This is a genomic window from Pseudenhygromyxa sp. WMMC2535 (assembly GCF_011083025.2).
This window is the reverse complement of sequence record NZ_JABJWV010000001.1, coordinates 7,772,876-7,830,546: the sequence shown is the minus strand read 5'-3', so window position 1 is coordinate 7,830,546 and position 57,671 is coordinate 7,772,876. Positions and strand designations below refer to the sequence as shown.

Annotated in this window: 42 protein-coding genes (2 of these 42 running past the window's edge); 29 read left to right on the top strand and 13 right to left on the bottom strand. The window is 71.4% G+C overall.

What is annotated here, in order from left to right:
• The 9 genes from G6O69_RS42435 to G6O69_RS30260 form a co-directional block, all read left to right on the top strand.
• Window positions 1-1,198 carry the 3' portion of an Ig-like domain-containing protein gene (locus G6O69_RS42435; protein WP_176397174.1) on the top strand. It extends 506 nt beyond the left edge of the window, so 1,198 of the gene's 1,704 nt are visible here — the last part of the coding sequence; the start codon falls outside the window, past its left edge; its stop codon occupies window positions 1,196-1,198.
• Between the two features lie 11 nt (window positions 1,199-1,209).
• On the top strand, window positions 1,210-3,645 hold the full coding sequence (locus G6O69_RS30295; protein ID WP_172306952.1) for a PKD domain-containing protein: 2,436 nt from the start codon (window positions 1,210-1,212) through the stop codon (window positions 3,643-3,645).
• Window positions 3,642-4,271 carry an SRPBCC family protein gene (locus tag G6O69_RS30290; protein ID WP_172306951.1) on the top strand — a complete coding sequence of 210 codons (630 nt, stop codon included), beginning with the start codon at window positions 3,642-3,644 and terminating at the stop codon, window positions 4,269-4,271. The genes G6O69_RS30295 and G6O69_RS30290 overlap by 4 nt, the downstream gene beginning before the upstream one ends.
• Window positions 4,272-4,285: 14 nt before the next feature.
• Entirely contained in the window at window positions 4,286-5,911 is a 1,626-nt protein-coding gene (locus G6O69_RS30285) for an anthranilate synthase component I family protein (RefSeq protein ID WP_172308365.1), read from the top strand.
• The gene (locus tag G6O69_RS30280) at window positions 5,908-6,597 is read left to right on the top strand and encodes an aminodeoxychorismate/anthranilate synthase component II (RefSeq protein WP_346017103.1); all 690 of its coding nucleotides are present in this window, start codon (window positions 5,908-5,910) and stop codon (window positions 6,595-6,597) included. Before G6O69_RS30285 ends, G6O69_RS30280 begins: the two co-directional genes overlap by 4 nt.
• Entirely contained in the window at window positions 6,594-7,130 is a 537-nt protein-coding gene (locus G6O69_RS30275) for a hypothetical protein (RefSeq protein WP_172306950.1), read from the top strand. Before G6O69_RS30280 ends, G6O69_RS30275 begins: the two co-directional genes overlap by 4 nt.
• Window positions 7,131-7,140: 10 nt before the next feature.
• Window positions 7,141-8,241 (top strand): anthranilate phosphoribosyltransferase, encoded by a 1,101-nt coding sequence (gene trpD, locus G6O69_RS30270; RefSeq protein WP_217909943.1) that lies wholly within the window; start codon window positions 7,141-7,143, stop codon window positions 8,239-8,241.
• 37 nt (window positions 8,242-8,278) lie between these two features.
• Entirely contained in the window at window positions 8,279-9,076 is a 798-nt protein-coding gene (gene trpC, locus G6O69_RS30265; protein ID WP_172306949.1) for an indole-3-glycerol phosphate synthase TrpC, read from the top strand.
• Between the two features lie 210 nt (window positions 9,077-9,286).
• A complete protein-coding gene (locus G6O69_RS30260) occupies window positions 9,287-9,985 on the top strand; it encodes a phosphoribosylanthranilate isomerase (RefSeq protein ID WP_172306948.1) in 699 nt (232 codons plus the stop codon).
• A 6-nt stretch (window positions 9,986-9,991) separates the two neighbouring features.
• Here G6O69_RS30260 and G6O69_RS30255 read toward each other — a convergent pair whose 3' ends face one another.
• Both G6O69_RS30255 and G6O69_RS30250 read right to left on the bottom strand, forming a co-directional pair.
• Window positions 9,992-15,625, bottom strand: a complete 5,634-nt coding sequence (locus G6O69_RS30255; RefSeq protein WP_176397173.1) for an AAA family ATPase — start codon at window positions 15,623-15,625, stop codon at window positions 9,992-9,994.
• A 58-nt stretch (window positions 15,626-15,683) separates the two neighbouring features.
• The gene (locus G6O69_RS30250; protein ID WP_172306946.1) at window positions 15,684-16,148 is read right to left on the bottom strand and encodes a nuclear transport factor 2 family protein; all 465 of its coding nucleotides are present in this window, start codon (window positions 16,146-16,148) and stop codon (window positions 15,684-15,686) included.
• A 158-nt stretch (window positions 16,149-16,306) separates the two neighbouring features.
• Between G6O69_RS30250 and trpB the strand changes: the two genes are divergently transcribed.
• The 4 genes from trpB (at window position 16,307) to G6O69_RS30230 (ending at window position 22,209) form a co-directional block, all read left to right on the top strand.
• Window positions 16,307-17,593, top strand: coding sequence for a tryptophan synthase subunit beta (gene trpB, locus G6O69_RS30245; protein WP_172306945.1), 1,287 nt, complete (start codon window positions 16,307-16,309; stop codon window positions 17,591-17,593).
• Window positions 17,590-18,399 carry a tryptophan synthase subunit alpha gene (gene trpA, locus G6O69_RS30240; RefSeq protein WP_172306944.1) on the top strand — a complete coding sequence of 270 codons (810 nt, stop codon included), beginning with the start codon at window positions 17,590-17,592 and terminating at the stop codon, window positions 18,397-18,399. Before trpB ends, trpA begins: the two co-directional genes overlap by 4 nt.
• 133 nt (window positions 18,400-18,532) lie before the next feature.
• On the top strand, window positions 18,533-19,684 hold the full coding sequence (locus G6O69_RS30235) for a hypothetical protein (RefSeq protein ID WP_176397172.1): 1,152 nt from the start codon (window positions 18,533-18,535) through the stop codon (window positions 19,682-19,684).
• Window positions 19,663-22,209 carry a Plug and carboxypeptidase regulatory-like domain-containing protein gene (locus tag G6O69_RS30230; protein ID WP_176397171.1) on the top strand — a complete coding sequence of 849 codons (2,547 nt, stop codon included), beginning with the start codon at window positions 19,663-19,665 and terminating at the stop codon, window positions 22,207-22,209. Before G6O69_RS30235 ends, G6O69_RS30230 begins: the two co-directional genes overlap by 22 nt.
• Before the next feature lie 16 nt (window positions 22,210-22,225).
• Here G6O69_RS30230 and G6O69_RS30225 read toward each other — a convergent pair whose 3' ends face one another.
• On the bottom strand, window positions 22,226-24,568 hold the full coding sequence (locus tag G6O69_RS30225) for a molybdopterin-dependent oxidoreductase (protein WP_172306941.1): 2,343 nt from the start codon (window positions 24,566-24,568) through the stop codon (window positions 22,226-22,228).
• Between the two features lie 80 nt (window positions 24,569-24,648).
• Here G6O69_RS30225 and G6O69_RS30220 point away from each other — a divergent pair, with 80 nt between their 5' ends.
• The gene (locus G6O69_RS30220) at window positions 24,649-25,503 is read left to right on the top strand and encodes a 1-acyl-sn-glycerol-3-phosphate acyltransferase (RefSeq protein ID WP_172306940.1); all 855 of its coding nucleotides are present in this window, start codon (window positions 24,649-24,651) and stop codon (window positions 25,501-25,503) included.
• Between the two features lie 113 nt (window positions 25,504-25,616).
• Here G6O69_RS30220 and csrA read toward each other — a convergent pair whose 3' ends face one another.
• Both csrA and G6O69_RS30210 read right to left on the bottom strand, forming a co-directional pair.
• On the bottom strand, window positions 25,617-25,823 hold the full coding sequence (gene csrA, locus G6O69_RS30215) for a carbon storage regulator CsrA (RefSeq protein WP_172306939.1): 207 nt from the start codon (window positions 25,821-25,823) through the stop codon (window positions 25,617-25,619).
• A 229-nt stretch (window positions 25,824-26,052) separates the two neighbouring features.
• Window positions 26,053-27,168 carry a hypothetical protein gene (locus tag G6O69_RS30210; RefSeq protein ID WP_172306938.1) on the bottom strand — a complete coding sequence of 372 codons (1,116 nt, stop codon included), beginning with the start codon at window positions 27,166-27,168 and terminating at the stop codon, window positions 26,053-26,055.
• A gap of 284 nt (window positions 27,169-27,452) precedes the next feature.
• Between G6O69_RS30210 and G6O69_RS30205 the strand changes: the two genes are divergently transcribed.
• Window positions 27,453-28,556 (top strand): DUF4388 domain-containing protein, encoded by a 1,104-nt coding sequence (locus G6O69_RS30205; RefSeq protein ID WP_217909942.1) that lies wholly within the window; start codon window positions 27,453-27,455, stop codon window positions 28,554-28,556.
• An 84-nt stretch (window positions 28,557-28,640) separates the two neighbouring features.
• Here G6O69_RS30205 and G6O69_RS30200 read toward each other — a convergent pair whose 3' ends face one another.
• Window positions 28,641-30,233 (bottom strand): M66 family metalloprotease, encoded by a 1,593-nt coding sequence (locus G6O69_RS30200; protein ID WP_172306936.1) that lies wholly within the window; start codon window positions 30,231-30,233, stop codon window positions 28,641-28,643.
• A 207-nt stretch (window positions 30,234-30,440) separates the two neighbouring features.
• Between G6O69_RS30200 and G6O69_RS30195 the strand changes: the two genes are divergently transcribed.
• Window positions 30,441-31,676 carry a hypothetical protein gene (locus tag G6O69_RS30195; protein ID WP_176397170.1) on the top strand — a complete coding sequence of 412 codons (1,236 nt, stop codon included), beginning with the start codon at window positions 30,441-30,443 and terminating at the stop codon, window positions 31,674-31,676.
• 23 nt (window positions 31,677-31,699) lie between these two features.
• Here the strand turns inward: G6O69_RS30195 and G6O69_RS30190 are convergent, their stop codons facing one another.
• Both G6O69_RS30190 and G6O69_RS30185 read right to left on the bottom strand, forming a co-directional pair.
• The gene (locus G6O69_RS30190; protein WP_172306934.1) at window positions 31,700-33,439 is read right to left on the bottom strand and encodes a hypothetical protein; all 1,740 of its coding nucleotides are present in this window, start codon (window positions 33,437-33,439) and stop codon (window positions 31,700-31,702) included.
• Window positions 33,436-36,606, bottom strand: a complete 3,171-nt coding sequence (locus G6O69_RS30185) for a DUF4175 family protein (protein ID WP_172306933.1) — start codon at window positions 36,604-36,606, stop codon at window positions 33,436-33,438. Before G6O69_RS30185 ends, G6O69_RS30190 begins: the two co-directional genes overlap by 4 nt.
• Window positions 36,607-36,969: 363 nt before the next feature.
• Here G6O69_RS30185 and G6O69_RS30180 point away from each other — a divergent pair, with 363 nt between their 5' ends.
• The 6 genes from G6O69_RS30180 (at window position 36,970) to G6O69_RS30155 (ending at window position 45,262) form a co-directional block, all read left to right on the top strand.
• A complete protein-coding gene (locus tag G6O69_RS30180; RefSeq protein WP_346017102.1) occupies window positions 36,970-37,644 on the top strand; it encodes a sigma-70 family RNA polymerase sigma factor in 675 nt (224 codons plus the stop codon).
• Window positions 37,644-38,384, top strand: a complete 741-nt coding sequence (locus G6O69_RS30175) for a hypothetical protein (RefSeq protein WP_172306932.1) — start codon at window positions 37,644-37,646, stop codon at window positions 38,382-38,384. The genes G6O69_RS30180 and G6O69_RS30175 overlap by 1 nt, the downstream gene beginning before the upstream one ends.
• Window positions 38,381-38,878 carry a hypothetical protein gene (locus tag G6O69_RS30170; protein WP_176397169.1) on the top strand — a complete coding sequence of 166 codons (498 nt, stop codon included), beginning with the start codon at window positions 38,381-38,383 and terminating at the stop codon, window positions 38,876-38,878. The genes G6O69_RS30175 and G6O69_RS30170 overlap by 4 nt, the downstream gene beginning before the upstream one ends.
• A gap of 216 nt (window positions 38,879-39,094) precedes the next feature.
• Window positions 39,095-41,773, top strand: a complete 2,679-nt coding sequence (locus tag G6O69_RS30165; RefSeq protein ID WP_172306930.1) for a biosynthetic peptidoglycan transglycosylase — start codon at window positions 39,095-39,097, stop codon at window positions 41,771-41,773.
• A 20-nt stretch (window positions 41,774-41,793) separates the two neighbouring features.
• The gene (locus G6O69_RS30160) at window positions 41,794-42,543 is read left to right on the top strand and encodes an RNA methyltransferase (protein WP_172306929.1); all 750 of its coding nucleotides are present in this window, start codon (window positions 41,794-41,796) and stop codon (window positions 42,541-42,543) included.
• 10 nt (window positions 42,544-42,553) lie between these two features.
• Entirely contained in the window at window positions 42,554-45,262 is a 2,709-nt protein-coding gene (locus G6O69_RS30155) for a PBP1A family penicillin-binding protein (protein ID WP_172306928.1), read from the top strand.
• A 337-nt stretch (window positions 45,263-45,599) separates the two neighbouring features.
• Here G6O69_RS30155 and G6O69_RS30150 read toward each other — a convergent pair whose 3' ends face one another.
• Together G6O69_RS30150 and G6O69_RS30145 are read right to left on the bottom strand one after the other, a co-directional pair.
• Window positions 45,600-46,346, bottom strand: a complete 747-nt coding sequence (locus G6O69_RS30150) for a hypothetical protein (RefSeq protein WP_172306927.1) — start codon at window positions 46,344-46,346, stop codon at window positions 45,600-45,602.
• Window positions 46,347-46,518: 172 nt separating this feature from the next.
• Entirely contained in the window at window positions 46,519-47,484 is a 966-nt protein-coding gene (locus G6O69_RS30145; protein ID WP_172306926.1) for a DUF481 domain-containing protein, read from the bottom strand.
• A gap of 61 nt (window positions 47,485-47,545) precedes the next feature.
• Between G6O69_RS30145 and G6O69_RS30140 the strand changes: the two genes are divergently transcribed.
• Window positions 47,546-49,390 (top strand): amino acid carrier protein, encoded by a 1,845-nt coding sequence (locus G6O69_RS30140; protein ID WP_346017101.1) that lies wholly within the window; start codon window positions 47,546-47,548, stop codon window positions 49,388-49,390.
• Complete coding sequence (locus tag G6O69_RS30135; RefSeq protein ID WP_172306925.1) at window positions 49,390-50,454, top strand: Glu/Leu/Phe/Val dehydrogenase; 1,065 nt, start codon at window positions 49,390-49,392, stop codon at window positions 50,452-50,454. The genes G6O69_RS30140 and G6O69_RS30135 overlap by 1 nt, the downstream gene beginning before the upstream one ends.
• Before the next feature lie 32 nt (window positions 50,455-50,486).
• Here G6O69_RS30135 and G6O69_RS30130 read toward each other — a convergent pair whose 3' ends face one another.
• A complete protein-coding gene (locus G6O69_RS30130; protein WP_172306924.1) occupies window positions 50,487-50,924 on the bottom strand; it encodes a hypothetical protein in 438 nt (145 codons plus the stop codon).
• 180 nt (window positions 50,925-51,104) lie between these two features.
• Between G6O69_RS30130 and G6O69_RS30125 the strand changes: the two genes are divergently transcribed.
• The 4 genes from G6O69_RS30125 to G6O69_RS30110 all read left to right on the top strand — a co-directional run bounded on the left by G6O69_RS30125 (window position 51,105) and on the right by G6O69_RS30110 (window position 54,358).
• Window positions 51,105-52,220 carry an ATP-binding cassette domain-containing protein gene (locus G6O69_RS30125; protein WP_172306923.1) on the top strand — a complete coding sequence of 372 codons (1,116 nt, stop codon included), beginning with the start codon at window positions 51,105-51,107 and terminating at the stop codon, window positions 52,218-52,220.
• The gene (locus G6O69_RS30120; protein WP_172306922.1) at window positions 52,217-53,014 is read left to right on the top strand and encodes an ABC-2 family transporter protein; all 798 of its coding nucleotides are present in this window, start codon (window positions 52,217-52,219) and stop codon (window positions 53,012-53,014) included. The genes G6O69_RS30125 and G6O69_RS30120 overlap by 4 nt, the downstream gene beginning before the upstream one ends.
• Window positions 53,007-53,819, top strand: a complete 813-nt coding sequence (locus G6O69_RS30115) for an ABC-2 family transporter protein (protein WP_172306921.1) — start codon at window positions 53,007-53,009, stop codon at window positions 53,817-53,819. Before G6O69_RS30120 ends, G6O69_RS30115 begins: the two co-directional genes overlap by 8 nt.
• A 137-nt stretch (window positions 53,820-53,956) precedes the next feature.
• Entirely contained in the window at window positions 53,957-54,358 is a 402-nt protein-coding gene (locus G6O69_RS30110) for a hemerythrin domain-containing protein (protein WP_172306920.1), read from the top strand.
• 10 nt (window positions 54,359-54,368) lie between these two features.
• Here the strand turns inward: G6O69_RS30110 and G6O69_RS30105 are convergent, their stop codons facing one another.
• Window positions 54,369-55,676 carry a Glu/Leu/Phe/Val dehydrogenase gene (locus tag G6O69_RS30105; protein ID WP_172306919.1) on the bottom strand — a complete coding sequence of 436 codons (1,308 nt, stop codon included), beginning with the start codon at window positions 55,674-55,676 and terminating at the stop codon, window positions 54,369-54,371.
• A 521-nt stretch (window positions 55,677-56,197) separates the two neighbouring features.
• Here G6O69_RS30105 and G6O69_RS30100 point away from each other — a divergent pair.
• A complete protein-coding gene (locus G6O69_RS30100) occupies window positions 56,198-56,806 on the top strand; it encodes a hypothetical protein (protein WP_172306918.1) in 609 nt (202 codons plus the stop codon).
• Between the two features lie 24 nt (window positions 56,807-56,830).
• Here the strand turns inward: G6O69_RS30100 and G6O69_RS30095 are convergent, their stop codons facing one another.
• Window positions 56,831-57,671, bottom strand: partial view of a hypothetical protein gene (locus G6O69_RS30095; RefSeq protein ID WP_172306917.1) — the 3' portion only. 377 nt of this gene lie beyond the right edge of the window; the window shows 841 of its 1,218 coding nt (coding positions 378-1,218); the start codon falls outside the window, past its right edge; it ends in the stop codon at window positions 56,831-56,833.

Genomic DNA, 57,671 nt, shown 5'->3' with positions numbered 1-57,671 from the left:
CGTCGGCTACGGGACCTCGGATCAGATGCGAGAGACCCACGCCACGGGCTTCGCCAAGGTCGGCGAGAGCTGGTGGGCCGTGGTCGACGGCATCGAGCAGCCGCTGTTGGGCCTCTCGGGCGGCGTGCAGATGTGGAACGTGAGCAACACGGCCAGCCCCACCGCCGAGGCCCTGGTCGAGCTGCCCGGCTTCTTGTACCCCGACGCCTACGCCCGCGTGACCCTCAGCGCCTTCTATCAGGCGCCGTGGATCTACGCCGCCGGCGGCGACAACGGCCTGTACATCATCGACGCCAGCGATCCGGCCAACCCGGTGCTCGCCGAGCAGCTCAGCTTCAACCCCACGCACCGCGCCGGCCAGGTCCAGGTGATCGGCAACCTGCTGATGATCACCGCGGCCGAGGGCCCGCGGACGATCATGCTCGACGTGTCGATCCCCGATAACCCGCAGCCGATCGCCGGCGGGGACTTCTCGATCCGCGACTCCCTCGACCAGCCGCGCGAGTCCTACTTCTCGAACTGGAACGGGGCCTACGGCTTCTACGCGATCAAGGACGGCGGGGGCGGGCTGCTGATCTACGACCTCCACGATCCCGGCAACCCGAGCTTCGCTGGCGAGAACCAGTCCGGGGGCAACGGCGGCTACGTGTTCGCCAAGGACAAGCTGGCCTTCGTCGGCGAGTCGAACTTCGCGGCGATCTACGACTGGTCCAACCTCCCCGAGGTCGAGCAGGTCGCCGTCTTGGATCTCGAGGGCGACCTCGACACGGCCACGCCGATCGGCAACGTGGTGTTCTTGAGCGTCGACGACGAGGCCAACACCAACGAGGGCACGGCCGTCGCGCCCTACGCCACGCAGCCCGACAGCGAGGCCCCGGAGCTGACCTTCGTGTGGCCGGCGGACGCGGCCACGGGGGTGGCCACGACCAGCCGCGTGGGCGTGAGCTTCGACGAGATGATCGAGCCCAAGAGCGCCTTCGAGGGCTCGGTGCGGCTCTACGAGACGGGCACGGACCCGGCGCAGACCCGGGTCGAAGGCTGGATCTCGACGCAGGAGAGCATCGTCAACTTCGCGCCCAAGCAGGCGCTGAAGCCGGGGACGAGCTACACCCTCGAGCTCCCGGCCGGCGGCCTCGTCGACTACAACGGCAACGCCCTCGCCGAGACCCTGACCTCCACCTTCACCACGGCGGGCTGAGGATGAAGATGATGCGCTCGAATCATGGCAACGAAGGTCGTGTGGCCGAGGTCGCGTGCGCGCGCCTGTTGATCGCGGCCCTGGCGGTGAGCTTGGCCTGCGCGGACGATAGCGGCGAGGACGACGAGGTCGGCCCCGGCAGCGAGTCGGGCACGGGAGGCGGAGAGTCCGACTCGGGGAGCGAGACCGGGACCGGCGAGGAGTCCGGCTCGGGGAGCGAGTCCGACTCGGGGAGCGAGACCGACGCGGATACCGACACGGGCACGGAGACCGAGGGCGAGGCGCTGGTCGCCGACGCAGGAGAGTCGCGCTACGTGCTGATCGACGAGGTGTTCGAGCTCGACGCCTCGGCCTCGACCGGGGCGGCGCTCTACCACTGGAACTTCGGCGACGGCACGGCCCAGGACGAGCCGAGCGCGGATCCGGTGGCCAGTCACAGCTACGCGGCGCCGGGCCGCTACTACCCGGTGCTCACGGTCTACGACGGCCAGGGCGGGACGTTGGCCACCAACGTGACGATCACGGCCACGCGCGCGCCGGTCCACCAGCCGCGCCAGGCCGGCAGCGTGGCCGTGCAGCCCGAGCTCGATCGCGTGGCCGTGCTCGATCGTGACGCCGGCGCGCTCACGCTGATCCAGCGCGAGGGCGACGCGGACGCGCCGAGCTTCACGCTGATCGGGCGCTGGTCGACCTGCGCGGGCCCGCGCAGCCTCAGCGCGGATCTCGAGGGCGGGCTGATCGCCTGCCCCGAGGTCGACGCGATCCAGACCTTCGACTGGAGCGAGGGTCCGGGCGAGCTCGCGAGCTTGCCCAGGGGCTCGCGCCCGGCCGCGGCGCTGCGCGTGGGCGAGCGCAACTATGTGGCCCTGGCAGGGTCGACGGGTCCGGAGGGCGCAGAGGGATCGGGGGCCCTCGCGGTCCAGACCGGCCCCGCGCTCTCGGATCCCTTCACCGTGGTCGAGGGCTTCCCCGACGCCCGCGGGCTCGCGGCCTGGCCCGACGGGCGCGTGGCCGTCAGCCGCTGGCGCTCGCCGGACGAGGAGGGGCAGCTGCGCGTCTACGATCCTCAGAGCGCAGGCGTCGAGCTGATCAGCTTGGCCTACGATCCCACGCCGCCCTCGGACACGGAGATCGGCGGCGTGCCCAGCTACCTCGATCAGCTGCTGGTCTCGCCCGTGGGCGACCGCGTGGCCGTGCCCAGCACCCAGGCGAATTTCGCCCACGGCGAGTACCTCAGCGGCGAGGCCCTGACCTTCGAGACCACGGTCCGCGCGGTGGTCTCGTTCCTGGTGCTCGGCGAGGCCGACGAGCAGGGGCTGATCTCGGCCAGCGAGAACTTCGATCTTCGCAAGCAGTTCGACAACCGGGGCTTCGCCGCCGCCGGGGTGTACTCGAGCCGCGGCGACTACCTGTTCGTGGCCATGCGCGGCAGCCGGGGCGTCGAGCGTTACGATGCGCTGACCGGGGCCCAGGCGGGGACGCTGCTCGACGTCGGCTACGCGCCCTCGGGGCTGGCGCTCTCGCCCGACGACCGCCACCTCTACGTCCACGCCGAGCTGTCGCGAGAGCTGCGCGTCTACGACGTCGGCAGCTTCGACGTCCTGCCTCAGCCGATCGCCACGCTGGCCACGGTCGACGCCGAGCCGCTGGCGGAGGAGGTGTTCCGCGGCAAGCAGCTGTTCAACGACAGCTACGACGCGCGCCTGGCCAAGCACGGCTACATCGCCTGCGCCCACTGCCACCTCGACGGCGAGGCCGATCGCCGGACCTGGGACTTCACGGATCGCGGGGAGGGCCTGCGCAACACGATCTCGCTGCTCGGGCGCGCGGGCCTCGAGCACGGGCCGGTGCACTGGAGCGCCAACTTCGACGAGATCCAGGACTTCGAGCAGGACATCCGCGGGCCCTTTGGCGGCCTGGGGCTCCTCGACGACGCCGACTGGGCGTCGGGGACGGTGGCCGACAGCCTCGGTGACCCCAAGGTCGGCCTGTCCGAGGACCTCGACGCCCTCGCCGCCTACGTCGAGAGCCTCGGCGCTTTTCCGCGCAGCCCTCAGCGCACGAGCGAGGGATCGCTGAGCGCCGAGGCTACCGCGGGTAAGGCGCTGTTCGAGTCCGCGGCGCTGGGCTGCGTCGACTGTCACAGCGGGGCTGCGCTCAGCGATAGCGCCTGGGCGGGGCCGCTGACGCCGCTGCTCCACGACGTGGGCACGCTCGGCCCGGGCTCTGGGCTGCGCCTGGGCGAGCCGCTCACGGGCATCGACACGCCGACGCTACACGCGCTGTGGAACTCGCCCCCCTATCTTCACGACGGCTCGGCTGCGACCCTGATGGAGGTGCTGACCGTCAAGAACACGGGAGACCTGCACGGCGCGACCAGCCAGCTCGACGAGACACAGCTCGAGCAGCTGGTGGCCTACCTGCTCAGCCTCGAGGGGGAGCCGTGAGCGAGGCGTCCATGGCCGAGGGCGGCCGGCCGACGATCAAGCTGCTCTTGAAGTGGCTGGCGATCACGGTCGGCCTGTCGGTGCTCACCTTGGTGGTCGTCGGGCTGTTCCTCCCGCGGACCTGGGAGGTGGATCGCCGGGTCGAGATCACGGCCAGCCGCGCGCAGATCCACGCGCTGGTCGGGGATCTCGAGCGCTGGCCCGAGTGGATGTTCGATCCCGACCAAGACGAGCTGGGCATGACCGTCACGGCCGAGGGCGCCGGGGTCGGGGCCACGGTCCGCTGGCAGGGTGGGGGCAGCACCGGGCAGATGACTCTGGTCGAGTCCGACCCGACCACCGGCGTGCGCTGGGAGGGCAAGATCGAGACCGACGAGGTCAACAACCACGGCGAGATCCGCTACGAGGCGGGGGAGGACGAGGGCGTGGTCGTGGTCATCCTGCACGACACCGGGGAGCTCCCCCCGGTGCTCGGTGGCTACTTCGTGCCGGTGATGAACGCCGGCCTGGGCCAGCACTTCCAAGCTGCCCTCGAGCGCCTCGAGGGTGCTGTCGAAGGGGTTGGCGAAGGGGTTGGCGAAGGGGTTGGCGAAGGGGCGCCCGAGCAGGCTGGAGAAGCACCGTGAGCGTGTCCGAGCGCATGCCCGAGGGGGGAGGCGGCTGCTTCCCCGTGTGGCGCGAGCTGCTGTGCGACGGCGAGACCCCGGTCGGCGTGTTCGCCCGGTTGCGGGCCCGCGAGGGCTGCCCCTTCTTGCTCGAGTCGGTGATCGGCGGCGAGCGCTGGGCGCGGTGGAGCGTGATCGGCGTGGACCACCGGGCGGTGATCCGCGGGCGCTGGATCGACGGCCAGCTGCGCGTCGAGGCCGAGCCGGGGCCGGGCTTCGAGGCCGCGCTGGCCCCACTTTGCGCCGCGCTCAGCCGGGACTGGGGCGGCTATGGCGAGGGCGGGGGCGCGGCGCTGCTCGAGGCCCTGCTCGCCCGCTACGCCGCCGACGAGACCAGCTTGGCCGCCGACGAGGACGCGCTGCCCCGGGTCTGGGGCGGGCTCGTCGGCGTCTGGGGCCACGACATGGTCCGCGACCTCGAGCGCGTGCCGGCGCCGGACTGGGCCGACGCGCCGGACCTGCCTTGCTTCGAGCTGCTGGTCACCGACACCTTGGTGATCTTCGACAATCTCTCGCAAAAGGTCCGCGTGGTCGCCAGCGCCTGTCCGCTCGAGGACGGGGGCGCCGACGCCTGCGTCGACACGGCGCGGGTGGCCGCCGCGGCCCGGGTCGACGCGGTCGTCGCAGCCCTGGCCGAGGGCGAGGCCCTGCGCCCGCTGATCCTCGACGAGGACATCGAGGCGCCCGCGGCCCGGCCGATGCAGGCCGCGGCCTGGCGAGACCTCGACTTCCCCGGGCGCGTCCGCCAGGCCAAGACCTCGATCGTCGAGGGCGAGATCTTCCAGGTCGTGCTCAGCCAGCGCTTCGACCAGCCCCGCGACGGCCTCGATCCTCTCGACGTCTACCGCATGCTGCGGGTGACCAACCCCGCGCCCTACATGTATCTGCTCGAGCTGCCCTCGGCGACGCTGGCCGGGGCCTCGCCGGAGGTGTTGGTCCGGGTCGATCGCCCGGGGGTCGACGGTGAGGGCCGGCGGGTCACGGTGCGCCCGATCGCCGGGACGCGTCGCCGCGGCCACAACCACGCCGAAGATCTGGCCCTCGAGCGCGAGCTGCTCGCGGATCCCAAGGAGCGGGCGGAGCACCTGATGCTCATCGACCTCGGCCGCAACGACGTCGGTCGCGTCGCCGCGCCGGGCTCGGTGCGGGTCGACGAGTCGTTCGTGATCGAGCGCTACAGCAAGGTCATGCACATCGTCTCCGAGGTCTCCGGGGAGCTCGCGGCCGAGCGCTCGGTGGTCGACGCGCTGCGCTCGACCTTCCCCGCGGGCACGCTCTCGGGCGCCCCCAAGGTCCGCGCGCTCGAGATCATCGACGCGCTCGAGCCGGCGCCGCGCGGCTGGTACGGCGGGGCCGTGGGCTACCTGGGCTTCGACGGCGCCGCCGACTTTGCGATCTGCATCCGCTCGGTGGTGTTCACCGGCGAGGACGTCCGCGTCCAGGCCGGGGCGGGGCTGGTCTACGACTCGGATCCCGACGCCGAGGACGACGAGTGCGCGCGCAAGGCCAGCGCGGTGCTCCGGGCCATCGACATGGCGCGCGCCGGTCGAGCGGGTCCAGCAGGTCCAGGTGGCTCAGCCGGGGAAGGGGGCCGCTCGTGAGCGCCGCGGCCCAGCGTTTTCGTCCGCCGGCCGTGCTCGCGCGGCCCAAGCTGCGCGTCGTGGTGATCGACAACTACGACTCCTTCACCTTCAACTTGGTCCAGTACCTGCTCGAGCTCGGCGCGGCCGTCGACGTCTACCGCAACGACGCCATCGAGGTCGACGCGGTGCTCGGCGATCGCCCCAGCCACCTGCTGCTCTCGCCGGGCCCCGGCCGCCCGCGGGACAGCGGCGTGTGCCAGGGTCTGTGCGCCGCCGTCGTCGACCCTGCCCGCTGCCCCGAGGCGCTGCCGACCCTGGGGGTCTGCCTGGGCCACCAGACCCTGTGCGAGGTGCTCGGGGCCACCGTCGAGCGGGCCGGGCGGATCATGCACGGCAAGCGCTCGGCCATCGTCCACGACGGGGGCGGGCTCTACCGCGACCTGCCCAGCCCCTTCTCGGCCACGCGCTATCACAGCCTGATCGTCGACGAGGCCAGCTTGCCCGCGCAGCTGCTCGCCGACGCGCGCACCCCAGAGGGCGAGCTGATGGGCGTGCGCCACCGCGAGCGCCCGGTGTTCGGCGTGCAGTATCACCCCGAGTCCCTGCTCACCGAGCACGGCCGCAAGCTGCTCGAGAACTTCCTGTTCCTGCCTGCCAGGGCGGGGGCGGGGGCAGGGGCAGGCGCGAGGGGAGGGCGATCGTGATCCGTCCAGACTCGGGGCGAGAGTCGGCGCGCGAGGCCTGGCGCGCCCGCAAGGTCCACGTGATGGTCAGCCAGGAGCTCCCGCGCCTGGCTCCGCGCCTGCACGAGGACCACCCCTTTTATCTGTCTTCGGTCGCCGGGGTCAGCTGGGGCCCGCGCTTTTGCGCCGACTACAACGCCGAGATCGAGCGCCTGCTCGAGCGCCACGGGACGCCGGACTGGGCCCCGGGGCAGCGGCGGATCGCCGCGGGGGAGTGCCTGGGCCTGCTCGCCAACCTCCAGATCCACGACTTCTCGGGCTTCGAGCCCGAGGCCGCGGCGCTGTGCCAGCGGGTGCTCGACGAGTGGTCCTGGGCGGCGCGCGAGGACGCGGTCTTGGCCTACGAGCCCAGGCGGGAGATCGTACTCATCGCCCGGGAGGTCACGAGCATCGCGCAAGTGTGGTTCGACCTCGTCGACCTTCGCGAGCTCGAGTACATGCAGCACTACGAGCTCCCTGGCAGCTTGGCTGGGATCCGCGGCGCCAGCGGGTAGCATGGCGGCCATGGCCTCCCCGAGCTCTCCGACCTCCGATGCGGCCCCCTCGGCGATGCGCGCCGGCCTGCGGACCCTGGCCAGGGGCCAGCACCTGAGCACGGGCGCGGCCGCCAACATCTTCCGCGAGATCATGGCCGGGGCCTGCGAGCCGGCGCAGATCGGCGGGCTGCTCATGGGCCTGGCGATCAAGGGCGAGACCATGGGCGAGATCAGCGGGGCCGCGGCGGCCATGCGCGAGGCCTCGACCCCGGTGCCGATCACCCGCGCGCCGGTCATCGACACCTGCGGGACCGGGGGCAGCGGCGTGCCCCGGCGCAACGTATCGACCGCCGCCGCCCTGGCCGTGGCCGCCTGCGGGGTGGCCGTGGCCAAGCACGGCAACCGGGCGGCGTCGAGCCGCAGCGGCAGCGCCGACGTGCTCGAGGCCCTCGGGGTCGACGTCGAGGCCCCGCCGGCGGTGGTGGGCCGCTGCATCGACGAGGTCGGCGTGGGCTTCTTGTTCGCCCGAACCCTGCACCCGGCCATGAAGCACGCCGCGCCCGCACGCCGGGCCCTCGGCGTGCCGACGATCTTCAACTTCCTCGGCCCGTTGACCAACCCCGCGCGGGTCAGCCGACAGGTGCTCGGGGTGTTCGACCCCGGGCGCTGCCACGACCTCGCCCGGGCCTTGGGGACCTTGGGCAGCGAGCGAGTGTTCGTGGTCCACGGCTTTCGTGAGGGGATCTCGGCGGATCCCGGCGCGCCCGCGGGGATCGACGACCTCAGCCCCGAGGGCGAGTCCCTGGTCGTCGAGTGGCACGCGGGAGAGCTGCGCGAGCACGTGCTGCGGCCGGCGGACTTCGGCCTGCGCCCCGGCTCGCTGCGCGATCTCGCCGGGGGAGACCCCGCGAGCAACGCCGCGGCCCTGCGCCGGCTGCTGGCGGGGGAGCGGGGGGTCTACCGCGACGCCGTCATCCAGGCCGGCGCCCTGGCCCTGGTCGTCGCCGAAGACGAGCCGATCTCGGCGCTGCCGGCTCAGGCGGAGCGCGTCGCCGCGGCCCTCGACGAGGGGGGCGCGGCACAGATCCTCGCGCGCCTCGTCGAGGCTTCGACGCGGCGCACTAGTTGACAGCGCCCTTCATGGGCTACGCTCTCCCGAAGCGGCGATGAGCAGCGACTCCACCTACCTCGACGAGATCCTCGCGGCCAAGCGCGCCGAACTCGAGACCGCGCGTCCGGGGAACCTCAGCAACGCCAAGCTCGAGGAAGAGCTGGCTGCCCTGCCGCCTTGCCGCGACCTATGGGCGGCGCTGGCCGAGGGCCCCAAGCCGCGGATCATCGCGGAATTCAAGCGCCAGTCCCCCAGCGAGGGCGTCCTGCGCGAGGGCGCCGATCCCCGCCACATCGCGGCCCTCTATGTCGACGCGGGCGCGGCGGCGATCAGCGTGCTCACGGATCGGCACTTTGGCGGCAGCTTCGAAGACCTGCGCGCCGTCCGTTCGGCGGTCTCGGTGCCGATCCTCTGCAAGGACTTCATCCTCAGCAAAGGCCAGATCCTGCGGGCTCGGCGCGAGGGCGCCGACGCGATCTTGCTGATCGTCGCGGCCCTCCAGCCGCCGCAGCTGCGAGATCTCCTACAGTTCGCGCTCAGCCTGGGCCTCGAGGTCCTGGCCGAGGCCCACGACGACCGGGAGGTCGATCGGGCCATGGCCGCCGGCGCGCGGATCGTCGGCCTCAACGCCCGGGACCTGCACACCTTCGAGGTCGATCTCGACCGCGTGATCCGCCACCGCCCCGACGTCCCGCGCGACAGCGGCTTTCTCTACGTCGGCGAGAGCGGGATCAAGGACCGCAAGGACGTCCAGCGCATGCGCGCGGCGGGGGTCGACGGCCTGCTGATCGGCTCGACGCTGATGCGCGCCGAGGATCCCGGGGTCGAGCTCGCCAAGCTGATCGTGCCCTAGGAGCCCGTGGTGAAACCCAACACGACACCTCGCTTGGTCTTTTCGCCGAGGGCTTTGTCGCCAAAACTGGCAGTACGCCCGGTACAGCGGCGTTTTGGCTTCGCGCCCTCGGCGAAAATCCCGGCGCGAGGAGCCGCGCTGGGTTCCACCACGGGCTCCTAGGAGCCCGTGGTGAAGCCCAACACGACACCTCGCTTGGGTTCCTAGAGCGTGGTCAGCCTGAAGATCTGCGGGCTCACCCGTCGCGAGGACCTCGAGGCCTGCGCCGCGCTCGGCGTCGACGCGCTCGGCATCAATTTGTGGCCGCGCTCGCGCCGGGGCCTGAGCCTGGCGCAGGCCAGGGCGCTGCTCGAGTCGGCGCCGCAGGCGGCCGGCGGTGCCGGTGGTCCTGGCGATGACGGGGGTGCCGGCGAAGTGGGCATCCTCCTCCCCCTGCGCGTGGGCGTGTTCGTGGATCAGCCCCTGGCCTTCGTCGAGGAGGCCGTCGCAACCCTCGGGCTCGGGGCGATTCAGCCCCACGGGGACGCGCCACCGCGGGGCTACGCCGAGCTCGCCGCGCGTCTGGGGATCCCCTGGATCTGGGTGGTCCGCGGGACGCCGGCCCTGACCGAGCTCGAGCTGCCCACGCCGGCGCCCGCGTGGATCCTGCTCGACGCGGCCGTGCCCGGCTACGGCGGCGAGGGCCGACGGACCGACTGGGCGTGGGCGGCGAGGGCCGTCGAGGCGCTCGCGCCGATCCCCGTGTGGCTCGCCGGAGGTATCGCGCCGGACAACGTCGACGAGGCCCTCGCGCAGGTGCGGCCGGCGGGGATCGACGTGGCCAGCGGCGCGGAGCTGCCCGGAGCTCGGCGCGGCGAGAAGGATCGGGCCGCGATCGCGGCGCTGGTCGAGGCCTGTCGGCGCAGCTGAGCCTGCTCAGGCCCAGGGATCCAGCGCGTCGCCCGAGCGCGGCAGGGGCAGATCGAGGATGAAGCGGGTGCCCTCGCCGGGGGCGCTGTCGACCTCGAGCACGCCGCCGTGCTCCTGGGCGATGCCGTGGGAGACCGAGAGACCCAGGCCCGTGCCCTGATCGCGGCCCTTGGTGGTGAAGAAGGGATCGAAGATGTTGGGCAGCACGTCGGGCGGGATGCCCGGGCCCCAGTCCTCGACGATCATGCGCAGCCAGGCCTGGCCGTCGCTAGTGATCTGCTCGGCGCGGATCTCCACGACGCGGCGGGGGCGGGGCAGTTCGGCGGCCTTGATCGCGTCGCGGGCGTTGGTCACCAGGTTCATGATGATCTGCTGGATCTGCTGGACCCGGCAGCGCACGGGCGGGAGCGCGTCGGGGACCTGCACGCGCAGCTCGATCTGATCGCGGCGCATGACGGCGCGCAGCAGCGACAAGGTGGCTTCGACGAGGGCGTGGGGCCGGACCTCTTCGATCGGCTGCTGTCGCTCCTGGCGTGAGAAGGCCAGCAGGTTGCGGACGATGGTCGCGACGCGCTCGCACTCGAGGCCGATCTCGGCGGCGAAGTCGACGACCAGCGGGCGGTCCTCCGGGTTGCCGCCGATCAGCTCGGCGTAGTTCATGATCCCCTGGATCGGGTTGTTGATCTCGTGGGCGACGCCGCTGGCGAGGGTGCCGATCGACTCGAGGCGCTGCTGCTGGCGGAGCTGGGCCTCGAGCCGCTTGGTGTCGGCCTCGGCGAGCTTGCGCGCGCTGATGTCCGTGGCGATCACGATCGCCTTGCGAGCGCTGCGCGGGGCCTCGGCGTGCTCGCCCTCGTCCGAGAGCTCGATCGGCGCGAAGCGGGCGACATACCAGCGCGTGGGATCGGGGCCGTCCGCGGGCAGCTCGATCTCGATCTCGCGCAGAGCCCCGGTGCGCAGGACGGCGTCGAGGGCCTCGCGCCAGCCGGTCTTGGCCGCGGGGGCGGCGAAGCGCTCGAGCAAGGCGGCGTGGTTGGGGCCGTCGGCGCGGGAGTTGCGGTTGACGAACTCGGCCTCGCCGCGGCTGTCGATCAGCGCGATGAGATCGGGGGCGCCGTCGACCAGGGTGCGCCAGCGGGCCTCGCTCTCGCGCAGGGCCCCGTGGATCCGCGCGCGATCGAGGGCGCGCGCGGCCTGGCCGGCGATCAGCTGGAGCGACTCGAAGCGCTCGCTGGTGAACACCCCGCGGCTTTGTCGGTTCTCGAGCACGAGCACGCCGAGGGTCTGCTTGCCCAGGGCGATCGGCATGCCGAGCAGCGAGAGCAGGCCCTCGTCGATGATGTAGGGATCGTCGGCGAAGCGCGCGTCCTTGCCGGCGTCGTCGACCACCAGGGGCTGCTCGGTGCGCAGCACGAAGTGGATCAGCGAGGTCGGGGCGCGGTCCTCGGCCTCGTGCAGGGGCAGGGGATCGCTGAGCACCCGCGGGGGCTGGTCGAGCTCGGCCTCGGCGACGATCCCGAACGCCTCGTCGCGCTGGAGCACGAGCACGCCATGGTCCGCGCCGGCGTTGGTCAAGGTCGCCTCGAGCATGTTGGCGATGACCTCGTCGAGGCGCAGGTCCGAGGCGATCGAGGCCACGCTGCGCAGCACGCTGTCGAAGTCGAGGGGGTTGCTCGAGCTGTCCGCGGCGCCGCCCTGGGGGCGGATCAGGTGGGCGTAGCTGGTCGCGGAGCTGCCGGTGAGCGACCAGCTGCCCGAGAGCGAGGTGGTGGTGGGGACCCGGCGCGGGCGATCGTCGGGCCCCTCCTCGACCACGCGCAGGCGCTCGAGCTTGGCGCGGGCGCCCCAGGCCTCGTAGGCGTCCCAGGCCTGGATCCGCGCGCCCTCGGCGAAGCCGGGCAGGCCCTGGCGCTCGGCGATGTAGATCAGCAGCTCGGAGGCGAGGCCCTGGACCCACCGGCAGCCGCGCTTGGCCGCGCGCGCGCGGGCCTCCTCGGCGAGCGCGCTGGCTTGGGCCTCGCCCGCCGTGTACGCGCGCAGGGCCTCGGCGAGGGCCTGATAGTGGCCGTAGTTGTCGCTCGAGCCGCGGGCCCAGTGCGCGACGACCCGCCGGGCGTCGCGCTCGAGCGCGGCCGGGATCGAGGGCCCACCACAGCGCGCCGAGAAGCTCGAGGCGAGCAGCAAGGTCAAGGCCAGGCGGGGCAGGTGCCAGGACGCGAAGAGCACCGACTCCATGTCGGAGGCGACGCTCAGTGCGAGCTCGAGGGCGTCCTCGTAGTCGCCGAGCACGAGCCGGGTGAGCGCCAAGTTGGCGGCCGAGACCGTCCGCGTATAGCGGCTCGCCCCGCGCTCTGCGGCGAGCACCGGATCGAGGGCGGCCCAGGCCCCGGAGGTCTCCGAGCCGTGCTGGTCGCGGGTCGAGCTGAGCACCGTGGCCATGCCGTCGATGGAGCCGGCGATGATCAGCGCGTCGCTGGCTCCGCGGCCGCTGAGATCGCGCTCGAAGGCGGTGTAGAGCTTGCGCAGGCTAGCGAGGTGGGTCCCGATCTCGAGCTGCATCGAGAGGTTGAGCGGCCCGGCGTAGCCGGCCCACAGCAGGTCGCCGCGCTCGAGGTTGCGCGGGTAGAGCGTGGACAGGCGCTCGGAGAGCGCGGCGAAGGGCTGGCCGAGGGGGGCGATGAACGAGGTCACGGCGCTGGCCGTGCGCGCCGGGGCGGAGGTGTTGGGGAAGCGCTCGGAGAGCGCGATCGCCAGCTCCGCGAGGCGGTTGGCCTCGTCGACCAGGCCCATGCCGCCGCCGAGGCTGATCCCGAACTGGGCGATGACCAGGGGCGCGGCGTGGTGGACCCCGTCGCGGAGAAATCGACAGATGTGCGTGCTGATCAGCAGCAAGAAGAGCCGGTGATCGAGGACGTAGGCCGCGGCCCTGGTCGCGTCGAAGATGTCCATGAGCGCGTTGCTGCGCTCATTGGTGCACTCGGGCAGGGCGAGCAGGCTGTCGCGGTCGAGCTCGCGCATGCGCACGCGGGCGCGGCGGACGGCCAGCTTCACGCGCAGGCCGTTGGGCGAGCGGCCGAGCTTGCAGCCCCAGCGAGACAGCTGCGCGAGGCCGAAGTCGAGGGCCTGCTCGGCGCGCCCGGTGAGCTGCAGCTGGGTCACCCAGGTGGCGGTGATGCGTCCGCGGTCGAGGTCGCGCAGGGACCAGGCGAGCAGATCCTGGAAGACCTCGTCGGATCGATCCTGGCGCTTGCTCAAGGTCAGCACCGCGCACAGGGTCTCGTGGAGATCGACGACCAGGGCATAGTGTGGGGCGCTCTGCCCGTCCGCGACCACGCGCTGACGCCAGCGGGCGGTGAGCTCGAGGCCACGCTCGAGGTAGCGCAGCGCGATGTCATGGGCGCCGCTGGCGAGGGCGAGGGCGCCGGCGCGGGCGTAGAGCTGGGCGAGCTCGACGCGCTGGTCGTCGTCGAGGGTGAGGGCGCGGGCGTGGTCGAGGCCCGCGTCCAGGTGATCGGCGAGCTCGAAGAGCGCGGTCGAGGCCGCGGGGGCGCCCCCTTCGAGCATCCGCTGGCCGATCTGCCAGCGCAGCTCGCCGGCCAGGCTCGCGCCGGCCTTGGCCCGCGCCGCCTCGCGCACGCCCTGGTGGGCGAAGCGGTGCTCGTCGCCCACGCGATCGAGCAGGCCGAGATCGACGAGCTCATAGAGCGCGGCGACCAAGCTGGCGCGCGGCTGCTCGCAGATCTGCTCGAGGGTTGCGAGGTCGAAGCGCTCGCCGATACAGGCCGCGCGCTCGAAGATCTCGGCGAGCGGGGGGGACAGGCGCGCGAGCTCGAGCTCGAGGACCTCGAGGATGTCGTCGGGCAGGGGCGTGCGCGAGAGCGCGTCCTCGTCCCAGGTCCACCCGCGGCGATCGGGGACCAGCAGCCCGCAGGTAGCGAGGTGCTCGAGCAGCTGGCGGACGAAGCGGGGGTTGTTGTCGGTCTTGCGGGTGACGAGGTGAAGGAGGGGGGCGAGCTCGGACGCGGGCCGGCCGAGGGCGTCGACGAGCAGGGCTTCGAGGGCGCTCGGCGAGAGCGGCTCGAGCTCGACGCGGGTGGGCGCCCCGGCGGACAGGCCGCCGAGCTTCGCGGGCAGGTCCGCGTCCTCGCTGACCCGCGCGCTGGCGACGACCATGAGCGGCTCCTGGGCGTTGCCGATCAGCACGGAGTCGAGCAGCTCGACGCTGCTCTCGTCGGCGAGGTGGAGGTCATCGAGGGCGATGACCAGCGGACGCTCGCGCTCACAGAACACCGAGAGGAAGCGGCTGACCGCCAGGTGTACGCGGTTGCGGGCGGCCCTGGGCTCGAGGTGCGGGAGCGGGGGCGGTTCGCCGATCACGGCCTCGAGGGCGGGGACGAATTCGACGAGCACGCCGGCGACGCCGCCGAGGGCCGCGCGCAAGCGCGTGCGCCAGTTGGTCAGCCGCGCCTCGCTCTCGGTCAGCAGTTGGTCGACGAGGCTGGCGAAGGCGTCGACGAGGCCCGCGTAGGGGCGCGCGTGCGCGTCCTCGAAGCGCCCGGTGGCGACGTAGCAGCCGAGCTCCGCGCTCTCGAGGCGAAACTCGTCGAGCAGCGCCGACTTGCCGATCCCCGCGGGGCCAGTGATCAGGACCGTGCTCGGCGCCTGCTGCTCGACGACCGCGGCGAAGACCTCGCGCAGGCGCTCGCGCTCAGGCTCGCGCTCGTAGAGCCGATGGGGGAGCGTGAGCGTGTGGGAGAAGTCGTCGAGGCCGAGCACCATGCTCGCGCCGTCGTCTCCACGTGCGAGGCGCTCGCCGAGCTCGCGGAGGTCGGCGGCCAGGCCCTCGGCGCTCTGGTAGCGGTGCTCGGGGGCCTTGGCGAGCAGCTTGGCGATCACGCGGGCGTAGCCGTCGGGGAGCTCGGGGCACCGGCGAGAGATCGGGACGGGGGGGCGCGCGAGGTGGGCGTGGATCAGCTCCAGGGGTTCGCGCTGACCAAAGGGCGGGCGGCCCGAGAGCAGCTCGTAGAAGGTCACGCCCAGCGAGTAGAGGTCGCTGCGGAAGTCGACGGGGTGAGTGGTCCGCCCGGTCTGCTCGGGCGAGATATAGGGCAGGGTGCCGGCGATGATCTCGGGGTCGTGGACGTAGCGACGCTCGCGCTCGAGCAGCACCGAGATCCCAAAGTCGGCCAGGTGGACCGCGCCGGTCTGGGGATCGATCAGGATGTTGGTCGGCTTGATGTCGCGGTGGATGACCCGCCGGGCGTGCACGCGCACGAGGATCTCGGTGATCTTCGTGGCGATGTCGGCGAAGCGCTCGAGCTCGAGCGGGCGGCCCTGGGTGAAGTGGGCGAGGTTGATGCCCGGGGCGCGCTCGAGCACCAGGGCCAGCTGATCCCCGACCCGGCGCAGCTCGAGCGCGCGGACGACCCCCTCGACGTCGAGGCTCTCGAGCACGGAGAGCTCGTGCTCGACGCGAGCCTCGACGTCCTCGTCCTCGAGTTCGAATAGCTTGACGACGACGGCGCGCTTGTCTTCCTCGCGCACACCCTCGTAGACGCGGGCGTGGCTGGTCGCACGCAGCAGCCGAAAGTCGCCGTGGCCGGTGAGGGGCAGAGCCATCGCGGGGGGTCGGGCGTCCATCACCTGCGAGGTCGTCCGTGCGCCACAGGCGGGGACGACCTCGCGGTGTACTCGGTGATCAGGCGGGCGGCGTGAAGAAGCTGGTGATGGTCTCTTTGATCTTCCAGCCCTCGTTGGTCTTGACGTACTTGTCCTGGTAGCCGCCAAAGAGCTGGAGCAGCGTGGCGCCCTCACCCGCGGGCAGCGACTGGATCAGGTAGTACCAGCTGCCCTCGGCCTCGTCGCCGTTGACGCAGATGACCGGGTTGACGATGTAGTGGGTGGTCCACGCCGTGCCCTGGGGGAGCAGGTTCTCGAAGGCGTCGAGCAGCTCGGTGCGCCCCGAGAAGCTGCCGTAGGGGCCGAGGTCGAGCACGCCGTCGTCGGTGAAGATGTCGGCGAGGGCGACAGCGCTGGCGTTACCTGGATCGTTGAACACGGCGTCGGAGCGCCGGGCGTACTGGGTCTTGAGCTCTTTGATGGCCTCGCGAGCCTCGAGGGTCGCAACGCGGTGGGCGAGGGAGTTCGACTCCGATTCAGACATGGTGGTCTCCGTGGGGGTGCGGCTAACTTGGGAACAGGCGGGGATCCGCGCGGGATCCAGCCCAGGTGCCGATGGTAGCACCGCAGGCTCCAGCGCAGCCTCGCGCGTCGACCGGATCAGACTTGCCGGATCGCCCCGGGGCGGGGAAGCTTCGGTCCATGACGACAGGCGCTCACGAGTCCCACGCCTCTCCGCCGCAGGTCGATTTCGGCCGCTTTGGCGGACGCTTCGTCGCAGAGACCTTGATGCCAGCCGTCGAGGAGCTCGCGCGCGAATGGCCACGAGCCTGGGCCGATCCCGAATTTCGCGGTGAATACACACGTATCCTCAGCGAGTACGTGGGGCGGCCCTCGGCGCTGACCCCAGCCCCTCGCCTCGCGCAGGCGCTCGGCCTGGACTGGGGAGCGGGCGGTGGGATCTGGCTCAAGCGTGAAGACCTGAACCATACCGGCGCGCACAAGATCAACAATTGCGTCGGCCAGGTGCTGCTCGCGCGGCGTCTGGGCAAGACTCGGATCATCGCCGAAACCGGAGCTGGGCAGCACGGTGTAGCGATCGCGACGGTGTGCGCCTACTTTGGCATGCCGTGCGTCGTCTACATGGGCGCCGAAGACGTGGCTCGCCAGGCGCTCAACGTGTTTCGCATGCGCCTGCTGGGCGCCGAGGTTCACCCGGTGAGCGCGGGCGCGGCGACGCTCAAGGACGCGATCAACCAGGCCCTGCGTGATTGGGTCGCCAACGTCTCCGACACGCACTACGTGATCGGCTCGGTGATGGGGCCCGATCCCTATCCGGTGATGGTCCGTGAGCTTCAGCGGGTGATCGGCGAGGAGGCGCGCGAGCAGATGCTCACCCAGGCGGAGGGGCTGCCCGATGCGGTGGTCGCGTGCGTGGGCGGGGGCAGCAACGCCATGGGCATCTTCGCTGCGTTTGTGGGTGATCCCACGGTCGAGCTGATCGGCGTCGAGGCGGCAGGGGAGGGCCTCGATGGCCGGCACGCAGCGACCATGAGCAAGGGAGAGGTCGGCGTCTATCATGGAATGCGCAGTCTCGTGCTTCAGGACGAGGACGGGCAGCTGCAGGAGGCCCACTCGATCTCGGCGGGCCTCGACTACCCCGGCATCGGCCCGGAGCACGCCCACCTGCGCGAGACGGGGCGCGCGCGCTATCTCGCCGTCGACGACACGCAGGCGCTGACGGCCCTCGAGCTGCTCTCGCGGCGCGAGGGCATCATCCCGGCGCTCGAGAGCGCCCACGCCATCGCCGCGCTCGCGCCGATCATCGCGTCCTTGCGAGCCAAGCTCGGTCGCGAGCCGCGGATCCTCGTCAACCTCTCGGGCCGCGGGGACAAGGACATGCACACGGTGATGGGTCGCCTCGACGCCGAGTCCCTCGGCGTGGTCGAACGCGCACGCGCCGCGAGCCGTGAAGGGAGGCGCTCGTGAGCCGCATCGCCGCGCGCTTTCGTGCCTGCGCCGACGAGGGCCGAGCCGCCCTGGTCGGCTACCTCACTGGCTACGATCCCGATCGTGCAGGCAGCTTGGCGAACCTGATCGCCGCCTGCGAGGCCGGCCTCGACGTGCTCGAGCTCGGGGTGCCCTTCTCGGATCCCACGGCCGACGGCCCGACGATCCAAGAGGCGATGGTCCGGGCCCTGGGCGCGGGCGCGAGCCTGGCGGGGGTGCTGGAGCTGGCCGCGGAGGTCCGCGGGCGCTTCCCCGAGCTGCCGATCGTGCTCTTCAGCTACGCCAATCCGCTACTGCGCGCCGGGGATCGCCACGCCGAGGGGCTCGCGGGGCTGTGCCGCGAGCTGGCCGAGCTCGGGATCGACGGCCTGCTGGTCGTCGACCTCCCGCCGGAGGAGGCGGCGATCCTGCGCGCGCCCGCGCGGGACGCCGGCCTCGACTGGATCGCCCTGAGCGCGCCCACGAGCCCGCCCGCGCGCCGCGATCGTCTGGTCGCGGTGGCCAGCGGCTTCGTCTACGCCGTCAGCCTCACGGGGGTGACGGGGGCGGCCCTCGACGCGGGCAGCGAGGCCCTGCGCGAGCAGCTGGCGGATCTGCGTCAGCGCAGCGAGCTGCCCATCGCCGTCGGCTTTGGCGTGCGCGAGCCGGCCCAGGTCGCCGCGCTCGCGGGCCAGGTCGATGGCGTCGTCGTCGGCAGCGCGCTGGTTCGCGCTGGCCAAGCCGGGCCCGAAGCCCTGGCCGAGGCGGTCGCGGCCCTGCGAGCGGCGACGACGCGAGACCGGTAGGCCGCGAGGCCGGTAGGCCGCGAGACCGCCGCCCTGGTGCGGCCTGGTGCGGCTGATGGCAGACCTCGCGCGGGTGCGGCTCCGTGCTCGCGCGAGTTCGCGCTATGCTCGAGTCGCGGACGCCCAGGCAGCCATGAGGACACCAGATGCGAGTCGGGGACGAGGGGGGATCGGGGCGGCGCTGGTGTCCGTGCTGGTCGTGCTCCTCGGCGTGATCGGCTGCGGCTTTCAGCTGCCCTCGCCCAACTACCTCTCGCAGCCGCTGGTGGTCGCCGTGCGGGCCGAGGTGCTCGAGTTTGGAGTCTTCCCCGATCGCAGCGCGAGCGCCGAGGCCTCGCTGCCCGCGATCGTCGAGGTCATGCCGGGGGACAGCGTCGAGCTCGAGCCGGTGATCCTCGACGTCGACGGCCTGCCCTTCGATCCGGAGGGGCTCGACAGCATCTGGTTTCAGTGCGGGTTTTTGAGCCGCTGTGTCAGCGGGAGCGAGCTCGCCGTCGACCTCGACGTGCCCTGCGACACCCTCGAGGACTACGACGGGGGGGAGCGCTGCCGGCTCGGGGAGGGCGACGGGCGCTTTCGCTTCGAGGTGCCGGAGATCGACGCGGGTTACCGGGGCGACACCGAGTACATGGGGCTCTACGGCGTGATCGCCTGGGACGGCCAGAGCGCCCAGACCTGCTGGGAGCGACGGGTCGCCCTCGACGAGGCCATCGAGGGCTGCGCCTTCGTCGAGTACGAGCTCCACTATGGGCCCACGTGGCTGCTTCAGATCTACGCCGACGCGCTGGGTTTCGACGAGGTCGTACACCTCGAGGAGATCCCCGGCCCCGCCCTGGCGCAGGAGCCCAACCGGCGGCCGGCGCTCAGCGCCCTCAGCGTGCGGGTCGACGGCGAGGTCTGGGACTTCGACGCGGAACAGCTGGCTGCGGCCAGCGTCGGGCCGGTCCCGGCGCAGCCTGGCAGCTCGATCGAGATCGAGCTCAGCTTCGACGCCAACTTGCTGGCGCAGCAGCTGATCTTCGTCGCGCAGAGCGTGCTGATCGAGGCGGGCGAAGAGGAGGAGGAGGACGTGTGGGCCTACGTGTTCGAGGCCGACGTGGAGTCGGTCTTCGCCCAGATCTACACGAGCGTGGATCTGCACATCACCGAGGTCACCTATCTCATCGGGTCGAGCTTCGAGGTGTTCATCGACGAGGGGGCGGGGCCCGGGATATCGCGGGCGGCGATCGTGATCTTCGACAGCCGCGGGGGAGAGGAGGTGCTATGGGTCGAGTTCGAGGTCTGAGACCCTCGTGGTGTCGGCTGTCGCGGGCTGGTCTGGGTCTGGGCCTGCTGGGTCTGGGTCTGGCGCCGTGGACAGCGTGGGCGGGGCCCGGGGAGGGCGAGGGCGTCGACGATGCCGAGGCGCCCTCGACAGCGACGACGACAGCGACGGCGACCTTGCGCGGCCGGGTGATCGAGGCGGGAGGATCTAGAGCCCCGATCGTGGCGGCCGTGGTCATGGTCGTCGACGCGCCCCCCGAGGTGCGCCCGGGCAAGCCGGCGAAGACGCCCCTCGACCCCGAGGCGATCACCTGGATGCTGCGGGCAGAGACGGACGAGCAGGGGCGCTTCGAGCTCCCCGAGGTCCCCGTGGGCAAGGTCCGCGTGGTGATCGTCGCTGGCGGCTACGCCCGCCTCGAGCAGTGGGCCGAGGTCGAGGCGATCCCCGCGGGGTCCCGGGACCAGCTGCGCCTCTACCTCGAGCGCGACGCCGAGGGCAGCGCAGATGGCTACCGCACCGAGGTCGTGAGTGCGCGCGAGCAGGTCGATCCGCCGAGCTACACCCTCGACGGTCAGTCCGCGCGGCACTACGCGGGCGCCGGCGACGATCCGATGCTCGCCGCCCTCAGCATGCCCGGGGTCGCGCGCTCGCCCGGCGGCCTCGCGGTGCTCTCGTTTCGCGGCGCCGCGCCCACGTGGACGGGCTACTACCTCGACGGCCACCCGGTCCCGCGCGGCTACCACGTGCTGCCGATCGCGGCCGTGCTCATGCCGGCGCTGGTCGACAGCATCGAGTTCGACCCCGGCAACTATGGCCCGGGCTACGGCGGCTACGGGGGCGGGATGGTGCGCATGCACAGCAAGGCGGGGGGGCGAGATGGCGTCCACGGCCAGGCCCACGTCGACCTCTTCGATCTCGGCGCCGCGATCTCGGCGCCCGTGGGCCGCGGCGCCCTCGCCTTTGGCCTGCGCCGCAGCCACGTCGACTCGGTGCTGGGCCTGGCCACGCGGACCATCGAGGCCTCGACGGGCAGCGACGCGGGCCTCTCCTCGCTGCTCTTTCCGGCCTTTTGGGACTATCTGGGTCGCTTCGATCTCCCGCTCGAGGGCGGCTGGGAAGGGCGGCGGACGCTGAGCCTGCGCGCGCTCGGGGCTGGGGACAGCTTGCGCTCGCACGCCGGCTCGGGCGACGTCGGCGGGGACGGCTTCGAGTTCGAGTCGAGCTTTCATCGCTTCGATCTCGAGTATCGAGCCGAGGGCTCGAAGTGGCGCGCGCTGATCAGCCCCTCGCTGCGCCTCGACAGCGCGCACCTCGAGCAGAGCACCGACTCGAGGCGCGAGGCCACGGTGTTCTCGTCGCGGATGCTCTACGCCGCCCAGCTCCACCGGGTGCTCGAGCTCGAGCTCGGCAGCGACCTGGTCTACGAGCGCTACCATCGCTTCAGCAAGATCGTGCCCATGTGGGCGCAGCAGCTGTCCCCCGAGCAGATCGACTCGCTCACGACCTTCGAGAGCAGCCGGGGCGAGGACCTGAGCCTCGGCATGTGGGTGGCGCCCACGCTGCGCCTGGGCGACTGGACGCTGGCGCCCGCGCTGCGCATGAGCATCTACTACACCGGGAAGACCGGCTTCTTTCGGCCGGAGCCGCGCCTCGACGTGCGCGGGCTCGTCCACCCCAAGGTCGAGCTGCGCGCGCGGATCGGGCTCTACTCTCAGGGCCTGGTCGTGCGCACCAACAACGCGTCGAGCTACGTGGTCCCCTCGCAGGTGCTCCTGGGCAACGGCATCCTCGACATCCCCTCGTCGATGTTTCAGCTCTTCGACCCGCGCGTCGAGGGCGAGGTGCTCGACGGCGCGGCGGTCTACACCAAGAACATCCACGCCTCGCTGAGCGTCCAGGCCGAGCTGCCCTGGCAGCTGCGCCTGCGCGCGACCGCCTACTGGCGCGAGGGCTTGCCCGACGAGCTCGAGGTCAACCGCGAGCTCGAGGACGCGACGATCTACAACTACGACATCAGCATCTCCAGGCGCCGGGGCATGGGCATGGAGCTGATGCTCAGCCGGCCCATGGGCGAGGTCTTCGACGGGTGGATCGGCTACACCCTGAGCAGCTCGCGGCTGGAGTCGGCCGAGACCGGCTGGCGGCCGGCGACCTTCGACCAGCGCCACAACCTGGTGGTCCTGCTCAGCGCCTCGCTGCCCCGGGGCTTTCGCCTGGGGATGCGCTTTCGCCTGGTCTCGGGCAACCCCGACGAGCCGGTGGTCGGGACCCAGCAGATCCGCGACCTGAGCTCCGGGCTGCTCTACACCGAGCCGCTGCGCGGGGCGCTGGGCGACGAGTACCGCCCGCTCTTTCACCAGCTGGATCTGCGCCTCGACAAGCGCTGGATTCGACGGCGGACCGCGATCTCGGCCTACCTCGACGTGCAAAACGTCTACAACAACCTCTACCCCGAGGCCTACGTCTACTCCCTCGACTGGTCCCAGCGCGAGGCGCTCTTCGGCCTGCCGATCTACCCGAGCCTGGGCGTGCAGGTCGACTTCTGATCTGATCAGCTCCTGATCAGCGCTCGAGTGGAGGCGCGAGCGCGACCTCGACAGGGACGCCGGAGAAGGCCGCGACCCCCGAGAGCTCATCGACCAGGGCCGCGTCGCTGAGCTCGTTGACGTTGGCGCCGGCGTGCTCGTTGGCGACGGAGAGGGCCGCGCCCGGGCGCCCGTGGCCAAAGCCGTGGGGCAGGCTGACCACGCCGGGCATGATCTCGTCGCTGGTCTCGAGCGGGACCTCGACCTCGCCGACCCGCGAGCGCACGCGGACCTGATCGCCAGGGCGCAGGGCGAGGCGCTCGGCGTCCTCGGGGTGCATCAGCAAGGTGCAGCGCGGCTTGCCGCTGACGAGCTTGGGCAGGTTGTGCATCCACGAGTTGTTGCTGCGCAGGCTTCGGCGGCCGATCAGCGCGAAGCGGGGGCGCTCGGGGCTGGGCGCGTGGGGGAGGCCGGCGCCCAGGGGGAAGCTGCGCTCGAGCCGGCCGAGGTCGTCGAGCAGGGCCTCGGGGGCGAGCTGGATGCGCTCGCGGCCCTTGGGCAGGCGCCCGGGCAGGCAGGGCTCGAGCGGGCCGAGGTCGACGCCGTGGGGGTTTTGGCGCAGGGCCTCGAGGTCGAGCTGGCCGCCGAGGCGCTGGCCGAGCTTGCTCCCCGCGTCGCCGAGCTTGCCGGGCAGCCGCTCGAGCACGCCGGCGCTACCCTGGCGGAGCTGGCCGAGGGCCCCCGCCGCGGCTCGGGGCAGGCGGCGGCCGTGGGGCCCCGCGCGCAGGCCGAGGTCGAGCAGGCCCTCGGGCCCGAGGCGGCCGAGGAGCTCGAGGGTGGCGCGCTCCATGGGATAGCCGAGCATGGCGTCGCCGCTGCGCCGCTTGGCCAGGCGCGACCACAGCCCGTGGAGGATCTGCCAGTCCTGGCGGGCGTGGCCGGGGGTCTCGAACAGCGGCGGCGACCACTTGGCGGTGTTGCGCACCGCGAAGAGGTTGAAGACGACGTCGTAGTGCCCGCGCTCGAGGGGCGAGCAGGGCGGGAGGATCAGGTCGGCGTGGCGGGTGGTCTCGTTGCGGTAGAAGTCGAGGGCGACCATGAAGTCCAGGCGTCCGAGGGCGCGATCGAGGGCGCGGCCGTCGGGGCAGGACAGGGCGGGGTTGCCCGCGACGGTCATCAGCCCGCGGATCGCCGCGCGCGGCCCAGGCTCGGCGGGCCCCTCGAGCTCGGCGTCGAGGCCGGCCTCGATGTCCTCGGCCAGGGTCGCCGCCGGGAGCTCGCCGGCGAACTCTGGCAGCCCGCGGACGCGGCTGTGCCAGCGCCCAAAGCTGCCCGGGCCGACGCCGAGGCCGCGAGGGAGATCGAGGACGTCGAGGGCAGGGCGGGGGAACATCGCGCCGCCGACCCGATCGAGGGCGCCGATGTAGATGTTGAGCAAGTTGATCGCCCAGTGGGAGAGGGCGCCGAAGGCCTGGGTCGCGGCGCCGACCCGGCCGTAGACCACGCCGCGGCGCTCGACGAGGGTCCGCGCCATGGCGCGGATCTGCTCGGCGTCGACGCCCGTCGGCCCGGCGACGCGCTCGGGGGTGAAGCGCTCGATCGCGCTGCGCAGGCGCTGTCCGCCCTCGACCATGGTCAGCAGCCTGCCGGGGCGCTCGCGGCCCTCGGCGAGGATCACCTGGAGCATGGCGATCAGCAGCAGGGCGTCGGTCCCCGGGCGGATGAACACGTGGGTGTCGGCGATCGCGGCGGTCTCGGTGCGCCGGGGATCGACGACGGTGAACGAGCCGCCCCGGCGCTGGAGCTCGCGCAGGCGCCGGCGCATGTTCGGCGCGCTCATGATGCTGCCGTTGGAGACCAGCGGGTTGGCGCCGACGATCAGCATGTGCTCCGCGCGATCGATGTCGGGGATCGGCAGCAGCAGCTGGTGGCCGAACATCAGGTAGGCGACCAGCATCTGGGGGAGCTGATCGACGGAGGTCGCGGAGTAGCGGTGCTTGGTCCTCAGCGCGCGCAAGAAGGGCGGGCCGAACAGGGTCAGGCCGAGGTTGTGGACGGTGGGGTTGCCCAGGTAGATGGCCAGGGCGTCGCGGCCGTGCTCGTTTTGAAGCGCGAAGATGCCGTCGGCGGCGGCGTCGAGGGCCTCTTCCCACTCGATGGTCTCCCAGCGCTCGCCGACGCGCCGCTGGGGTCGGCGCAGGCGATCGGGATCGGCGTGCAGGGAGGCGATCGCGGGTCCCTTTGGACACAGGTACCCGCGGCTGAGGACGTCGGCCTCGTCTCCGCGGACCGCGAGGATCTCGTCGCCCTCGAGCTCGAAGGTCAAGCCGCACATGGCCTCGCAGAGGTGGCAGGTTCGGTGGTGAACGCTGGTGGCCATGGCGCGATTATAGGCGCCCCGCGTGCTTGGGGTCCGCCGACTGAGGCTTTAGAATCTCCGAGTTCTCTTCAGGTCCCGCCGTGGCCGAGCTCCACCACCTCGATCCCGATGACATCGCCCGCGACGACGAGGCCGTGGCCCGGACTGTCGCGCGCGTCGGCCCGGTGCTGGACTTTTGGTTCCAGCCGGAGATCCGCGGCCTCGAGCGTCTGCCCAAGGGCGCGGCCCTGCTCGTCGGCAACCATAACGGGGGGACCGTCTCCCCCGACGCCTTCGTGCTCGGGGTGGCGCTGCACCGCGCCCACGGGATCTCGGCGGTGCCCTACTGGCTGGCCCACGACATGGTGGTGAGCTTGCCGGGCTTCCGCCGCATGGTCCCCCTCGGGGTCGTGCGCGCCTCGAGCTCCATGGCCCACGAGCTGTTCTCCGTGGGTCGCAAGGTGTTGGTTTATCCCGGCGGCGAGCAGGACACCCTGCGACCCTGGGCCGAGCGCGATCGCATCATCTTCGCCGGGCGCACCGGCTACCTGCGCGTGGCCCTGCGCGAGCGCGTGCCGGTGGTCCCCGTGGTCATCGCGGGCGCGCACGAGGCCCTGGTGATCATCGGCGGCGGCCGGACCATCGCCCGCGCGCTGTTCACCAAACCGCTGTTTCGCGTCGACACCTGGCCGCTGACCCTGAGCCTGCCCTGGGGCTTCACCCCGGGGCCGCCCTTCGTCTATCTGCCCTTCCCGGTGCGCATGCTCGGGGAGGTGCTCGAGCCGATCGAGTTCGAACGCAGCGGGCCCGAAGCGGCGAGCGACGCGGCCTATGTCCGCCGCTGTGACGACCTCGTGCGCGCGCGGATGCAGGCGGCACTCTCGCGGCTGGCGGCCGAGCGCCGTGAGACGGGGCGCTTCGCGTTCACGGACGGCCGCTGGCGAAACCGCGGGTAGAGCGGCCCAGCTGGGCGGGGGAGACGAGGCGTCGCGCGGTCACGAGTGACCGCTGGCGAGCGCGCAGGTGGGGGAGGGCCAGAGCAGGTCGAGCGGCCCGAGTGGGGGCGAGCTCAGGTCTGGCCGTCGCCCTCGCGGCGACCGTTGGGCGTGCCGCCTTCGGCGAGGATCTGCTGGTAGAGCTCCTCGCGGTACACGGCCAGGCCTTGGGGCGCGGAGATGCCGAGGCGGACTTGGCGACCGCGGATTTCTCGCACGACGATCTCGATATCGTCACCAATGCGAATCTTCTGGCCGGCCTTTCGAGTGAGTGTCAGCATTTTGCCCTCCCTGGCTCTGCCCGGTCTCGCCCGGTCTCAATCGGTCACACTCGGCTGCGCGGGCGGCTGGCCCGTGTCCTCGGTGACGAGGTGCAACCATCGCACGGCCGGGGCCCAACGCAATCACTCGCGATGGACTTTTTTGAGTTGATTTCGACCGGCCACTGGGCCGGCTGATGGGCCTCGGTCGTGATTTGGACCAAAGAACGTGGGTGTGGTCCAAAGACCACTACTTTGGCGGCGTGAACTCGTCGCAGGTCGTGTCGATGATCTCGACGGCCTCCTGGAAGAAGGCGTCGTAGTCCGGGGCGCAGATCGAGCCGAAGAAGCCGCGCGTATCCCAGGAGTCGACGAACTGGCGCAGGCGCGGCGCCTGCTCGGCGCCGCCGTTGTCGAGCGAGCCACAGATCGCGTCGGGAAGATCGCCGTCGCCGAACAGGCCGAGGACCACGACCGCCGACTCGTCGCCGTTCTTCGCGGTGATCAGCGCCTGGCGCCAGGACTCGACGGTGCCGGCCGAACCGTCCTCGGCGTCGTCGTTCTCGTCGGTGATGAAGGTGACGACCAAGATCGCGTCGTCGCGCAGGAAGTCGTAGTTGCAGGTCGCGACGGCGCCGCTATCGGACACGGCGGCGACCATCGCCTCCATGGGCCGCTCGGGATCGTTTGTCGAGTCCGTGCCGACCCGGGCGGCGCACTGGAAGGCGCTGACGAGGCTGGGCTCGGTGGCGTCGATGAAGCGCTTGCCGCTCGAGAAGTTGCAGTCGGTGTTGCTGGCGTTGGCGCCCTTGGGAGAGGTGACGCCGGCCCCGAGCACGTCCTCGCACTGCTCGGGCTGGGTCTCGCCGCAGACGTAGCCCTCACAGACGCCGGGGAGATTGGGGAAGAGCAGACATAGCGTCTCGCAGCCGGCGTAGACCCAGGCGTCGACGTCGATGACCATGATGTGGAAGTCCTGGGCCTCGTCGAGGGTGGACTCGATGGAGTTCATGAACGCGGGGAAGGAGGCGGCGAGATTGTCCTGCTCCTCGGCCATGGAGCCCGAGTTGTCGATCACGAACAGGAAGTCGACCTTCTTGCAGCCGTTTCCGTCGCCCCCGTCGTCGCCGGCGGTCATGTTGCCGGTGTCTTCGCCGAGGTCGAGCTTGACCCCGCCCTCGTCCTCGCTCTCCTCGCCCACGTCGTCGTTGGCTTCGCCGCCGTCCGAGTCATCGCCGGGATCGCTGTCACCGACGGTGATCGAGGTCTGTTGGCCGCCCTCGTCGGCGTAGATGTTTCCATCCTCTTCCGTGCTGCAGGCGGTGAGCATCAAAATTGTGGCGGGCAGAGCAATGTAGCGGTGCATGTGCGAAGCGATCTCCAGCGGACCAAATAGGGGAAGACCATATCACGAGGCCCATCCTCGAAGTGGGGAACAGTAGGGTGCGTGGAGCGCTCTTCAGGCGAATAGCGCGTGCGCGGACTAACGCCCCAAAGTACCAGGAAAGACCGAGAGCGAGCGGACCTGGCGGCCTGGGTAAAGCCCGTGGATAGCCGCGGTTGGCCGTTCGCAGGTGTTTTGCTCGCCGTGGAGAGCCGCGCTCGAGCTGGCACGCAACCTGCTCTAACCGACCCCAGCGTGTGGCCCACATGCAGGAAAGGAACGCCATGAACTCGAGCTCACCACTCACATTGCTGGTTGCTGCAGACGATCCACGAGACAGCGCCTCGCTGACACAGATGCTCCGGCGCCTGCGCCCGGAATTGCGGGCGCTGTCTTTCACCGCGGTCCTCGGGGAGGGGGCGCCGAGCTTGGCCCTGGTCGTCGAGAAGTCCGGCCCCGGATTTGGTCGGCTGTGCGCGACCGTGCGCAGCCGCTTCCCTGGGCTCCCTCTGGTGGTGATCGCGCCACGCTTCGACGGGGAGGCGATCGCAGCGCTGGCCGAGGTTGGCCCCGCGCGGCTGGTGCCGAGCCCCTGTGAACCGGCTGCGCTCATGCGGGCCATCGACGCGCACGAGCGTCGGCCGCACTTCGAGGGGCGGGTCTCGGCCATCGAGACCAGCGAGCTGCTGCGCTTGCTGGCCGCGGCCGAGAGCTCCGGCGTGCTCCACCTGCGCGGCTGCGGGGGCGAGGGGGCGATCCACATCGAGGCCGGCCAGCCCGTCCACGCCCAGGTCGGCGAGCGGCGGGGGATGGAGGCGGTGTTCGAACTGCTGCGCTGGGGGGACGCGAGCGCGACTTGGTTGCCTGGGCACAGCGCGGTCGCGCGGACCATCGTCGGGCGGGTCGAGGGGCTGCTCGGGGTCGAGCGGAGCGGGAGCCGGCGCGATCTCGGCGCGGCTTCGCGCAGCGTCGTCGACAAGATCGAGCGGCTCTCGCGGACCGACGACATCCTCGCGGCCTTCTTGTTGCGCGACGGCGAGATCGTCACGGGCGGCATGGAGGCCGGCCTCGACGAAGCGCTGGTCTCGCGGGCCCTCAGCCGCCTCGCCGGGGTCTTCTTCGACATGGAGGAGCTCCAGGGCGACTTCGCCGGCTCGGACATTCAGGCGACCGTGGGCGAGCACCGCCTGGTCGTCGATCGTCTCGGGCCGGCCTCGCTCGGCTTCCAAGTCGGCGTCCTGGTCCGCCAGGCCACGCCGATCTGCAAGAGCCTGCGCCGGGTGCTGCGTCAGATCGACCGCAGCTTCCGCAGGGCGCTGAGTGACGCCGAGCCCAGCGGGGGCGAGGCCGCCAGCATCGAAGCGGCCTGATCCGCGGCGAGCGCGGGACAGAAAAAGAGCCGCTCCCCAAGTCGTGGGGGCGGCTCTCTTTGGTCGCGCCGTGAGGGCGGCGGCTCAGTGAGCGACGCGCCAGGGGGCGGGGATGGCCATGTCGAAGTTCAAGGCGTGGCTGTCGCCCTCGCTGTCGATGCGGGCCTCGACCTTCACGGGGGCGGTGGTCCTCGGCACGGGCGCGGTCAGGCGCGTGGTGCCGTCCTCGAGCACCTCGACGGCCGCGGGGACGTCGAGGGACTCGCCGCCGACGTCGAAGCGCAGCTGCTGGGCGCCGCTGAAGAACTCGTCCTCGCGGCCGCCCTTGGCCGTCCACCACTCCTCGGTGCCGTCGTTGAGCAGCAGGCCGATGAGCACCTCACCCTCGATCACGTCGTCGTCGGCGGAGGGGCTCTCGAAGTCCCAGGCGGTCAAGGTAGCGATGCGCACGAAGGACTTGGACCACGTCCAGTCCGAGGTCCAGACCGGCTGGCAGTAGGTCATGTAGTCGTAGGTCGTGCTCGGCGAGAAGAACTCGAACAGGTTGAGACCGAAGCCCCAGACGCTGGTGTGGCCGTTGTCGTAGGGGTAGGAGGGGTCGTTGCCGGCGGAGTTGCCCCCCTGGCAGAAGATGTGCGAGCGGCCCTGGGTGTGGCCGATCTCGTGCACGAAGGTCTCGTAGGTATAGTCCGAGGTGCTCAGCCACACGCCGGCGGCCACGCGGTTGAAGGCGGCGTCCTTGGTCGCCGGCGGGATGCCGGCCGCGATGCCAGCCGCGCCGTCGATGCCACCGCCGCAGACGTCGACCAGGGCGTAGTAGTAGGTGTTGGCGTCGGCGCCGTCGGCCTCGCGCATGTTCTGGAGCGGGGCGTGGAGCAGCGAGATGCTGGTGAGCGCGGCGCTGCGGACGATCGGCTCGTCGCGGCGGAAATCCCAGATGATCTCTTGCGTGGGGTTTTGGTCGTAGAGGTAGTCGATGAACTTCTGCTCTTGCTCCTCGGTGATCTGCGAGGTGTCGGTCACGCAGCTGCCCCCGTTGTCGTACTGCACCGGGACGAAGACCACCTTCATCTGCATGGGCTCGGCCTGGACGCCGATGAGATCGAGGCCGGTGTCCGGGGCGACGATCGCCGCGTCCGTCGACTCGGCGATGTCCTCCCAGCCGGTCTCGTCGGCCTCCCACAGGCTCATGCGAAACTTCATCCCGGGCTGGACCGCCTCGGCGTCGAAGTCGAAGGTGAAGGTCCGGCTGATCGCGCCGGGGTAGTAGACCGCGTCGATGTACTGGGTGACCTCGCGGGTGGAGGTGGTGCCGTCGGCCCACTCGATCTCGAGGCGACAGAGGATGTTCCGCGGGGTCCAGTCGTCGGGGAAGGACCAGTAGCCACGGATCAGGGTGTTGCGACCGGAGAGGATGTAGGAGTTGCGATCTACCGCGTCGACCCACTGACCGTCCTGGGCGATGGTCACGTCGACGCCCTGGTTGACGACGACCTGCTCGAGGCCGATGCCGCCGCGGGCGGGGACGGGCTCGTAGCCGGCTGAGGTGTCGGCATCCTCATCGCTGCCGCCGATGCTGTCCTGGGTCCCGTCGAGGGTGACGTCGTCGGGTCCACAAGCGACGAGCGGCAGGGCCAGGGCCAGGGCCAGGATCACGGGGCAGGGATACAGTCGCATGCTCGAAGCATACCCGAGTGCAGGGAGGGTGGGGAGCAATCGCCGTCCTCGAGGGCGTGAGTCGAGTTGGGGGTTGTTGGAGAAAACGCGCCAGTTCCCCGACGCGTGGCGCTCCGCAGGGCGCGCTCGTACGCACCCTGTGTCCGCGCTATCGTGGCTGCGATGCCCTGGAGCTCGAGCTTGGCTCGCGCGAGTCTGTGCGCGTTAGTGGCCGCGCTCGGCGCGTGTGAAGCTGGCTTCGCAAACGAAGCGGCGCCAAACGGTGGATTTGGCGATGAAGGCACCGCTAGCGGCGATCCGAGCCTCGCGCAGGGAATTTCGATCACCTCGATCGAAGTCAACCAGGGCACGGAGATCACCGTCGCCATTGGAGAAGAGGGCCTCGCGCCGGCGCAGCGCAGCGGTGCCCTGCTCGCGTCGAGGGACGCGCTGGTGCGCGTGCGTCACGAGGTCGCAGACGACTGGGTGGCGCGAGAGATCGAGGCCCGGCTGATCCTCTCGCTACCCGATGGTGGGGTGCGCTCACTCAGCGAGATCGAGTGGATCGCGGGGGACTCGACCGACGAGCTGACGGGCAGCTTCGACTTTCACCTAGATACGGTCGACGCGCTCACGCAGCCGGGCGTGGCGTATCAGGTCGAGCTCTGGGACTTGGGGGAAGTGGGAGCGAGCGCGGACACTGCGAGCGAAGGCGTCGTGCTCAGCCCCGCGGTGGGCTTCGCCGAGCTCGGCTTCGAGGCGCAGGCCATGGTCATCGAGATCGTGTTCGTGCCGGTGACCCACGACGGGCTGACGCCGAGCCTGGACGAGGCGACGTTGGCTCGCTTCGTCGACTCGATCTACGAGCACAACCCCGTCACCCAGGTGCGCTGGAGCCTGCGGGAGCCGGCGATCTTCGAGGGCAACCTCTTCGAGCTCGCCCAGCTCCTGCCCTTCGTCAGCGCGCTGCGGGAGGCCGACGAGGCCGCGCCGCAGGTCTACTATCACGCGCTGATCGACGTCGGCGCTCCGAGCCTCGCGGGGGTCCAGGGCATCGCGGAGATCGCCGGCGACCAGCCCGAGGACGCAGGCGCGCGCGTGCAGGCCACCGTGATGTGGTCCGGGGACCCCGACGCGGCGGTGGAGACCCTGACGCACGAGCTCGGCCATGGTCAGGGGCTGCGCCACGTCGAGTGTCCCTTGCTCGACGCCGACGCCACCGACCCCAGCTATCCGAACGCCGACGGCCACCTCGGCGCGGACGGCTACGCCCTGCGCAGGCGGGCGCTCTTCGAGGCCCAGTCGGCCTATGACTACATGAGCTACTGCGATCCCAGCTTCGTCTCGGACTGGACGTGGGCGCGAAGCTGGGCGCGGATCTCGACGCTGACGAGCTGGTCCGAGGCGGGGGATGGGGATGGGGATGGGGATGGGGGTGGGGATGGCGACAGCGAGGGCGGGTGAGGGGGCTCGGCGCAGGCCGGCCCTCACTCACCGCAGAGCGCGGCCTCGTGGGTGGCCGTGGCCGCGTCCCCCTCGGCCTCGGCGATGGCCGCGAGGTCGCAGTGCAGCCCGGGGATGAAGGGATTTTGTCGCAGGGCGCGATCGAGGGCTCCGGCGGCGCCCTCGAGGTCACCGGTCAGGCGCCGGGCGCGGGCCTCGGCGGCGGCGACGTTGGCGTTGTCCGGTTCGTCCTCGGCGGCGGCGATCAGCAGGGGGAGCGCTTCGGCGGGGCGGTCTAGCTGAAGGTAGAGCTCGCCGAGGCGCCGGCCGAGCTTGGGGTCTTCGCGGGCCTGGCGATCGGCCGCGCGGGCTTTTTCGTACTCGATGACGGCGGCCTCGACGTGGCCGCGCAGGGTCAAGAGCACGCCCAGGCGCGCGTGCTGCCGGGCCTGGCCGCCGCCGAGGTGGGAGAACACGTCGCCTTGCAAGCTGGGGTCGACGGCGGCGTCCTCGTCGTCCTCGCCGCGGAAGCTGAGCGCCGAGAGGTTGCCGGTGTTGCCGCCTCGCTTGGTCCGCGCGGCCATGACCTCGCGCCAGTGCGCGAAGAAGGCGTCGAAGTCTCCGCCCCAGGCGTTGGCGAAGGCGATCTTCGCGTCGACGCCGAGACCGACCTGATCCATGAACTTGGCCATGCCGGCCTCGCCGCGCTCCTCCTCGAGCAGGCCGAGCATGGTCTGGGCCTCGGCGTAGGCGAGGGCGGCGAGCTCCTGGCTGGGGAGCATGGCGACCGAGGGGTGCATCTGCTCGAGGGTGACGAGCTCTCCGCTGGCCAGGGCGTCGTGGAGCAGCTGGCGGATCGGCGGCTCGAGGGCGAGGGGGCCGGAGGGGTCCTCGCGCCAGCGCGTCTCCATGAGCTTGGCCATGCCCTCTTGCATCCACACCGGCGCGTTGTTGCGCGTGCGCATGGTCAGCAGGTAGTGGACGTACTCGTGCACGGCGGTGTCGAGCCAGCCGTAGCCATAGAGCATCACCCGCGGGGTGATCATCATGATCCGCCGGTACTTGCAGATCCCGATGGTCCCCGTGGTGTAGATGTTCTCGAGGGTCAGGGGCGTGACCAGGGCGAGCTTGCCGGGCTCGTCGTAGAACTCGAAGCGGATCGGGGCCTCGGGGCGCACGCCGACGTCCTCGCCGAGGCGATCGTAGGCGGTGGCCATGGCCGCGAACAGATAGGGGGCGAGGAGCTCGTCCTTGGGATCGGCGAACACGGCCTCGAAGCGGCCGTCGGGGCTGCGCAGGGTCCGGGCGTCGCCGAGGGCGAGCTGGGCTCCGCGGGCGACGTCGAGGAAGTGCTGGGCACGGCGCTCGACAGGGCTGGAGCTGGGCCCGGCTTTGGGGCGCGCGCCGGCCTCGGCGGCGATCACCCCCGCGAGCAGGACCTCGGCGTCTTCGTAGCGCGCCTCATAGAGGGCGAGCACGCCGGCCGCGAGGTCGCGCTCGCTGCGGTCGGCGATGTCCTCGAGGCGCTCGCTGGCCTCCTCGAGATCCCAGGCGTCGACGCTGCGCATGAACGCGGCGAGGGCCTCGCTCGTCTCCCGCGCCGACTCGGGAGCGGACTCGGTCGCCGAGGTTGAGGGCGGCGCGGCCTGGGCCGTCGGCTCGGTGCGGCCCAGGCAGAGCGCGAGGGCGCCGCTGAGCGCGAGGAGGGCTAGGAGCCCCAGTCGCTTTGGCGCAGCGGGGGCGCTCTGAGAGCGGGCGGTGGGCGGCTCGGGGCGTGGGCTCATCGCAGCAGCTCCTCGTAGTATCGCTTGGTGTCGTCGCTGAAGTCGTCGCGCTTGCCCTCGCGCATGGCCTCGACGACCTGATCGCGCAGCGAGCGATCGCGTTCGGCCTCGGTCGAGGACTCGCCGCCGCTGCCTGCCGGCGGGGGCGGGGGCGAGCTGCGCCGGAGGCTGTCGATGGCGCGCTGGATGCTCTGCCAGGCGCGCTGCTCACCTTGGAGGGCACCCTCGAGGGCGGCGTCGTCGAGGGACTCGGAGGCCTCGCCCATGGCCTGGTCGGCGCCGCGCATGGCCTGGACGCCGGGCTCCGGGAGGATGTCGGCGGCGGGGTCGTCGAGCAGGTGCTCCCCGCGCTGGCGCAGGCTCTGCTGGCGATCGCCGAGCTCGGTCAGGCGCGCGACGTCCTCGGGAGTCAGGACCTCGTCGGGATCGGGCAGGCCCTGGCGCAGGCTCTGGCCGAGGCGCTGGGCCTCGCGGCTGAGCTGGCGCAGCGCTCGGCCCTCGTCCTCGTCGGCCTTGGCTCCCTCGCGGGCGCGCTCGAGGGCCTCGGCTGCGGCCGCGGCGGCCTCGAACATGTCCAGGGCGCTGGCTCGTCCGCTCGCGCCCGGGTCGTCGTCCTCACTTCGCTCGCCCCGCTCACCCTGCTCGCCAGGGCGCTGGCCGGCGCTCGCGGCCTCGAGAGCCTGGAGCGCCGCGCGAGCGTCCTCCCAGGCCTCGCGGCCCTCGCGGGAGAGGTGCGCGTCGTTGATGGCCTCGAGGCGCTCGCGCAGAGACTGGGCCTCCTGGCGGGCGCGCTGGGCCGATTCGTCGCTGGCCGCGCGATCCCCCACGGCCTCGCGCCAGCGCTCGTGGAGCTGGCGCGTCTCCCCGCGCAGGCCGGTCTGCTCGTCCTGGAGGCGGCTGAGCTCGCGGAGCATCTTCATGCGCTTTTGATCCTCTTCGGACAGGGCGGGGGCCTCGGCCTCGGCGCCGCTGTCCTGGACCTGCTCGCGCATGCGTCGGATCGCGTCGAGGCCCTCGCGGGCCTGTTCGAGGGCGCCCTCGACGTCTCCGCGGCGGAGCTGCTCGAGCAGGGCCTGGCTCTGCATGCGCGCCTCCATGGCCCGCAGGGCGTCGAGGTTCATCCACTCCTCGCCGACCTCCTTGCGCAGCTGGGCCCGGGCTTCCTGGACGCGGCGCATGTCCTCGCGGATGCGCTGCTCGAGCTGCTCGACGGCCGGGCGCACGCTCTCGTCGCCCGCGGCCAGCTGCTCGAGCAGCTCGACGAGCTTTTGCTGCGAGACCTGCAGGCGGGCGACCAGGGCCTCGAGGCGATCGATGATCTGGCCGTCGACGAGGTCGTCGAGGCGGATGATCTCGTCCTCGAGCTGGCTGACCTCCCTGGGGTTGTGCTTGGCGAGCTTGGTGAGCACCTGGGGCACGCCGTCGAGATCGGCGAGCTCGCTGCCGGGGGGGAGGTCCTCGTAGATGGCGAGCTCGCGGCGGTGGAGCTCGAGCAGGCGCTCGTGGACCCCGGCCAAGGTCGCGACGTCGCGCTCGGCGACCATGGTGTCGACGGCGAGGGCGTCGACGGCGTCGGCGAGCATGGTCAGCAGGGCGCCGGCGCCCTCGTGGAGGTCGGTGGCGTCGGCGAGCTTGCGGCGCAGGAGCAGGGGGCGGTCGCTGGCCGCCTCTTGGATCCCGTCGAAGCTCTCGGTGGTCAGGCGCGCGGCCAGGAGGTCGACGGCCGCGTCGCGGATCGCCTGGAGGTCGGCGATGTTCTCGGCGTGCTCGGCCTCCTCGTCGTGGACGAGCAGGCGCTGGCGGGCCGAGGCGGTGACCTTGCCGGGGCCGTCGGGCAGGGGGAGGAGGCCGAGGCCTGGATCGTTGTCGCGGACCTCGATCCAGTAGGTGACCTCGGCGCGGGCCGCGAGGGGGATCGTCGAGAGATCCCAGTCGTAGCGATGACGCCAGCTGCGTGCGGAGCCGCCTCGGGCCTCGAGGTCGCCCGCGGGCAGACGAAAGCGCTCCTCTTCGCCGGGCGGCCCGAGCTCGTAGACCAGCTCGGCTCCGACCACGCCAAAGTCGTCCCGGGCAGAGAAGCGTAGCTCGACGCGGTCGGTCTCGCTGGCTTCGCGCCGGGACTCGGGCAGGGGCAGGAGCTCGACCTCGGGGGGCATGTCGGGCTCGAGCTCGATGCGCATCGGCTCCGAGCGCAGGCCACGGCGCAGGGCGGTGTCGAGGTTCTGTCCGTCCTCGTCGAGGAGCACGACGACCCAGCTGGCCGCGCCGCGCACGTTGAAGGACCCGGTCCAGCGTGTGTCGGCCGCGTGCGCGAGGGGGATGACCTCGGGGCCGGGGGCGTCGGCGCGCGCGACTGGTCCGACGGGGTCGTGGACCAGGATCAGCGAGACCCCGGCGGCGGCCTCGACCACACGCATGTCGAGGGAGATTTCCGTGCCGGCGGGGACCCGCAGCGCGCCGCTGGGGTTGGGGACGACGCGGTCCGGTCGCCGCGTGTGCGCCGGGTAGTGCAGCTCGAGCTCGAGCTCGGTCCACACGGGGCGAGGCGGCGTGGGCGGGCGGCCGTCTTCGCCGGCGGTGAGCAGGGTGAGCCCGCTGGCGCCGGGCTCGAGGAAGGTGGCGCCCGCGAGGCCCGCGAGGGCGATCGCTATCGCCAGCACGCGCGCGCCGAGGTGCGGGCGGGGCAGGCCGAGGCGCGGATCCATGGCCAGGGTCGCCGCGCCGATGCGCCGGACATAGGCGTCGGCCAGCTCGGGAGAGCGCTGAGCCTGGGTGTCGAGCCACAGCTCGGTCGCGCCGAGGATCTCCTGGCGCAAGGTCACGTCGCGCTCGCGTTCGCGCGGCGTGGCGTGGGCTTGGTCATGGAGGGGGCCCGGGGTCGCGGCGATCCCCTGGGCGACGCTCTGGTGGGAGCGCAGGCGCCGAACGATCGGCCGGCCGCGGAGCACGGCCCAGATCGCCGGGGACAGGGTGACGACGGCCAGGCCCCAGGTGGCGCCCAGATCCCCCCGCAGGCTCAGGCCGACCGCGAGCTGCAACGCAGCGCAGAGCACCGCCCAGAGGGTGAGGATCTCGAGGAAGAGGGTGGCGATGGCGCGGCGTCGCGCTGCGCCACGAACGGCGTCCAGGTAGTCGCGGAGCAGCTGAGCCGGGGGCAGGGCGGGCATGCGCTCCCCTGGTATACCCCGCGAGCGAGGGCGCTCGCCGCGAGATGTCTACCCTGGGGTGGCCCCAGAGCGGGCCAGGGCCGGTGTTTTGCGGAGGTCGCGCTGGCGGCTGGCCTTGCCAGGAGCCCTTCGAGCGTCCATTGGGTATAACCGTGCCCACGGCCGAGCCGGACCTGCGGAGTCTGCGCTATGCTCCTCTCCCGCCGATGAACGCTGAATAGCGATCTCGCGCCCCCGTCCCAGGTCCCCGTCCGAGACTTCGTCTCCGATCCCCGCCCGAGTCTTCGTTACAGTCTCCGCACTCCCCCCGTCCCTCGAGCCCGAAGCCCCCCAGCCCCCTCCAGCAAGGCAGAAGCGATTCACGTGGTCTCCACAGACGCCGAGGACCTCGCGCTGGTCACCGCAGTCAAAGGCGGCGACGCGCGAGCGTTCAAAGTCCTGATGCAGCGCTATCAGCGCAAGGTGTACGCGATCGCCTACGGATACCTCCGCAACCAGGAGGACGCCCTGGACGTCGTGCAGGAGAGCTTCATCAAGGTTCACCGCTACATCGCCAAGTTCGAGGGCAACTCGAGCTTCTACACCTGGCTGTACCGGATCGTGGCCAACCTCTGCATCGACCACCTGCGCAAGGCCAAGCGCCACCGGGACGTCGAGTTCGACGACGGCCTGCGCCACGACGGCAAGGACGAGCCGCCCTCGGATCTCGTGCCCCACCTGGCGCGCTTCGGGGACCCCTCCGACATGCTCCGCCGCAAGGAGATCCTCGCGGCGGTCGAGTCGAGCCTGGATCACCTCAGTGACAAGCACCGCGCGGTGATCGTCATGCGCGAGCTGCAGGGCATGTCCTACGAGGAGATGGCGCAGGCGATGAAGTGCTCCAAGGGGACGATCATGAGCCGCCTGTTTCACGCCCGGCGAAACATGCAAAAGCTGCTGACGGAGAATCTTGGCGCCTGCGTTCCGTCTCAAGAAGCCGAGGCCGAGGGGCACACGCCGGTGGCACAGACCGCCGAGGCAGCCACGGGAGGCTTGTGATGAGCAGCCAGAGCAGCATTCAGGGTCAAGACGAGCGACTTCATGCCTTCTTCGACGACGAGCTCGAAGACAGCGAGCGGGCGCTGGTCCAGGCCGAGATCGAGCGCGACGCGGACCTCGCCGGGGAGATCGACGACATCTCCTTCATGCGAGAGATCGTGATCGGCGCGCTCGAGCGCCAGGCGGAGCGGGTGCCGGAGGCGCGCTTCGAGCAGCTGTGGGACAACTTCGAGGCCACCTTGGAGCGCGAGTCCCGGCTCCAGGAGGCCGCGGAGGCGCCGCCGCGGCCCTGGCAGCGGCTCTTCTCCTGGCTGCGCCCCGCTCGCTTGCCCCTGGCGGCGGTCGCCACGGCCGGTCTACTGGCGATCATTTTCGCGCGCTCGGTCGGCGACCCCGCTCCCGAGCTGGCCGACGGCGCGGAGGTGGCCGAGCCTGGTGCAGAAGCCGGCGAGAAGCCTGCGAATACGCCGAAGCGCCCCGCGTCTGAACGCCCGGCCGCGGGCGCTTCGAAGGGCGAGCCCCCTCGGATCGCGGCGGTCCCTCCGCCCAAGCCCGCACCTGGCGATCCTCAGGCACCCGAGATGAATTTTCCCCAGCCCGAGCCCGGCGAGGCCGAGATTCGTCACATCGAGTTCGGCGGTCGCAGTGGGAGTATCTCCCAGGTCGAAGGCGCGCGCGGGACCACGACCGTCATCTGGGTCAGCGAAGACGACCCGGTGGACAGTGAGCGTTCACTATGACGAGCAAGCACTCGAAGTTTCTGGCCTCTTCTCTCTGCGCCGTGATGACGGCGCTGCCCGCCGTGCTCGTCGCCGGCGCGGTCTCTCTGAGCGCTGGCACGGCACAGGCGGCGCTGACCAAGGCAGCCTGCCGAGTCGACGCCATCGAGGCCAGCCCAGAGGGCGACGGGACGATTCCCGCGGAGCTCTCCTTCCTCGCCGATCAGCTTCAAGCCCCCGAATTCGGGCGCTACAAGAGCTTCAAGCACATCGGCCGCCACGACTTCACGCTCGAGCTCAGCAAGGTCGTCGAGCACAAGTTCAAGTCGGGGCACACCGTCGAGCTCAGCTTGCTCGGCGGCGAAAAAGACAAGCTCGAGCTGCGCACCGACCTGGCCCGCAACGGGACCAGCCTGGTCAACATGTCGTTCTCGCTGCGCGCCAAGCAGGTGATGCTGATCCCCGTGCGCCGCGGCGACTCGGCGGTGATCTTCGCCTACCAGTGCAAGACCTGAGCGCGCCCACCCGCGCGAGCGGCCAGCGCCGAGTTCGGCGCTGACCCCAGAGCAACCCCGAGAGCAGCCCCGAGAACAGAATGGAGGCGGTGGATCGCGCGATCCATCGCCTCTGCTGCGTGTTTTCGGGTCTGTCGCGGCGCCTCTGCGCTCGGCGCTCGTGGATGAAGTCGGCGCCCTCGGGCGTCGTGGACAGCCCTGCTAAGGTCCCCCGACATGTCTTCGGCTCGCCCAACCCCCGCCGCGTCGAGCTCGCCCGCGGGGCCCGTCGATGGTCCGCGCGGCGGGATTCGTTGGCGGCGTGTGGCGAAGATCGTGGCGATCGTCGCGGGTGCGCTGGTCGGCCTGGGCCTGATCGCGGTGCTCACTGCTCCTCGCTGGGCTGCGGGCTTCGTCGAGGCCGAGCTCGAGCAGCGCCTGAGTCGGCGCCTCGCCCTCGACGTGGAGATCGGCGAGCTCGAGCTGGGCTGGCGAAGGGCGGGGATGGGCGCGGTGGTGCTCCGCGGAGACGACCTCGATCTCCAGGTCGACGAGGTCGAGGTCAGCCTCGACCGCGAGGGGCTGTGGTCGGCGCGCTTCGAGGTCGTCGAGGTCGAGGCCAGCGGGGGACACCTCGCGGGTGATAGCGAGGCTCTCGAGGCCCTCGCCGAGCGCCTGCGCGGCCTCGGAGAAGAGGACCCCGACGACGAGGGGCGCGGCTTCCTGCGCCGGCGGATGCGGCTGACACCCGAGGCCCTCGAGCTGCGCGGCCTCGCCTTCGAGCTGCGCGAGGGCGAGGCCCGGGGCGAAGGGGAGGGCGAGGCGCGGCGGATCACGGGGACCCTCGCGGCCACCGTCGAGCCGACGCGCCGCCGCGTCGATCTGCGCGTGGCTGGGCTGATCGCCGAGCTCGGCCTCGGCCGGCCGGTGCGCGCCGCCTCGGTGCGCACGACCCTCGAGCAGCGCGACGGCCCCGATGCCCTGCGCTTCCCCCTGGCCGTGGACGTCGCGGGGGTCTCGGCCAAGATCGACGAGAACATCGCGGTCGCCGGCGTCCACGGGACGATCACCTTGCTCGATGCCCGCGCCAGCGAGCTGAGCGTGGCGCTCTCGGGGGGCTTCGCCGAGGCCGAGGACGAGGATCGAGAGCGGCCCGACTCTGGCGCTCGCGCGGCGGGGGACGAGAGCGAGGGCGGAGATCTGTGGTCGATCTCCGGTCGCTTCGCCCGCGACCTCTCGGCCGGCGACATCGCCGTCGACATGCAGTCCTTCGAACTCGGCCGGGTGCCCCAGGTCCTCGCCCGCTTGCCCCTGGTGGACTCGGAGAAGGCGACCATCGGCGGGCACCTCGAGGTCGACTTCGGCGGCCCTGGCGGCCTCGCCAAGCTCGTCGGCAGCCTCGCCGTGGACGGCCTCGACGTCAGCCACCGCCTGCTCGCCCGCGAGGTCGTCCGCGAGGTCGGCTTCACCGTCGACATCGACGCCGAGCTCGACCCGGCCGCGCGGGCCCTGACCATCGAGCGCCTGACCCTCGGCCGCGGGGGCGTGGCGCTGGTCGTCGAGGGGGAGATCCGCCACCCCGAGCGCCGGGAGGACCGCCGCTATCACCTCGACATGCACGTGCCCGAGGTCGGCTGCCAGGCGGTGCTCGACGCCATCCCCCGGGAGCTGATCCCCGGGCTGGTCGACTTCCGCCTCGGCGGGCAGTTCTCGGCGCAGGTCGTCTTCGACGCCGACTTCTCCGATCTCGAGGCCCTCGAGCTCGACGGCGAGATCGACCTCGACGGCTGCGCCGTGCGCGAGGCTCCGTGGCGAGCCTCGGCCGCGCGCCTGAGCCGGGGCTTCACCCACCGCGTGACCATGCGCGACGGTCGGACCCGGACCTTGCGGCTGTTCCCCGGCTCGAGCAGCTACACCCCCCTCGACAACATCTCGCGCTACATGACCGAGGCGGTGCTGACCACCGAGGACGGGAGCTTCCGCCGCCACGACGGCTTCAACACCAAGCAGCTCCAGGTCGCCCTCAAGCGCAACTTGATGGCCGGCCGCGTTCGCCTGGGCGCGTCGACGATCACCATGCAGATGGTCAAGAACGTGCTGCTCAGCCACGAGCGCACGCTCTCGCGCAAGCTCCAGGAGCTGTTCTCGACCTGGTGGGTGGAGCAGGCCCTGAGCAAGCAGCGGATCATGGAGCTCTACCTCAACGTGATCGAATTCGGTCCGGGGGTCTACGGGGTCACCAACGCCGCGCGCCACTACTTTGGCAAGCACCCGGCCGAGCTGACCTCGCTCGAGGCGGCCTACCTCGCGCTGATGTTGCCCAGCCCCGTGCGCCGCCACGCCGACTACTGCAACGGCGAGATCAGCGAGCGCTTCTCGGCCAAGGCGCACTGGATCCACGACCTGATGCTCGAGCGCGAGCGGATCACCGCCGAGGAGCACGCGGTCTATTCGAACATGCCGCTGACCTTCGATCTGCTCGAGCGCGGGGATCCGGCGGCCTGCCTCGAAGAGATCGAGGCCCTGCTCGCGGCCGAGCACACGCAGCGCGCGCTCTCGGGCCTGCTCGGCGAGCGCGACGCGGGGGACTGGGAGGCGGTCGAGTCGGGCCGCGACGCGCCCGTGTCGACGACCTGGGGCGTGCGCCCGCCCTTGCCCGACGCCCTGCCAGGGCCGCCCCTGTTGGTCGACGGCGAGTTCGATGGCCAGGTCGATGGCCAGATCGATGGCCAGATCGATGGTGGGCTCGGTGGGGAGCTGCCGGGGGAAGTGCAGCCCGGCGCCTCGGACGAGGAGATCGAGGGGCGCCTCCAGCCTCGGGACGATCGCGGGTGGATGAACCCCGCGGTGCCGGTCGACAGGGATCCCGCCAACGCCGACGCCCCCGGGCGCCCGGCCATGGACGAGGCTCCCTAGCCAAGGTAGGTGCTCGGATCATGAAACGCCGCGAGATCCAGGCGATGATCGCCCACTACGGGGCCGACGCGCTGACCGAGGCTCTCGAGCCTTTTGTCAGCGAGCGCCGCCTGGCGCGGATCGAGGCCGTGCTCGACGCCCGCCTGACCAGCGTCGAGGTCGCCGTCGAGCGCCCCTACGATCCCCACAACGCCGCGGCCGTGGTCCGCAGCGCCGAGGCCCTCGGTGCCTGGGGCGTGCACGTGATCGCGGCGAGCGAGCGCATCGTCCGCAACCGCTCGACCACCGCGGGGACGGGCGAGTGGCTCGAGGTCAGCAGCTACGGCGATCTCGACGCCTTCCTGGGCTCGGCGCGGGCGCGTGGAATGACCCTCGCGGGCGCGTGCGTCGACGCCACGCACATGCTCGACGAGCTCCCCCTCGACCGCCCGATCTGCCTGCTCTTCGGCAACGAGCACGCCGGCCTGAGCCCCGCGGCCCAGGCCGCCTGCGAGCTGCGCTACCGCATCCCGATCCACGGCTTCGCCGAGAGTTACAACCTCTCGGTCTCGGCGGCGCTGAGCTTGTACTCGCTGACCGCCCGCAAGCGGGCGGCCCTCGGCCGCGCCGGCGATCTCGACGCCAGCGACCCCCGCCGGGCCGGCGAGCGCCTGCGCTGGATCGTCCAGAGCGTCGATCCTCGCCACGTTCGGGCCCGCTTCCCGCTTCCAGCCCCGCCCCGGCCGACGCCCGATCTCGGCGCCGGCGATGACACGACGGGCGTCGAGTAGACTGCGCGCCGTGGCCGATCACGCGAGCGAGCAGCCCGAGCAGCCGGGGTCCCCACCGACGCCTCCGCGCGGACCCTACCGGGCCCCGCGCTGGCTGAAGATCACCCTGATCAGCGCGGTGATCCTCGTCGTCCTCGGCGGGCTCGCCGGTATCGGCTCGATCGTCGGCGTGTTTTGGTTTTACGGGCGCAGCGTCGAGGACATCGACGAGCAGGCCCTGCGCGACTATCGGCCGCCCCAGGTCACCCGCGTGCTCGATCGCAAGGGTGTGCTGATCGGCGAGATCTTCACGCAACGCCGGACCTTCATCGCCTACGAGGACATCCCCGCCCACGTCGAGAACGCGTTCTTGGCCGCGGAGGACGCGGACTTCTACCGCCACGAGGGCATGGACTACATCGGCATGGTCCGCGCGCTGGTCGCCAACGTGCGCGCTGGGGCCATGCGCCAGGGCGCCTCGACGATCACCCAGCAGGTCGTGAAAAATTTCCTGCTCTCGCCGGAGCGGACCTTCGAGCGCAAGGTCCAGGAGCTGATCTTGGCCCGGCGCATCGAGGAGCTCCTCGACAAGAGCGAGATCCTCGAGCTCTACCTCAACGAGATCTACCTCGGCCACGGGCGCTACGGCATCGAGGAGGCCAGCCGCTTCTACTTTGGCAAGGGCACCGCCGACATCGACCTCGGCCAGGCCGCGCTGCTCGCCACCTTGCCCAAGGCGCCGAGCACCTCGACGCCCTACAAGAACTACGACAAGGCCAAGGCGCGCCAGCGCTACGTGCTCGAGCAGATGCAAAAGCACGGCTTCGCCACGCCCGACGAGGTCGCCAAGTACCTCGACGCGCCCCTCGAGATTGTCTCGCGCGACGCCAATTCCGACGTCGACACCGAGATCGACCCCGAGCGCGCGGCCAAGGTCCAGCCCGGGGCGGAGGAGTTCGTCGACATCGCCAAGGCCGAGCTCGTCGAGCGCTACGGCGCGGACGCCCTCGGCGAGCTCGGGGCCACGGTGACCATGACCGTCGACCTCGAGGTCCAGCGCGCGGCTCGGCAGTCGGTGCTCGACGGCCTCGTGGCCATGGACACGCGCCGCCAGTGGGGCCACGGCATCTCGCCGGCCAAGGACAACAACCGCGCCCGGGCGATCAAGCGCGGGGCCGGGGCGCACGCCGCGGGCAAGATCTACCCGGTGATCATCGACGCGCGCGGCCCCGAGATCCCCGAGGGCCTGCGCGAGCGCGGCTTCCCGGCGACCATCGGCGACGAGCTGAAGGTCTGGGTCCGCGTCGAGCCGGGCAGCCGCTACGACGATCCCAAGCTGACCCACGCCCAGCAATTCCCCGCCGGCGGGATCACCATGGGCCGGCTGCTCGCGCTCGAGGCCCCGGCGGAGCTCGGCCTGCCCAAGGGCTGGGCGCTGGCCGAGATCGGATCGGGGCCCGAGGCCGCCACGGTGATCGCGGAGGTCGACAGCGGCGAGGTCCTGGCGATGGTCGGCGGCTACCGCTACAGCCGCGGCGACTTCAATCGGGTGCTCAAGGCCAAGCGCCAGCCGGGCTCCTCGTTCAAGCCCTTCGTCTACGGCGCGGCGATCCAGTCGCGGCGCTTCACGGCCGCCAGCTTGATCGAGGACTCTCCGGAGATCTACGAGAAGTGGCGGCCGACCAACTACGAGCGCGACGTCTACCGCGGCGAGATCCGCATGCGCGTGGCCCTGACCCACTCGGTCAACACCGTGGCCATCAAGCTCCTCGACGCCGTGGGCATCGACGCGGCCATCGATCTCGCCGCGGCCTGCGGCATCGAGACCGAGCTGGGCCGCGACCTGTCCCTGGCCCTGGGTACCTCGGAGGTCAGCCCCTTCGAGCTGATGCGCGCCTATTTGACCCTCGCCCGCGGCGGCTCGCGGATCGAGCCGAGCTTCATCCGCTCGATCGCGGTCCCCGGCGAGGACACCTGGACGCCCGAGCGGGAGGTCGAGCAGGTCGTCGACGCCGGGGTGGTGTTCATCGTCGCCAGCTTGATGCGCTCGGTGGTCGAGGAGGGCACGGGGACCGGGGCCAAGAAGCTCGGGGTCCCGGTGGCTGGTAAGACCGGCACGGCCGCGGAGAGCCGCGACGCCTGGTTCGCCGGCTTCACCGAGGACTTCGTGACCGTGTCCTGGGTCGGCTTCGACACGCCCAAGCCGATGCGCCGCGAGAGCGGCGGCAAGGCGGCGCTGCCGATCTGGCTGGGGGTGATGAAGGCCGCCCTGGCGCGCCCGAAGCCGGAAGAGGTCGCCACCTTCGCGCCGCAGTTCTCTCCCTTCACGCCGCCGCCTTCGGTCAGCGTGCGGACCATCGATCGGACCACTGGCCTGCTCGCGCCGGCCACGGTGACCAACGCCGAGGGCCTCGAGGTCCCGCCGGATCCCGCCACGGTGCTCGAGGAGTACTTCCTGGTCGGGACCGAGCCCACTGAGGTCGCCAGCGCGGCTGCGGCCGCGGGCGAGGCGGAGACGGACATCCTGCTCGATCTCTACGGGGACGAGCCGGGTGAAGCGCCCGAGGAGGAGGGGGAAGGCGACGAGTTTGGTGATGAGTCCGAGGTGGACGGGGCAGCGGCTCCGCCGGCGGTTCCCCAGGAGGAGCCGATCGAGCAGGGGGAGGAGCCCGTCCAGCCTGCGCAGCCCGAGTCCGATCCCGAACCCGGCCTCGATCTCGAGGGTCTCCCGAGTCTCTGATTGGCCTCGCTGCACCCGAAGCAGCGGCCCGCTTCGAGCCGAGCCCGAACGGCGCCCGGGCGCGGACGCCGTTGCCGAGCGCGGCCGCGAGCCGGGGCGCAGATGTTGGCGGCGCTCCGAGAGCCGGGGCGCAGATGTTGGCGGCGCTCCGAGAGCCCGCGCTCCGAGAGCCCGCGTTCAGACGCGGGCGGCGCTCCGAGAGCCCGCGTTCAGACGCGGGCGGCGTTCCGAGAGCCTGCGTTCAGACGCGGGCGGCGCTCCGATAGCCTGCGTTCAGACGCGGGCGGCGTTCCGATAGCCTGCGTTCAGACGCGGGCGGCGTTCCGATAGCCTGCGTTCAGACGCGGGCGCCGTTGTAGACGCGGGTGTCGAGCTCGAGGGCGGAGAGCACCGCGGCCTCGATCTCGGCGGGGCTCGCCGTGGCGAAGTCGACGCCCTCGAAGAAGGTGTCGTAGGTCTTGAGGACCGTCAGATCGCGGGGGTAGAGCTCGTCCTCGAGGTGCAGCGGCCGGTTGTCGTCGATCTCGGACAGGTCGAGCTCCGCGGTCACGGAGGCGGCGGTGATGACCTCGAAGGGGACCTCGACGAGATCGTCGCCCTCACCCATGCGGGCGACGCCGACGATGTAGACGGTGTTGCCCTCGACGGCCGGGTTGCTGGGTTTGACGTGCTGCTCGGACTCCGGGACGATCATGTAGGGCGCGAAGGTCACGTCGAGGCGGCAGAAGTCGCCGTCGTCGACGGTGACGGCCCCGAGCGCCAAGGTGGTGCGATCGTCGGTGATGACGAAGTCCTCGGCGCAGGGGCCCCAGAACATCTCGAGCGGCGTGGCCTCGCTCGCGCAGCGCACGAGGTCGACCTCGGCGGTGGTCACGTAGGCCTCGTCGAGGGAGACCTGCCAGCCCATGTCGTTGACGAACACGCGGTTGGAGCCGGCGTCGCCGTGGTCGGGGAATTGAAGGTCGTCACTGGGTGTACCAGCGCGGGTAGCAAAGACCTTGACGGTGGCGACGGAGGTGCCGTCGAAGAGCTCGGCCAGCCGGCAGCCCGTCGACATCGAGACCGCCGCCAACATCATGGACATCGCAAAGATTGGGCGTCGGTGCAGGCGAAGCATCGGCGATGGTCGAAAACCTATCAGGCCAAACATCGTGGGACAACGACCAATCGGGTGGTAAGGAGGCACCATACTGGTTTTGCTGTCCGCGAAGGGCTGTCACGTGGGGACCCCTGCGGGCTTCGCGGACCTCGCCGACTCAAAAGCGCACGCTGATGTTGTTTTCGATGGTCACGTCGAGCTCGCGCAGCTGGACGCGATCAGCGCTGGCGCAGCCGTCGAGGGCGACGTCGCCGCTGCAGTAGGTGGAGGGCTGCGTGTCCCAGCGCAGCTTGGCGAGGATCTGGATCGACACGGGGTCGAAGAGCTCCACGGATAGCTCGCCCTCGGACATCAAGCGCAGATCCGCGAGGCGATCGAAGCGCGGCTGGACGTAGGTGGTGGAGCGAAAGCTGACGCGCTCGTCGTGGACCACCATCAAGGTGAGGTAGGAGCTCCAGCGGTGGACGAGGGTCTGGGCGGGGAGGGGGGAGACCACGCGTTGGGGGTCGAGGGCCTCATATTCGAGCATCCACGCCGTGCCCACGGCCAGGGAGAGGTTGTCGCGGCGCAGCGGGACGAAGCGCGGCCCGGCCCCGGTCAGGACCCGGCTGGCGACGAGCAGGAACTCGTCGCGCTCGACCTGGCTGAAGGCCTCGGCGGTCAGCCAGTCGAGGAAGTCGTAGTTATAGCGCAGGTGGAGGTTGGCGCGGTTGATGTAGCGCGCCTGATCTTCGAACAGACCGTCGAGGGTGCCGCCGTCGATCGCCTTGGTCCGCGTGGCGAACTTCGAGTTGCCGATCAGGAACAGCAGGTGTGCGTCGCGGCGCCAGGCCACGGAGGCGCTGGTGTTGAGATCGAAGAGGTTGACGTTGCCGGCCTGAAAGTCGACGCCCAGGCTCAGGCCGCCGTGGAGGCCGTCGTCATCGGGGTTCAGGCGCAGACGTTCGACGTTGAGGCCCGTCGCTCGTGCGTGCCTCGGGGCGGCCCAAAACACGCCCAAAGCGACGATGACGGCCAGCAACGCGGACACTCGCCGGATCGAGGACACCCTCAGGCGCGGGGCGAGGGCGAGGGACAGGGGGAGGTGAAGCCCGAGGGCGAGCCGGCGCGCCGGGGGGAGCACGCGGGGTTGATAGCACGGCCGTGGGCCCGCTGGCCCGCGCTGGCTCTGGTAAAGTGCCGCCGTGATCGCGCGACCGCCCCCGATGAACCGCTCCTCCTGGCTGCGGGCCTGCACCGTGCTCGTCGCCTTCCTCGCCGCCATCCTGGGCGCGAGTCCGGCCTGGGCCGAGGGGGGAGAGGATGACTCCGGCGGCTTCGAGGAGGCCGTCGACGCCGGCTTTGGCGTGGTCGTCAGCGCCCTCGACACTTTCTTGTTCTTCCCGCTCTTCGAGGACACGGAGGTCGCCGAGGCGCCCGGTGTGATCGACGAACTCGGCGAGGTCGAGCCGCTGTTGGCCAAGCTCGAGGGCGCGGGGATCGACGTCGAGACCGCCAGCTTCACGCTGAGGCTCCCGGCCGACGCGCTGTCCGCGGAGGAGGCCGAGGCCCTACAGGCGAAGCTGGGCAAAGAGGTGGTACCGACGATACCCGTGGGGACCCAGCGCTTCACGATCGAGCGGGTCGAGGGCGCGACCAAGAGCGAGCTCGTCGGCGTCAACAGCGGGGTGCCGATCGTCGCGCTGTGGCTGCTGCTAGGCGCGATCTACTTCACCGTGCGCATGGGCTTCATCAACCTCCGCGCGTTTCGCCACGCCATCGACGTGGTCCGCGGGGTTTACGACAACCCCGACGACGAGGGCGAGGTCTCCCACTTCCAGGCCCTGGCCTCGGCGCTCTCGGCCACGGTCGGCCTCGGCAACATCGCGGGCGTGGCCCTGGCCGTGTCCCTGGGTGGGCCGGGCGCCGTGCTGTGGATGATCCTCGCCGGCTTCCTGGGCATGTCCTCGAAGTTCGTCGAGTGCACGCTGGCGCAGATCTACCGCAAGAAGCGCCCCGACGGCCGCGTGCTCGGCGGGCCGATGACCTACCTCGACGAGGGCCTGGCCGAGCGCGGCTGGCGGCCCCTGGGCAAGGTCCTGGCCGTGGTCTTCGCGGTCATGTGCATCGGCGGATCCCTGGGCGGCGGCAACACCTTCCAGGTCAGCCAGTCCCTCGGCATCTTGCGCACGCAGTTCCCCGTGTTCGACGACATGCCCTGGCTCTACGGCCTGGTCATGGCGGTGCTCGTGGGCGTGGTGATCCTCGGCGGGATCCAGCGGATCGCGGCCACGGCCGAGAAGATCGTCCCGCTGATGTGCGGCGTCTACGTGTTCGCCTGCCTGCTGATCTTGTTGATGAACGTGGGGGCGATCCCCGCGGCCTTCGGGCGGATCTTCGCCGAGGCCTTCACCCCCAAGGCCGGTTTCGGCGGCTTCGTGGGGGTGATGGTCATGGGCATCCGCCGGGCGGTGTTCTCCAACGAGGCCGGCGTGGGCTCGGCCTCGATCGCTCACTCGGCGGCCAAGACCGAGTATCCCGTGCGCGAGGGCATCGTCGCCTTGCTCGAGCCCTTCATCGACACCGTCGTGGTCTGCACCATGACGGGCCTCGTCATCGTGATCACCGGCGCCTTCGAGGACCCCGCCAACTACGACGTGATCGCGGCCCAAGAGGGCGCCGCGCTCACGGCTCGGGCCATGGGCGGCGAGATCAGCTGGTTCCCCTGGGTGCTGACCATCGCCGTGGTGCTCTTCGCCTACTCCACGATGATCTCGTGGTCCTACTACGGCGAGCGCTGCTTCGTGTACCTCTTCGGTGACCGGGCCTCGACGGCCTACAAGATCATCTATGTGGTCTTCGTGTTCCTCGGCTCGGTGATCACCGCCGGCAACATCTTGAGCTTCGGCGACCTGATGATCCTGTCCATGGGCTTCCCCAACATCCTCGGCCTCGTGCTGCTCAGCGGGAAGGTCAAGGGCCAGCTCGACGAGTACATGGGCAAGCTGAGGCGCGACGAGATGCCGCGCTACGAGCCGGGCGAGAGCTGATGGCGCTCTTCGTCGACATTTCCGGTGGGGCCGGCGGGGCCGGCGACGTCTCTGGGGCTGGCTGGGCGCGGATCGTCGCGGTTCAGGAGCCGAGCTGCGGGCTGCGGGCGGTGATCGTGCTGCACTCGCTGGCCCGCGGCCCCGCCTTTGGCGGGATCCGCCGGCGGCGCTACGCGAGCGAGGACGCGGCCCTCGACGACGCGCGGATGCTGGCCGAGGCCATGAGCCTCAAGTGTGCCCTGGCCGAGCTCGACGCCGGCGGCGGCAAGACGGTGATCCTCGACCACGAGGGCCTCGATCGTCCGCGCGCCTACGAGGCCCTGGGGCGGGCGATCGAGGAGCTCGGCGGGCGCTACGTCTGCGGCCCCGACGTGGGCACGGGGAGCGCGGAGCTCGACGCGCTGCGGCGGGCCACCAGCCACGTCAACCCGGCCCAAAACGACGCCGGGCGCTCGACGGCCGCGGGGGTGCTCGCGGGCCTGCGCGGGCTCTCGCAGGTGGTCTTTGGCGACGAGACCCTGGGCGGACGGCGCTATGTGATCCAGGGCCTGGGGGCTGTGGGCGGGGCGCTCGCGGCCGCCCTCGTCGCCGCGGGTGGCGAGGTCGCCGGCTGGGATCCCGATCTCCACGCCCGCGAGCGCGCCGCGGCCGTGGGCGTGCGCCTGCTCGAGGACGGCGCGGCCGCGCTGCGCGAGCCCTGCGAGGTGTTCATGCCCTGCGCCCTCGGTGGGGTGCTCGACGCACAGACCTGCGCCGCCGCGCCGTGGCGGGCCGTCTGCGGCTCGGCCAACAACCAGCTCGACGCGGCCACGGGCGCGCGCGCCGAGCAGACGCTGCACGAGCGAGGGATCGCCTGGGCTCCGGACTTCGTCGTCAGCGCGGGCGCGGTGATCGAGGGGGTCGAGACGGTGCTCGGTGAGGGCGAGGGGGCGCGGGCGCGGGTGGTCGAGAAGATCGAGGCGACGGCCGAGCGCTGCGCGGCGATCCTCGAGGCCGCGCGGGCAGAAAACCGGCCGCCGCGGCAGGTCGCCCTCGCGCGGGCCTGGGCGGCCGTCGCGGGCTGATCAGCCCGCGAGTTTGGTGGTGCGGGTGCTCCTCAGCGCTGGGCGGGGCCTGCCTGGACCACGCGTACGCCCAGGGGCGCCGAGTCCTGGCTCGAGTCGGCCGCGCCATCTTCTTCTCGGGCCTGCTCGCGCGCCGCCTTTCGCTGGGCGAAGGCGTGGACCATCGTCAGCAGCGTGGCCATGGGCAGGGCCTCGGTCAGCGGCAGCGCGCAGTAGATCGCCCCGAGCACGCCGAGGAGCAGCGCGCGGCCCAGGCGGGCGCCGCCGGCCGCCGCGACGACGGTGGTCAGGGTGCCGCCGACGAAGATCCCCATGGCGAGCCCGAGGGGGCCGGCGGTGGCGAGGTCCGCGAGGTCGATGGCCAAGGCCGCGATGATCGGTGCCCAGCGCAGGGCGCCATCGGGCTGGATCAACGCGGCCGTGGTCCGCTGGAGCGAGGGCTTGCGGGCTTGGGCGTTGTCCTTCGGCACCTGGGAAAGCTGCGTCGGGGCGAGGCGCTGTCAACCGCGGAGCGCGAGGCGCCGGGCGAGGCACGCGCGAACGCCTCTCAAAGCGCCGAGCGTGATGGTTTTTGGGGGCAGGTGGGCGTGCCCTCGCAGGCCGCGCCGGCGTGTAGGGCGACGCAGGATCCTGATATAGGCTCCGCCCGAATGGGCCAGACCCCGGCCATCCGCCTGGAGCGCCTCGGCAAGCGCTTTCGGGTCAACCGCCGCGATCCCGGGCTCGCGGCGGCCCTGCGCGCGCTCTTTCGCCGAGACTGGGTCGAGGTCGACGCCGTCAGCGAGCTCAGCTTGGCGGTCGCGGCCGGCGAGCGGGTTGGGTTCTTGGGTCCAAACGGCGCCGGCAAGACCACGACCCTCAAGATGCTCGCGGGCTTGCTGCACCCGAGCAGCGGGCGGGCGGAGGTCCTCGGCCACACGCCGGCGCGGCGCGAGCCCGCGTTCTTGCGGCGGGTCGCGCTGGTCATGGGCCAGCGCCGCCAGCTGAGCTGGGACCTGCCGGCGGTCGACACCTTCGAGCTCAACCGCGTGGTCTTCGAGGTCGAGCGCCCGGTCTACGCGCGCCGCCTGGCCGAGATGCGCGAGCTGCTGGCCCTGGGCGATCTGATCCACAAGCCCGTGCGGACCTTGTCCCTGGGCGAGCGCATGAAGTGCGAGCTGGTCGCGGCGCTGCTCCACGGGCCCGAGGTGCTGTTCTTGGACGAGCCGACCATCGGCATGGACGTGGCGATGCAGGCGGCGATCCGCGAGTTCGTGCGTGACTACGGCCGCCGCCACGGGGCGACGGTGCTGCTGACCAGCCACTACATGGCCGACGTCGCGGCGCTGTGCGAGCGCGTGGTCGTGATCGACGGCGGGCGGCTGCGCTTCGACGGCAGCATCGACGCGCTGGTCCGGCGGATCCGCCCGCTTCGTCGGGTCGCGGTGCTCCTCGAGGGCGAGCTCGACGCGGCGGCTCGAGGCGAGCTCGGCGAGCTCGGTGAGATCGTCGAGGCGCCTGGATCGTGGGGCGAGGCCGCCGACGCGGGAGGGGAGGGGGCGCGGCCCCGGGGCGCGGAGCGGCTCGCCCTCGACGTCGCCCCAGCGCGGGTCCCGGAGGCGGTCGCGCGGCTGCTGGCGCTGCCTGGGGCGCGCGACCTCGCGGTTCGAGACGCGCCCCTCGAGGAGGTCATGCGCGAGCTCTTCGCGCGCCACGCCACCGAGGGCGCGGGCGAAGATCAGCAGGGGGAAGACCAGGAGGGCGGGGCGCGGAGGTCGGCCTCTTGAGCGCCGCCCTGCGCAAGCTCGGCGCGCTGTGGCGTCTGGGCGTGGCCGAGGCCACCGCCTACCGGGCCTCGCTGCTGGTCTGGGTGCTGACGACGACCTTCCCGCTGCTCAGCCTGGTGCTCTGGCGCGCCCTGAGCGAAGACGGCCCGATCGGCGGCTACGACCAGCGCGGCTTCGACAGCTACTTCGTCGCGGCCTTCCTGGTCCGCCAGCTCAGCGCCTCGTGGGTGATCTGGGATCTCGATCGCCAGGTCCGCACCGGGGAGCTGAGCGTGCTCTTGCTGCGCCCGGTCAACCCGGTGGTCCACCACGCCATGCTCAACCTCGCGGCGCTGCCCCTGCGCTCGCTGCTCGCCGCGCCCATCGGGATCCTGGTCCTGGTCGCCACGGGGGGGGTCGAGCTGGCCGAGGACCCGCGGATCTGGCTGCTCGCCCCGCTGGCGGTGATCCTGGCCTGGGCGCTGAACTTCGTCACCCAGCTGGCGATCGGCTGCCTGGCGTTTTGGATCACCAAGGCCAGCAGCCTCTACGACCTGTGGCTCGGCGCCTATATCGTGCTCGCGGGCTACGTGATCCCCACGAGCCTGTTCCCCGCCGGCCTGGCCGAGGTCGCCCGGGCGCTGCCCTTTCACGCCGCGCTGGGCTTCCCCACGGAGCTGATCATCGGCCGCCTGAGCCTGGCCGAGGTCGGCTGGGGCCTGGGCCTACAGGCCGCCTGGCTGCTCGCCCTCGGCCTGCTCGCCGCCTGGCTGTGGCGGACGGGGCTGCGCGCCTACGGAGCCTTCGGTGCCTGAGCGCGGACGCGGCGGCCTGCGCCGCCACCTGCGGCTGATCGCGGCCTCGCTGCGCCTGTCGGTGCTCGGCGCGCTCGAGTACCGCGTGGGCTTTTGGAGCGAGGCCGTGATCGGCGTGCTGTGGAGCCTGGCGGGCATGGTCCCGCTGCTCGTCGCCCTCGAGCATCGCCCGGACATCGCGGGCTGGACCGGGGGCGAGGTGCTCCTGCTGACGGGCTTTTACCTGATGCTCTCGGGCTGCTACGCGGCGCTGCTCTCGCCCTCGCTGGTCGCGACCATGGACCACGTCCGCCGCGGGACCTTGGACTATCTGCTGCTGCGCCCGGTCGACAGCCTGGTGTCCTGCCTGTGCTCGGCCTTCTCGCCGTGGAGCCTGCTCGAGGTGCTCACGGGCGCCGGGCTCGTCGTGGGCGCGACGATCCACCTGGGCCTGCGCCCCGGGCCGGCCGAGCTCGGGGCGGTCCTCGTGGCGCTGAGCTGCGGGTTCACGGCGCTCTACGCCCTGGGCGTGCTGATCTTGAGCCTGAGCTTTCGGGCCATGCAGCTGCAAAACCTCGGCTTCTTGCTCGAGGCGATCCTCGAGCTGGCGCGCTGGCCGATCAGCGTCTTTCGTGGCCCGCTACGGGCGCTGTTCACCTTCGTGATCCCCTTCGCGGTCATGACCAGCTTCCCGGCGCAGGCGCTCCTGGGTCGCCTCGGCCCCGCGCCGCTGCTCGGCGCGTTGGCGAGCGCGGCCGCCCTGGCGGCCCTCGCTCGGCTGGCGTGGCGGCGCGGGCTGGAGCGCTACACCTCTGCCTCTAGCTGATCGCTCCAGAGGGCCAGCAAAGACTGGCGCTGGGTCCTGAGGACTGTGCCGAAGTCCGCGCTCCACGTTCGAGAGCGAGGCCACCAACGCAAAACCTTCTGCTCGACATTTGGAGGGGATCGGTATTTGTATCGTTCATGTCTTCGAGTCTGCCCCCTGCCGCGACGATCCGCGGGCACGAGACGCTCGACACGCTCTTTGCGATCATGGTCCGCGCCGCGCACCTGGGCGAGTGGGCCATGTGCCACCAGGCCATCGAGCAATTCGTGGCCGCCCTGGACGGCCACCTCAGCTACGAAGAGGAGTCGCAATTTCCAGCCTACGCGGCCAGCTCTCCGGGCGCCGCCGCGGAGGTCCAGCAGCTCCTCGAGGAGCACGAGCGCATCCGCGGCGCGGTCGACTCGTTGACCGAGAGCTTTCGTGGGCGAGAGCTCGACCTCCAGGGCGTGGGGGCCGTCGAGGTCATGCTCCGCGATCACGACGCCAGGGAGAGCTTGCGCTTTCATCCCTGGCTGATGGCGCGCCAGCGGGGGGCTTGAGGGCTGGCGCCTACTGGCCCCAGCCCTCGCGGGCGAGGGCCTCGGCGATCGCCCGGCCGCGGTGTCCCCAGATCGGGTGGGGCTGCTGGCAGGCCTCGTCGGCGAGCAGGTTGGCCGCGCTCGAGCTCGTGATCCGCTCGCTCGCGGCGCGCTCGAGGATGCGCTTGGTGACCACGAACACGGCGTTGTCCCAGTCGCGGGAGAGGTGGCGGGCGATGGCCGGATCGTCGGGCAGGTTGCCGTACTGCTCGTTGGCGCAATTGACGATGCCCATGCGGTTGGCGACGAAGTCGGGCACGTAGAGGATGCCGCGCGCGGCCAGGGCGGCGTCGTCGCGGCGATCGTCGAGCAGCTGGTTGTTGGCGGCGCCGCAGACGATCGGCGCCTGGATCATCGCGATGGTCTCGGGCCCGAGCACGCCGCCGAGGGCGTTGGGGGCGAACACGTCGCAGGGCTCGCCGAAGATCGCCAGGTCGTCGATGGCGACCTCGCGGATGTCCACGGGGCGGCCGGCGAAGCGTCCGCGCAGCTCGGCGCAGCGCTGGCCGTCGATCTCGGTGGCGATGATCCGCGCGACCCCACGCTCGAGCAGGGCCTCCATCATGTAGGTTGCCACGTTGCCGGCGCCCTGCATGGCCACGGTCTTGCCGGCCAGGGTGTCGCCGGGCTTGGCGTGGTCGATGGCGCCCTCCATGGCGCAGACGACCCCGAGGGCCGTCGCGGGCGAGGGGTTCCCGCTGCCGCCGACGGCCGCGGGCACGCAGGTGGTGAAGCGGGTGGTCTCGAACACCGAGGCGATGTCGGGCGGGGTCGTGCCGACGTCCTCGGCCGTGACATAGACCCCGCGCAGGGACGAGGTGAAGGCCCCGTACTCGCGGTAGACGGCGCGGCGATAGTCCTCGTCGCGGAAGTGGCCGCCGGCCTGGCGGGCGATGATGCCCTTGCCGCCGCCCCACCACAGGCCGGCGAGGGCGTTCTTGCGGCTCATGCCCAGGGACAGGCGCAGGCCGTCGCGGACGAAGGACTCGACGCTGAGGTAGGGCCAGTGGCGCAGCCCGCCCGCAGCTTGGCCGCGGACCGTCGCGTGCACGAAGGCGCCGAAGAGCGCGCCGGTCTGCGGGCCCACGCCGAAGTAGAGCCCCTCGTGGCGGTGGAAGTCGCGGGTGTCGGCGCCGACGAAGGTGGCGAGCTCGTCGAGCCAGGGCTGGCTGGCGACGAGGCGCTGGGCGTCGAAGTCCCAGCGGATGGAGGCTCGGCCGCCGTGGGCAGCGAGCTCGTTGGCGAAGGTGGCGGTGTCCAACTCGAGCAGGGCGCTCACGGTCGCCAAGGTAGCAAGGAGTGGCGATGGGCAGGAGCGTGTGGCCGCGCGCTCACGCGTGAGCGGAGGCATGAACGGCGATTGAGCAGGGCGCTGCACACCAGCGTCGCGGCGAGGTCATCGATCAGCGTCTTCGCCGCCTGGCAGGGTTTGACCACGCCCTGCTAGGGCACCTCGCGCGCGCGCTGCTATCTTGATGAAGCGTGCGTGACGAGGCGCCTTCGGGGGCAGACTCCTGGTGCGCAGGGGGGTGCATACCGTCGTGATCCGCTGGTGCTCTTACTGCCAACGCTTCTTGGGCGAGCGCCCGCCCTATGAAGACCTGCTGATCACCCATGGCCTGTGTGAGGGCTGCAACCAGGCCGCTCGCGCCTTCGCCCTCGCCGCGCGCGAGCGGGCGATGGTCGACTTCTTTCGCGGGGTGCTCGAGCGCTCCTTGAGCGGCGAAGACTTCGCACCACAGGCGCTGCTGGGCGCTGGGCGTTCGCCACACCGATCTCCTGCTCGGCGTCGCGCAGCCGGTGCTCCACGAGATCAGCCGCAGGCTCGCCGCGAACCAGGTGCCGATCGCCCACGAGAGAAAATTTTCGCGGGTCGTCGCCGAGCTCATGAACCTCATCGCCGAGACCAAGACCCGCGGCGGGGGGAGTGGCGAGCGCCAGCCAGGCGAGGGCGGCGCTCGCCCGCGCATGCTCCTGGCCCTCGCGCCCGACAACGCCCACGAGATCGGCCCGATCTGTTACGCGATGCTCCTGGCCGAACACGGCGTCAGCGTCGAGCTCGACACGGGCCGCGAGCCGCTGCGTCTGCTCGAGTATCTCCTCGAGGATCAGGGCTTCGTCGGGGTCGGCCTGTCGGTCGCTCTGCCTGCCCAGCTCGAGGGGGCGCGGGCGCTGGCCGGGGCGATCCGCGATGGGCTTCCCGGCATGGTCACGGCCCTCGGCGGCTACGTGACCAAGGCGGAGGAGGGCGGGGGCGCGCTGCCCGAATTCGACTGGGTGGCCGATCCGCGCTCGAGCAACGCGGACGCCCGGGGGCTGGCCGAGCTGCTCCGCGAGCGCCAGCGGGCGAAGGTGGCGTTCGCCCTGGCGCGCGCGAGCTCTGCTGGGCGCTCGGATCAGCAGGGCTGACGCGAGCGCCCAGGGAGGGCGCGGTCAGTCCTCGACGACTTCTTCTGCCTCTTCCTCTTCTTCGGCGCCGCCGCTCATGCCGACGCGGCTCAGGCCCTGGACGCCCTCGGGGTTGCGCTCGAGCGCGCCCTCTTTTTCAGCGAGGCGGAGCATCACGTTGCGGCTGCTCGCGCTGCTCTCGGCGAGGCGGGTCTTGTAGTCGGAGAAGGCCTGGACCTGGTAGTTCCACAGCGAGTCGGCGTGGACCCACTTCTTGCTGTAGATGGTCCGCAAGACGACGGAGCGCTCGTCCGTGGGCAGGGCCGCGATGTTGCTGCGGTATTGCGAGGTGTAGCTGTAGTACTCCTCGGCGTTGCTCAGGTAGAGCACCTCCACGGGCAGGTCGAGCTCCTTGGCGGCCTTGGCCACGGTCTGCATGGTCGTCGGCCCGGTCAGGTTGCCGAGGACCATGCGCACGCGATCGTTTTGGTAGAGCTTGCGGATGTGCGCGTAGAACTCGGGGTTGGACAGCCAGCTGGTCGGCTGCCCGTCCTGGTCGCGGCCGATGACCTTCTCCAGGTGGCGGTAGACGGTCTCCCGCCCGGAGCGCCAGCTCATCAAGGTGCCGCGCAGCTGCTCGTCGGAGATCTTGCCGGACAGGGCGTCCTCGATCAGCTTGGCGGAGGCCTCGGCGTTGTCCTCGTGGAAGCGCTGGTGCAGGGTCTGGGCGTCCTCGCTGGCCTCGATCAGCACCTCGTAGGCGCGGTGGAGCTCGGTCACCCGCCAGTCGAGATCGATGAGGAAGACCAGCTCCGACTTGGCCGCGGCGATCAGCGTGTAGTTCTGATCGGCGGCCACGCCGATGTAGACCCCGCCCTTGTCGGCG

Bases quoted from the DNA above. Each gene is read 5' to 3' on its own strand.
- G6O69_RS30295 (WP_172306952.1), top strand. From the start codon at position 1,210: ATGCGCTCGAATCATGGCAACGAAGGTCGTGTGGCCGAGGTCGCGTGC.
- G6O69_RS30285 (WP_172308365.1), top strand. From the start codon at position 4,286: ATGCCCGAGGGGGGAGGCGGCTGCTTCCCCGTGTGGCGCGAGCTGCTG.
- trpD (WP_217909943.1), top strand. From the start codon at position 7,141: ATGGCCTCCCCGAGCTCTCCGACCTCCGATGCGGCCCCCTCGGCGATG.
- trpC (WP_172306949.1), top strand. From the start codon at position 8,279: ATGAGCAGCGACTCCACCTACCTCGACGAGATCCTCGCGGCCAAGCGC.
- G6O69_RS30255 (WP_176397173.1), bottom strand. From the start codon at position 15,625: ATGGACGCCCGACCCCCCGCGATGGCTCTGCCCCTCACCGGCCACGGC.
- G6O69_RS30250 (WP_172306946.1), bottom strand. From the start codon at position 16,148: ATGTCTGAATCGGAGTCGAACTCCCTCGCCCACCGCGTTGCGACCCTC.
- trpB (WP_172306945.1), top strand. From the start codon at position 16,307: ATGACGACAGGCGCTCACGAGTCCCACGCCTCTCCGCCGCAGGTCGAT.
- G6O69_RS30235 (WP_176397172.1), top strand. From the start codon at position 18,533: ATGAGGACACCAGATGCGAGTCGGGGACGAGGGGGGATCGGGGCGGCG.
- G6O69_RS30230 (WP_176397171.1), top strand. From the start codon at position 19,663: ATGGGTCGAGTTCGAGGTCTGAGACCCTCGTGGTGTCGGCTGTCGCGG.
- G6O69_RS30225 (WP_172306941.1), bottom strand. From the start codon at position 24,568: ATGGCCACCAGCGTTCACCACCGAACCTGCCACCTCTGCGAGGCCATG.
- csrA (WP_172306939.1), bottom strand. From the start codon at position 25,823: ATGCTGACACTCACTCGAAAGGCCGGCCAGAAGATTCGCATTGGTGAC.
- G6O69_RS30210 (WP_172306938.1), bottom strand. From the start codon at position 27,168: ATGCACCGCTACATTGCTCTGCCCGCCACAATTTTGATGCTCACCGCC.
- G6O69_RS30205 (WP_217909942.1), top strand. From the start codon at position 27,453: ATGCAGGAAAGGAACGCCATGAACTCGAGCTCACCACTCACATTGCTG.
- G6O69_RS30200 (WP_172306936.1), bottom strand. From the start codon at position 30,233: ATGCGACTGTATCCCTGCCCCGTGATCCTGGCCCTGGCCCTGGCCCTG.
- G6O69_RS30190 (WP_172306934.1), bottom strand. From the start codon at position 33,439: ATGAGCCCACGCCCCGAGCCGCCCACCGCCCGCTCTCAGAGCGCCCCC.
- G6O69_RS30185 (WP_172306933.1), bottom strand. From the start codon at position 36,606: ATGCCCGCCCTGCCCCCGGCTCAGCTGCTCCGCGACTACCTGGACGCC.
- G6O69_RS30175 (WP_172306932.1), top strand. From the start codon at position 37,644: ATGAGCAGCCAGAGCAGCATTCAGGGTCAAGACGAGCGACTTCATGCC.
- G6O69_RS30170 (WP_176397169.1), top strand. From the start codon at position 38,381: ATGACGAGCAAGCACTCGAAGTTTCTGGCCTCTTCTCTCTGCGCCGTG.
- G6O69_RS30165 (WP_172306930.1), top strand. From the start codon at position 39,095: ATGTCTTCGGCTCGCCCAACCCCCGCCGCGTCGAGCTCGCCCGCGGGG.
- G6O69_RS30160 (WP_172306929.1), top strand. From the start codon at position 41,794: ATGAAACGCCGCGAGATCCAGGCGATGATCGCCCACTACGGGGCCGAC.
- G6O69_RS30150 (WP_172306927.1), bottom strand. From the start codon at position 46,346: ATGTCCATGATGTTGGCGGCGGTCTCGATGTCGACGGGCTGCCGGCTG.
- G6O69_RS30135 (WP_172306925.1), top strand. From the start codon at position 49,390: ATGGCGCTCTTCGTCGACATTTCCGGTGGGGCCGGCGGGGCCGGCGAC.
- G6O69_RS30125 (WP_172306923.1), top strand. From the start codon at position 51,105: ATGGGCCAGACCCCGGCCATCCGCCTGGAGCGCCTCGGCAAGCGCTTT.
- G6O69_RS30110 (WP_172306920.1), top strand. From the start codon at position 53,957: ATGTCTTCGAGTCTGCCCCCTGCCGCGACGATCCGCGGGCACGAGACG.